A 57,671-nucleotide genomic window follows, 5' to 3' on the forward strand; every position below is an offset into this window, starting at 1 on the left:
GCGCCAGCCCAGCGCAATGCGGATCGGCTCGTCCGCGTCGCAGCCGGCTGCGACGGGAATTGCTTCAGGGCTTGTTCGGCACTTCGAAGCCGAGCTTGCCGACCTGGTCGCGGCGCTGCGCCACGCGCTTGAGCTTGTCGATGTTGACCCCGTACTGGTGGTCCAGCTTGTCGACCAGTTCGCGGTACTGCTTGTGGCTCATGTTCGGCGAACGCGCGAACACCCAGGCCAGATCGCGGCCCGGATAGTCGATCAGCGCCCAGGAATAGTCCGGCGCCACTTCCAGGATGCGGTACTTGGTGGGCACCATTCTGAAGAACCAGGTGGTCCAGCGGCGGTTGCCGGTGCCTTCCTTGACGGTGGCGCGCGAGTTGAGCTCCTTGACCGGCTCGTCGAAGCCGTTGCGGTACTCGTAGCGCACCGCGATCTTGCCGTCTTCCTTGAGGGTGTACTCGTCGCTGCTGGCGACGTGGCCGCGCTCGGCGAAGTACGGGATGTGGGCGATCACGTACCAGCGGCCCATGAAGCGCTGCAGGTCGATCGGCGGCTGCGCGGGTTCCTGCTCCGGGTCCGGCGCCTTGGCACGGGCCGTCGGCAACGGGACGGCCATGCCCAGCAGCAGCACGGAAGCGAACAGGGAGAGCAGGCGCATAGGAGATTCCGGGGCGAAGGGCGAACGCCGGTGAAGTATGCGCGTGCGCCATGTCAATGGTGCGTCGCAGCCCCTGAGATGTCGCGGCGGCAACCTGCGCGCCTCGACTTCCAGGAGCTGCCGTCATGCCGATCGTTCCGTCCTCCCCGCGCACCCACGTCCCGCACCCGGGCCTGCGCCGCCTGCTGCGCCAGGCGATCCTGGCCGGGCTGGCCCTGGTCCTGGTGTGGCCGGCCGCGCGCGGCCACAGCGAGTGGCTGGGCTGGCGGCCGCTGTGGTTGCTGGGCATGCCGCTGAGCGCCTGGTGGGCCTTGCACCGCTTCCCGCTGCCGCCGTTGCGGCGCCTGTGGGGACAGTGGCGGGCACGCCCGCGGGCGCAGGCGCGGCGGCGCCGACCGGCGCTGCGGACCGCGCGCCCGGCCTGACCTTCGGCAGGGGAGGGCGGCGATGCTGCGTGCTACGGTGCGGCGCTGTCCTTCCACGGATCCGAACATGTCCTCACTCGCACACGCCTGCCTGATCGCCGGCCTGCTCGCCGCCGGCACCGCCGCGGCCAAGGAAACCGCGATGCCCCAAGACCCTTACGCCTGGCTCGAAGACGTCACCGGCACCAAGGCGCTGGACTGGGTCAAGGCGCAGAACGCCAAGACCGAGTCGCGGCTGGCCGAGACCCCCACCTTCAAGGCCCGCGAGGCCGGCATCCGCGAGGTGCTGGATTCCGACGCCAAGATCCCGGCCGTGCAGAAGATCGGCCCGTACTACTACAACCTGTGGAAGGACCGCGCCCACGAGCGCGGCCTGTGGCGCCGCACCACCCTGGACGAGTACCGCAAGCCCGAGCCGAAGTGGGAGACGGTGCTGGACCTGGACGCGCTGAACAAGGCCGAGGGCGAGAACTGGGTGTGGCATGGCGCCAACTGCCTGCGCCCGGAGTACCGCCGCTGCCTGATCGCGCTGTCGCGCGGCGGCGCCGACGCCGACGTCACCCGCGAGTTCGACCTGAGCACCAAGCAGTGGATCAAGGATGGCTTCTTCCGTCCCGAGGCCAAGGGCGGGCTGAGCTGGATCGATGCCGACACCGTCTACCTGTACACCGACTTCGGCCCCGGCTCGCTGACCAGCTCCGGCTACCCGCGCATCGTCAAGCAGTGGAAGCGCGGCACCCCGATGACCAGCGCCACGCTGGTCTACGAGGGCAAGCCGGACGACATGTACATCGCCGCGATGCACGACGACACGCCCGGCTACGAGCGCGATTTCGTCAGCCGCACGCTGGCGTTCTACAACGACGAGATGTACCTGCGCGGCGCCGATGGCCGCCTGACCAAGATCGACGTGCCCAATTCGGCCAACAAGGGCGTGCACCGCCAGTGGCTGACCCTGGAGCTGCGCGATCCGTGGACGGTGGGCGGCACGACCTACCCGGCCGGTGCGCTGCTGGCGACCAGGTTCGACGACTTCATGGCCGGCAAGCGCGACTTCCAGGTGCTGTTCACGCCCACCGAGACCGCGTCGCTGGCGTCCTTCGCCTGGACCAAGTCGCGGTTGGTGCTGAACGTGCTCGACGACGTCAAGAGCCGGCTGTGGGTGCTGACCCCGGGCGAGGGCGAGTGGGCGCGCACGGCGTTCCCGGTCGGCGACCTGGCCTTCGGCAGCACCAGCGTCGATGCGGTCGATGCCGACGAGAACGACCAGGTGTGGCTGACTTCCACCGACTTCCTGACCCCGACCACGCTGATGCTGGCCGACGTGCAGCGCGGGCCGAAGAGCATCGAGACGCTGAAGGCGATGCCGAGCTTCTTCGACGCGTCCAAGGACGAGATCGAGCAGCACTTCGCGGTGTCCAAGGACGGCACCAAGGTGCCGTACTTCCTGGTCCGGCCCAAGCAGCTCAAGGCCGACGGCAGCGCGCCGACCCTGCTGTACGCCTACGGTGGCTTCGAGATCTCGATGACCCCGTTCTACTCCGGCAGCCTGGGCCGCGCCTGGCTCGACCAGGGCGGCGTGTACGCGCTGGCCAACATCCGCGGCGGCGGCGAGTACGGTCCGCGCTGGCACCAGGCGGCGCTGAAGCAGAACCGGCACAAGGCCTACGAGGACATGGCGGCAGTGGCGCAGGACCTGGTCGCGCGCAAGATCACCTCGGCCAAGCACCTGGGCGTGCAGGGCGGCAGCAACGGCGGGCTGATGGCCGGCAACATGCTGATGCAGTACCCGCAGCTGTTCGGCGCGGTGGTGGTGCAGGTGCCGCTGCTGGACATGAAGCGCTACAGCCACCTGCTGGCCGGCGCCTCGTGGATGGCCGAGTACGGCAACCCGGACACCGACGACTGGAAGTTCATCCAGACCTTCTCGCCGTATCACCTGTTCGATCCGAAGAAGACCTATCCGCCGGTGATCTTCCTGACCTCCACCCGCGACGACCGCGTGCATCCGGGTCATGCGCGGAAGATGGCGGCGAAGATGATCGACGCCGGCAAGGACGTGACCTACTACGAGAACATCGAAGGCGGTCATGGCGGCGCGGCCAACAATGCGCAGGCGGCGCACATGCAGGCGCTGGCGTACAGCTTCCTGTGGGAGCGGTTGTCCAAGTGAGTGGTGTAGTCCGCGTCCCGGCTGGGGCGCGGACCATCTCCTGGCCTGGCGCGCCATCCAATGAGCGGCTGAGCCTGCGCGCAATGCGTCGCGTCACGATCGCGCCGGCATTGTCCGCGTTCTCAAGGTGATCTCAGGTCGCCGCCGCAGCGGGTGCTCAGGCCCCGTCGGCCAACGACTTGACCAGGGTCAGCGAACGGGCTTCATAACCCAGTTCTTCGTAAACGTGCAGTGCGTGGGTGTTGAAGGCCCAGACATTCAGGCGCATTTCGACACCGCCGCGCAGCGCCACCCACTGGTGCGCACGCTGCATCAGCGCCGGGCCGATCCCCTGGCCGCGATGGCGTTGGGTGATGCCCACGCTGCCTACCCGGCCGAAGCGCATGGGCTGCAGCAGTGAGTGCGATTCCGACACCATGCCGACCGTGACGAAACCGACGAGGACGCCCTGCGCTTCGGCGACGAGGGTGGTGGCATTGTCCTGGCCGATGCTGCGCTTCCAGTGCGCCACGTCGCGGTCCGCATCGCCCGGGCCGGCGAAGATGTGGGGAAACGCGTCATGGTGGACAGCGTTCACTTCCTCGCCGAGCGCGCAGATGGCAGCCAGATCGGATTCGATGGCTTCGCGATAGATGAGCAAGGCTGGCTTCACTCGCGTCTCCCCCGCCGCTGGTCGCCTCAGCGCGCCCAGCGCCGCAGCCCACGCGCGATCCGCGCCACCGCCTCCTGCAGCCGTGGCAGGCTCTGGGTATAGGCGATGCGCACGTGCTGGCGTGCGCGATGGCGACCGAAATCCACGCCTGGGGTGAACGCGACGTGCTCGGTCTCCAGGAAGTGCGCGCAGAACGCCTGTGCGTCGTCGGTGAAATCCGACACGTCGGCGTACAGGTAGAACGCGCCTTCCGGTTCGACGTCGATGCGGAAGCCGAGCGCACGCAGCGCTGGCAGCAGGTAGTCGCGGCGCTGCGCGAATTCGGCGCGGCGCGCTTCCAGGATCTGCAGCGTTTCCGGCAGGAAGCAGGCCAGCGCCGCGTGCTGGGCGATGCTGGGCGCGCTGATGTACAGGTTCTGCGCCAGCTTCTCCAGCGACGGCACTGCCGCGCGCGGCGCCACCAGCCAGCCGAGGCGCCAGCCGGTCATGCCGAAGTACTTGGAAAAACTGTTGAGCACGTAGGCGTCGTCGTCGACTTCCAGCACGCTGGGCGCGTCGATGCCGTAGCTGAGGCCGTGGTAGATCTCGTCCACCACCAGGTGCCCGCCGCGGGCGTGCAGCGTCTGCGACAGCGCGGCCAGTTCGGCGCGCGACAGCACGGTGCCGGTGGGATTGGCCGGCGATGCCACCAGCGCGCCGACGCTGTCCGCGTTCCAGTGCCGCTGCAGCAGCTCCGGGGTCAGTTGGTAGCGGCTGTCCGGACCGACCGGTACCAACTGCGCGGCACCTTCGACCAGGCGCAGAAAGTGGCGGTTGCACGGGTAGCCGGGATCGGCCATCAGCCAGTGGCGACCTGGATCGACCAGCAGCGCGCTGGCCAGCAGCAGCGCGCCGGAGCCGCCGGGGGTGATCAGGATGCGCGCCGGGTCCAGGTCGACGTCGTGACGCTGCCGGTAGAAGTCCGCCAGCGCCTGGCGCAGGGCCGGCAGGCCGCGCGCAGCGGTGTAGCGGGTATGGCCGGCAGCCAGCGCGGCCTGGCCGGCGGCGACGATCGGCGCAGCGGTGGTGAAGTCCGGCTCGCCGATTTCCAGGTGGATCACGTCGTGGCCGGCCTGTTCCAGTTCGTTGGCGCGGGCCAGCAAGGCCATGACGTGGAAGGGTTCGATCTCGCGGCTGCGCTGGCTGTAGCCGGACGCGGCGGGCGAGGCGCTGAGGGTGTCGCCGGGAAGGGAAGCCATGCAGCCGATGATAGAGGAGCGTGTTCCCGAGCGTGTTAGCCGCGTCCAGTCGGCGAGGTCCGGCAGATTGCGCGGTGGCTGTGGCGGCGTGACCCGAGAGGGGCGCTGGGCCTGGGCGAATCGGGCGTGGGTCGGGGCCGTGCACCCCCGTGCATCTGGCGTTGCTTTCCTGGTGGTCGATCTTATGCGGTGCGATGCGGCGCCATTCGGCTTCGCTGGCCACGGCTGCCCGCCGCGATGCCATCGCGGCGCCGCGGGTCGCCGATTGCCCTGCGTCGCAGGCTGCACTGCCTCGGCACGCTTGCCACGGCGCAGCGTTGCAGGGAGACTCGGCCGGCACTGCGCGGCGCCCGCCCGCTGCCGCCGCCCGGCCAAGGCGGCGCGTCCCGTTGCGTTACTGCCGCCGGAGCCCCATTAGATGCCTCACCGCCCCTTGCTAGCGAGCCTCGTCCTGCTCATGACCGCCTCCTTCGCTTCCTCCGCCTCCGCCGCCGCGGCCACCCCGCCGCATCCGGCCAAGCAGCCGCACGCGGTCAAGGCGCCGTTCGGCGCCGTTCGCCAGGACGCCTACTACTGGCTGCGCGACGACGCGCGCAAGAACCCGCAGATGCTGGCCTATCTCAACGCCGAGAACGCCTACGCGGATCAGGTGCTGAAGCCGCTGCAGCCGCTGGAAGACCGGCTGTACGAGGAGATCGTCGGCCGCATCAAGCAGGACGACAGCAGCGTGCCGTACCGCGAGCGCGGCTACTGGTATTACACCCGCTACGAGAGCGGCAAGGACTACCCGATCCAGGCGCGCCGCAAGGGCAGCATGGAGGCACCGGAGGAGATTCTGCTCGACGTCAACGCCATGGCCGCCGGCAAGGGCTATTTCAGCGTCGGCGACGCGGCGGTCAGTCAGGACAACCGCATTCTCGCCTGGACCGAGGACGACGTCGGCCGTCGCCAGTACGTGGTGCGCTTCAAGAACCTGGACACCGGCGAGGTCTATGCCGACCGTATTCCCGGCGTGTCGCCGGACGTGGTCTGGGCCGACGACAACAAGACCCTGTTCTACGTCGAGAACGACCCGGAGACGCTGCTGACCGTGCGGGTCAAGAAGCACGTGCTCGGCACGCCCGCCGCGCAGGACGCGCTGGTGTACGAGGAGAAGGACGACAGCTTCTACATGGGCGTGGGCCGCACCCGCGACGACAAGTACATCGTCATCGGCGTCGAAAGCACCGTGTCCTCCGAGCAGCGCTATGCGCCGGCCGCCGATCCGCAGCGCTTCACCGTGCTGGCGCCGCGCGAGCGCGACGTCGAGTACCACGCCGATCATTTCGACGGCCGCTGGGTGATCCGCACCAACTGGAAGGCCAAGAACTACGCGCTGATGACCGCGCCCGACGGCGCCACCTCGCGCGACCAGTGGCAGAGCTGGCTGCCCTACGACGAGAAGGTGTTCATCGACGGCTTCGAGCTGTTCGACGGCTTCACCGCCATCGCCGAGCGGTCCGACGGTCTGGAGCGGATCCGCCTGCACTTCGCCGACGGCAAGGAGGAATACGTCAAGGCCGACGAGCCGGCGTATTCGATGGGCCTGTCGATCAATGCCGAACCGGACACGCCGTGGCTGCGCTACAGCTACACCTCGCTGACCACCCCGGCCACCACCTACGAACTCAACACCCGCACCGGCGAGCGCAAGCTGCTCAAGCAGCAGCCGGTGATCGGCTACGACGCCAGCAAGTACCAGACCGAACGCGTCTGGGTGACCGCGCGCGACGGGGTCAAGGTGCCGGTGTCGCTGGTCTACAAGAAGGGCTTCAAGAAGGACGGCAGCGCCGCGCTGTACCAGTACGCCTACGGCAGCTACGGCATGTCCACCGATCCGGCGTTCAACCTGCCGGTGGTGAGCCTGCTCGACCGTGGCGTGGTCTACGCCATCGCGCACATCCGCGGCGGCCAGGAAATGGGTCGCGACTGGTACGACCAGGGCAAGCTGCTGCACAAGAAGAACACCTTCACCGACTTCATCGACGTCACCCGCGGCCTGGTGCAGCAGGGCTACGCCGCCCCGTATCGCGTCGCCGCGGCCGGCGGCAGCGCCGGCGGCCTGCTGATGGGCGCGGTGGCGAACATGGCGCCCAAGGATTACCGCGTGCTGGTGGCGCAGGTGCCGTTCGTGGACGTGGTCACCACCATGCTCGACCCGAGCATCCCGCTGACCACCAACGAGTACGACGAGTGGGGCAATCCGGAGCAGAAGGCGTACTACGACTACATGCTCAGCTACTCGCCCTACGACAACGTCAGCCGCCAGGCCTACCCGGCGATGTACGTCGGCACCGGCCTGTGGGATTCGCAGGTGCAGTACTGGGAGCCGGCCAAGTGGGTGGCCAAGCTGCGCGAGAACGACACCGGCAACCAGCCGATCGTGTTCCGCGTCAACATGGAAGCCGGCCACGGCGGCAAGTCCGGCCGCTTCCGTCGCTACCGCGAAATGGCCGAGTCCTACGCCTTCATGCTGGACCAGCTGGGCGTGGAGCAGCCGGCCAAGTGAGGGCCGCGCGCATCGGCCGGCCTGCGGGCTGGCCGATGCGCAGGTGGGGCGGCTGGCGTGAGGCCGGCCCATCCCGATGTTTGGTTGGATGGCGGATGGCCTGTGGCTTCACACGTCGCGGCTGAAGCCGCTCCCACAGTGAGCATGGCGGCCGAGTCGGACCTGAAAGGTCGATGGCGGATGCGCCATGCCATGCAGCAGCGCTGACGGCTTGGCAATGCCTTGTGGGAGGGACTTCGGTCCCGACTGCGCCAAGGTCGGACAAGCCGAAGGCTTCGCTCATCGCGGCCGAAGCCGCTCCCACGGTGGGCGGGTCGCTGGTGTCCTATGCGAGGGCCGTCAGCGGTGCTGATGGTCTGGTCACTCCTTGTGGGAGGGACTTCAGTCCCGACTGCTGTGAGATCAGACGCACCAGTGGCTTCACGCGTCGCGGCTGAAGCCGCTCCCACAGTGAGCATGGCGGCCGAGTCGGACCTGAAGGGTCGATGGGCTGATGCGCCATGCCATGCAGCAGCGCTGACGGCTTGGCAATGCCTTGTGGGAGGGACTTCGGTCCCGACTGCAAAGAGTCGGACGCACCGCTGGCTTCTTCCATCGCGGCCGAAGCGGCTCCCACAGCCGCTGCCGCACGGCTACCTCGGTTGCGTCGGCGGGTGGTCGCCACCTGCCCGCGCCAGCGCAGGCTTATCATGCCGCCATGCGCACGCACTCCCGTTTCCGCTGGGCCTGGTGGCTGCTGGCCTATGCCAGCCTGGCGACCGGCATCGTCGGCATCTTCGTGCCGGGCTTGCCGACCACGGTGTTCGTGCTGATCGCCGCTTACGCCGCCGCGCGCGGTTCGCCGCGGCTGCGCCGGCGTCTGCTGCGCGATCCGCGTTTCGGCCGCAGCATCCGCGACTGGGAACGGCATGGCGCGGTCAGCCGCCGCGGCAAGTGGATGGCGACGCTGACCATGGCCGCGTGCGCGCTGGTGCTGCTGCTGTTCGTGCACCGGCTGTGGGTGCAGGTGCTGGCGATCGGCTGCATGAGCGCGGTGGCGCTATGGTTGTGGTGGCGGCCGGAACCGCCGCGCGCGTGAGCGCGCCGCGTCACGCGACTGCGGCACAGCCGGTTCATGCCGGTGTGGCTATACTCGGCGCATGAGCACATCGTCCTCTTCTCCGATCCGTCTCGTTCTCTCCGCCGCTGCGTTGCTGGCCCTGGCCGGCTGCGGCAACAAGGGCCCGCTGGTGATGCCGCAGAAGCCGGTGCCGGTGGAAGCCGCGCCCGCCACGCCCGCGCCGGATGCGACGCCGCCGGCGACCACCGATCCCGCCGGGCAGGCGCAGCCGGTGGACGGGCAGCGCCCGCCGGCCAACGACACCACCATGCCCACCAATGGGAATGAGTGAGGCCCGTCACGACGCGCGCCTGCGTTTCAGCAAGATGCAGGGCGCGGGCAACGATTTCGTGGTGCTCGACCTGCGCGACGGCACCCCGCCGCCGGACGCCGCACTGGCGGTGCGCCTGGCCGACCGCCACTTCGGCGTCGGTTGCGATCAGATCCTGACCATCGAGGCGCCGCGCGATGCCGCGGCCGTGGCCAGCTACCGCATCTGGAACACCGACGGCAGCGCCGCCGGGCAATGCGGCAACGGCGCGCGCTGCGTCGCGGCCTGGCTGGTGCGCGACGGCAGTGCGCCGGCCGCGGACGATTTCGTCATCGAGAGCCCCGCCGGCAGTCACCACATCACCCGCAGCGCCACCGGCGAATTCGCCGTGGCGATGGGCGTGCCGCGCTTCGCCCCGGAGGACGTGCCGCTGGTCGGCTTCCCGCGTGCGCGCGACGAATACGTGCTGCCGCTGCAGGGTGGCAGCGTGCGCTTCGGCGCGGTGTCGATGGGCAACCCGCACGCGGTGCTGGAAGTGGGCCTGGTCGATGCGGCGCCGGTGGAACGCCTGGGTCCGTTGCTGCAGCAGCACGCCTCGTTCCCGGATTCGGTCAACGTCGGCTTCGTGCAGGTGATCGACCGCGGCCACCTGCGCCTGCGCGTGTACGAGCGCGGCGTCGGCGAGACCCTGGCCTGCGGCAGCGGCGCCTGCGCGGCGGCCGCGGTGATGATGCAGCGCGGCCGGGTGGAGCGCGACGTGCGCGTCAGCCTGCCGGGCGGCGAACTGCGCGTGCAATGGCCGGAAGACACCGCACCGGTGGTGATGTCCGGGCCGGCGACGTTCGTCTTCGATGGAGAATGGATCCGATGAGCGAAAGCCAGGACAAGCTCGGTGCGCACGAGGTGGCGGCGTGGCTGCGGCGCCATCCCGGCTTCCTCAAACAGTTTCCCGATCTGGCGCTGACCCTGGTGGTACCGCGCGACGACGGTCCCACCGCGTCGCTGGCCAGCTACCAGCTGGAAGTGCTGCGCGACAAGAACCGCGAACTGTCGCGGCGGCTGGCCGACCTGGCCGCCAACGCGCAGGTCAACGAGCGGCTGGCGGTGCGCACCCATCAGTTGACCCTGGCGTTGATGCGTCAGCACAGCGCCGCCGACAGCGTGCGCGCGATGGCCGCGTCGCTGCAGGAGGATTTCCAGGGCGACCTGGTCAGCATCGTGCTGCTGCAGCCTTTGCCCGGCCTGGAGCAGGCGCCGTGGCTGCAGGTGCTGGCGGCCGACGATCCGCGGCTGGCGCCGTTCCGCGATTGCCTGAAGGACGGCGAGCCGATCTGCGGCCGCCTGCAACCGGAAAAGCAGGCGCTGCTGTACGGCGAGCGCGTGGACGAAGTGCAATCCACCGCGCTGCTGCCGCTGCCCGGCCTGGGCCTGATCGCGGTCGGCAGCCGCGACCCGAACCGGTTCTATCCCGGCATGGGCACCTTGTTCCTGCGCATGATGGGCGAAGCGCTGGCGGTGGCGTTGCAGCGATGAGTGGGGCCGGGACTCGGGATCCGGGACCCGGGACCCGGGACAGCGCCGGAACCGGCGCTGCCGATCATCAGGCCGGGCAGGGCACTGCTGTCGCCGCGAGCGAGGCCACGTCTCCCGCGTCCCGGTTCCTCGCCTACCTGCAGGTCGAGCGGCGCATGTCCGCGCATACCCTGGACGCGTACCGGCGCGACCTGGCGGCGCTGGAGGCGTGGGCGGCCGCCAACCTGCTTGGCGAACCGGCCGCGCTGGATGCCGCGCAACTGCGCAATTTCATCGCCGCCGAGCACCGCCGCGGGCTGTCGCCCAAGAGCCTGCAGCGGCGGTTGTCGGCGTGCCGCAGCTTCTATGCGTGGCTGCTCAAGCACGGCCACATCGCCACCAGCCCGGCCGCGGCACTGCGCGCGCCGAAGGCGCCGCGCAAACTGCCGCAGGTGCTCGACGCCGACGAGGCGGTGCGCCTGGTCGAAGTGCCGACCGATGCGCCGCTGGGCCTGCGCGACCGCGCGCTGCTGGAGCTGTTCTATTCCTCCGGCCTGCGCCTGAGCGAACTGTGCGCGCTGCGCTGGCGCGATCTGGATTTCGTCGCCGGCATGGTCAGCGTGCTTGGCAAGGGCAACAAGCAGCGGCTGGTGCCGGTCGGCTCGCACGCGCGCGCCGCGTTGCTGGCGTGGCGCGAGGAAAGCCGGGGTGAGGCCGCCGCGCCGGTGTTCCCGGGCCGCGGCGGGGCGCCGATCGGTGCGCGCGCGGTACAGATCCGGATCAAGCAACTGGCCGGGCGCCAGGGCCTGTTCAAGCACGTGCATCCGCACATGCTGCGGCACAGTTTCGCCAGCCACATCCTGGAATCCTCCGGCGACCTGCGCGGCGTGCAGGAACTGCTCGGTCATGCCGACATCGCCACCACGCAGATCTACACGCATCTGGACTTCCAGCACCTGGCCAAGGTCTACGACGCATCGCACCCGCGGGCCAAGCGCAAGTCCTGAGCGCTGCATCGCGACCGCACGGTTGCCATCGCACCCGCGCTTGTTCTGGATCAAGGCGAGTCGGCAAAGGCGGGAGGACACTGTCCTCCCACGTTGCGAGGGCTCACCGATGGCCAACCCCTTTCCGCTGGCGCCGCGCCGCCCCGAACGGCTGTGCTGGGGCTGCGACGCGATTGCGCGGCACACGACCTGGCCTGCGGCAACGGCGCCGGGCGCACCCTGCATCCGATCGAAACCCAGGGCGAGGACTGGTACGTCGCGTGGGACATCGCTGCCGGATCCGGCACGGCCGGCGCATGCCCGGCTCGGCGACGCTTGAACCGCGCGCCGCCAGCCCCCACACCTGAGTCATCGCTCCGGAGGCCGCATGGATCCCAGTCAGAACCCCAATGTTTTCCACGCCACCACGATTCTGTCGGTGCGCCGCGATGGTCGCGTCGCCGTGGCCGGCGATGGCCAGGTGACCCTGGGCCACACCGTGATGAAGGGCAATGCGCGCAAGGTGCGCCGGCTCGGCCGCGAGGGCCAGGTGCTGGCCGGCTTCGCCGGCGCCGCCGCCGATGCGTTCACCCTGTTCGAACTGTTCGAGGCCAAGTTGGAGAAGCACGGCCAGCTGACCCGCGCCGCGGTGGAACTGGCCAAGGATTGGCGCACCGAGCGCCGCCTCGGCAAGCTCGAGGCGCTGCTGGCGGTCGCCGACAAGGAAACCTCGCTGATCATCAGCGGCACCGGCGATGTGATCGAACCGGAGGACGGCATCATCGCCATCGGCTCCGGCGGCTCCTACGCCCTGTCGGCGGCGCGCGCGCTGCTCGGCCACACCACGCTGGACGCGCGCACCATCGCCGTCGAAGCGCTGAACATCGCCGGCGACATCTGCATCTACACCAATCGCAACGTGGTGGTGGAAGAGCTGTGAATCGGGAATGGGGACTGGGGAATCGCAACAGCGGTTCCCGTCTCCGTCACCGATGAGGCCTGCTTTCCCATTCCCGATTCTCCATTCCCGATTCCCTCTTCGATTTCCCGACCATGACCGATACCCATAGCACCATGACCCCGCGCGAGATCGTGCAGGAGCTGGACCGCCACATCGTCGGCCAGCACGAGGCCAAGCGCGCGGTGGCGATCGCGCTGCGCAACCGCTGGCGGCGCATGCAGTTGCCCGATGCGCTGCGCAACGAAGTGATGCCGAAGAACATCCTGATGATCGGCCCCACCGGCGTCGGCAAGACCGAGATCGCGCGGCGCCTGGCGACGCTGGCCAATGCGCCGTTCGTCAAGGTCGAGGCGACCCGCTTCACCGAGGTCGGCTACGTCGGCAAGGACGTGGAGCAGATCGTGCGCGACCTGGCCGATACCGCGGTCAAGCTGTACCGCGAGCAGGCCAAGACCCGCGTGCGCACGCAGGCCGAGGAGCGCGCCGAAGACCGCATCCTCGATGCGCTGCTGCCGCGGCGCAGCGCCGGCATCGGCTTCGATCCGGAAGCCGCACGCAACGAGCCCTCGGCGCAGGACAGCGACACCCGCAGCAAGTTCCGGCGCATGCTGCGTGCCGGCGAACTGGACGAGCGCGAGATCGAACTGGATGTCGCGGTCAACGTCAGCATGGACATCATGACCCCGCCGGGCATGGAGGAAATGGGCCAGCAGTTGCGGCAGATGTTCTCCAACCTGGGCGGCGGCAAGTCGCAGTCGCGCAAGCTGACCATCAAGGCCGCGCGGCCGCTGCTGATCGAGGAAGAGGCCGGCAAGCTGGTCAACGAGGACGATGTGCGCGCCGCGGCGATCGAGGCCTGCGAACAGCACGGCATCGTGTTCATCGACGAGATCGACAAGGTGGCCAAGCGCAGCGAGGCCGGCGCCACCGGCGGCGACGTGTCGCGCGAAGGCGTGCAGCGCGATCTGCTGCCACTGGTGGAAGGCTCCAACGTCAGCACCAAGTACGGCACGGTCAAGACCGACCATATCCTGTTCATCGCCTCCGGCGCGTTCCATCTCGCCAAGCCCAGCGACCTGATCCCGGAGCTGCAGGGCCGTTTCCCGATCCGGGTAGAGCTGTCGGCGCTGTCGAAGGATGACTTCATCCGCATCCTCACCGAGCCGAAAGCGGCGCTGACCAAGCAGTACGAAGCGCTGTTGCTGACCGAGGGCGTGAGCCTGCGCTTCACCGACGACGCCATCGCGCGCCTGGCGGAGATCGCGTTCCTGGTCAACGAGCGCCAGGAGAACATCGGCGCGCGGCGCCTGCACACCGTGCTCGAGCGCCTGCTCGACACGCTGAGCTACGAAGCCCCGGACCGCGATGGGCAGAGCGTCACCGTGGACGCGGCCTATGTCGATGCGCACCTGGGCGAGCTGGTGCAGGACCCGGATCTGAGCCGGTACATCCTGTAATTCCGGGTCGACGCACGCCCGCGATGCGTTCCCCTTTGTGGGAGTCAACTGTCATGCAACCACGACGAACTGCGTAGGCGGACGATCTGGCCTCGGAAGCCGTCGTGCCTGATCCCACAAAAGGGGACGAAGGTCCCTCCCACATCGCGCCCGGACAGCGATCACCACGAGTCCGTGTGGGAGTCGCGGTCGCTTGGCTTTGGCTCTTGCCCTTGCTTTTGACTTACTGGGTTCCCTTCCGAAGCGGCGGCCATCGCGGGGAAAAACCCGAAGGGCGGCGCACAGGGATGTGCGCCGTCCGCGGCAGGGGCAGGATGCCCCTTCCGCGGATCCCCGTGATGGACGCGGCCCCGGAGCGCGTTAGCGCGGAGGGCGCGAGGCAGGGCGCGCTTGACCAGCCTTCGGCTGTGGTAAAGCGCTTCTTTTGGTTACCTTTTCTTTGCGCGAGCAAAGAAAAGTAACTCGCCCGTAAGGGCGAAAGCCTTTGCTTTCGCTTGAGATTTGCGTGTCGGACGAAAAGAAGAACCGTAGACATAACGCCATCAGGGCTCCATGTCCAGATACAAGGAGCGACTTCCGTCGTGACGGGACTTGCCGGTAAGGCCTCGTCGCGACTGGGATCCCACAAAAGGGGACGAGAATCGCTCCGACAGGAGAGCGTGCCGCAGGCCGGGGTATGTTTCCCGCAGCGCCAAGACGGCGTGGGCGATCCCGGCCACCCTCGCCGCGTTCAATACAGCGGCGTGCCCGCCTTGTACGCGGCCACGAACGATTGCCAGTCCAGTTGCACCTGCGCGGCGTAGTCGAACGCGAACTGGCGCAGTTCCGATTTCAGGCCGCTCTTGCTGCTGGCCGCTTGGTCGATCTGCTTGTCGATGCTGTAGGGCACCACGTTCGGGTCGTAGTCCTGGTCGGCCAGCGCATGCGCCGAGGCCAGGGCCTGACCCAGGTAGGTGGCGGCGGTGGCGAGCTTGCCGGCGCTGTCCAGTGCGGTCGGGTCCAGGTCCTGCTGGAACGGGGATTTCTCGTGCACGTAGAACGGGGTGCCGTCGACGCTGGCGTAGCCGACCAGCACGTCGGCGTCGATGGTCTGCGCCTTGGCGGTACGCGCCACCCGCGCGCCCTCGTTGTTGTCGTAGGTGGAGGCCGGCATCTGCGACGGCGCGGCCACGGCGACCACGCTGGCCGCTTCCTGCTTCCACTCCAGGATCACGTCGTCGCTGGTCGACGCGCTCGGGCCTTCGATCAGCACGTACAGGCGCAGGCGGCCGAGGCTGCCGGTGCCCGAGCCCAGCTTCTGGCGCACGTCCTTGATGCCGTAGTAGCTGGCCGCATAACGCTTGGACGCGGCGATCGAGCCGATGTAGCCGTTCATCGCCGCGGCCACCGCCGAGGCGGTGCCGGCGTCCACCGCGACCAGGTTGTCCAGGTTCTGGAACTGGCGCTTGCCGCCGTTGACCACCGTGTACTTGGACAGCAGGCTGCTGCGGCTCTTGCCGTCGGCGCTGTCGATGATCTTGGCCACCGCGCCGCTGGTGTTGCGCTTGCTCAGCTGGAAGCTTTCTTCGGCGTCGCTGCCGCGGAAATCGGCGATCTTGTCCAGGTAGGCGCCGACCATGGTGTCGATGGCGTCGCCGATGTCGCTGTCGGACAGGCCGTTGTCGCGCCCGGCCAGGACCATGCTCGCGGCCAGCCGGCGCAGGTCCCACACGTACTGGCCGAGGTGGCCTTCGTCGAAGTCGGCGACCTTGAACACCGCCTTGCCGCTGCTGTCGCGCGCGGCATCGAAATTGCCGATGTGGGTGTCGCCGCCGAGCCAGGTGTAGCCGGTCTGCGGCGAGGTCCACAGCGAACCCGGCAGGGTCTTCATGTCCTGGTAGAAAATGTGGTCGGTGCCGCGGTAGAAGGCGTAGGCGCCGGTGGCCATGGTCGCCATCTTGGTATCCAGCTCGGCGCGCTGCGCGGCGTAGGGATGGTTGTAGTCGTGGATCTGCTGCACCACCCAGGCGTCGCGCTTGCTCGCCGCGGTCGCGCATCCGGCGCAGGCGGCGAGGGTCAGGCCGATCAGCAGCAACTGCGGCAGGCGGGTGGACATCGCAGGTCTCCAGGCGCGGACGAAGGAACCGGCAGTCGACCACGCCTGCATTGCACGCGGATGAACCTAGAAGTAGCGCAGCCAGCCCAGGTCGCGGCGCCGCGCCTTCAGCCGCGCGAACGCGGCGGTGGGCCAGTACAGGGCCAGGCCCAGCAAGGCGGCGATCGCCCACAGCGCGGCCACGCTGTCCACGCCGAACAGGTCGCCCTGGTTGGCGCCCCACAGCGCCAGCGCGGCCAGGTAGGCGAGCTTCAGCACGTACAGGTGCAGCAGGTAGAAGAACATCGGCGCCGCGCCGATCGTCGCCAGCGGCGCCAGGGTCCGGGCCACGGCGGGGTGCTCGTACAGGCGCAGCAACAGCAGGCCCACGCCCAAGGTCAGCAGCAGGAACTGCAGCGACGGCGGGTACTTGGTGACGTTGAAGAAGCTCATTGCGGTATGCGCGAGGTCGTCCTGCGCCTGCCAGGGCGCATCGCCGTAGCCGTTGTGCCAACGCAGCAGGTGGAAGCCGGCCAGCGCGCCCAGCCCCCAGGCCAGTAGGCGCTGCTGGCGCTGCGCCGGCTCGGCGGCGGCGCCGTACCAGGGGCCGGCGGCGTAGCCGAGCGCGATCACTCCGATCCACGGTAGCACCGGGTAGGAGGTGCGCAGACGCAGCTCGCCCAACTCCAGCCAGCGCCGGTCGTGCAGCACCGCCCAGGCGGCCGCGAGCGGGCCGTCGCCCTGCACCTGCACGGCGTCCAGCAGGTGGTGGCCGGCGACCAGGGCCGCGCCGAGCAGGGCCAGCGCCGGCCGCGGCAGCCACAGCAGTGCGGCCAGCGCGAGCATGCTCAGGCCGATCGCCCAGATCACCTGCAGGTACAGCGCCTGCGGCGGGAAGGCGCCGCTCCAGGCCAGGTTGACCAGGGTCAGCTCCAGCACGATCAGGAACAGGCCGCGCTTGAGCAGGAAGCGGGCGGCCACCGCGCGCCCGTCGGCCTGCCGGGACGCGTACAGCCAGGCCGACAGGCCGGTGAGGAACACGAACACCGGCGCGCACAGGTGGGCGAGGGTGCGCGCGACGAACAGTGCCGGCGCCGTGCCCTCCACCTCCATCGGGTCGCCGACCGGGTGGTGCAGGTAGAAGGTCTCGCGCACGTGGTCGAGCAGCATCAGCAGCATCACCGTGCCGCGCAGCAGGTCGATCGAGGCCAGTCGCGCGGCGGGCGTCGCGGGGACGGCGAGGGAGGCGGGCGAAGCGAGGGCAACAGACGGCATGCGGTGCGATCGGTGTTAATTTTGAAATAATATAACATTCGGGCGGTGGAGCCCTTCCCGCCGCTGCTGGCGCTGGAGTACTCAGGCTTGGCCGCGCCGGGGTGCTGGCGCGGCGGCGGCGAAGCTCGGGCGGAGCAAGCCGGCGCGCCAGGTCGGCGCCGGTCGGCAGGGCCTGGTGTCGGCCCGTGGGCGTGTCGGCGGGCGTCTGGCCTGGTGCGCCGAGCGCGGCGGGCCTTTCAGTCCTCGCCGATGTCCTCGTTCCACACGTCCGGGTGCGCGGCGATGAAGCCGCCGAGCAGGTCGATGCACTCCTGGCTGTGCAGGTCGATGACCTCCACGCCGCTCTCGCGCAGCCAGTCGATGCCGCCCTGGAAGGTCACCGATTCGCCGACCACCACGGTGCCGATGTTGAACTGCCGCACCAGGCCGCTGCAGTACCAGCACGGCGCCAGGGTGGTGACCATGATGGTGTCCTTGTAGCGGCGCTGGCGGCCGGCCTTGCGGAAGGCGTCGGTCTCGCCGTGCACGGATGGGTCGCCTTCCTGCACGCGGCGGTTGTGGCCGCAGCCGAGCAGGCGGCCGTCGCGGTGGTACAGGGCCGCGCCGATCGGGATGCCGCCCTCGGCCAGGCCCTGGCGGGCTTCGGCGATGGCGGTGTCGAGCAGGGCGCGGTAGTCGGGCGTGGTCAGCATGGGATGGCCGGGGGAAAGGGAGTCGGCCGGCAGTCTGGCGCAGGCGGCCGGCGGCTGTCATCCCGTGTGGCGCTTCACCGGCACGCAGCGGCCGGCAGTGCGATAATCCCGGCATGAGCGAATCCCCCTACAAATCCGGCACCACCCATTTCGGCTTCCGCGACGTCGCCGCCAAGGACAAGCAGAAGCTGGTCGGCGAGGTCTTCACCTCGGTCGCCGGCAACTACGACCTGATGAACGATCTGATGAGCATGGGCATCCATCGGGTCTGGAAGCGCTATTTCGTCGCCACCGCGCAGGTCAAGCCGGGCGACCGCGTGCTCGACCTGGCCGGCGGCACCGGCGACATCGCCGCGCTGCTGAAGGACCGGGTCGGTGCCGACGGCGAGATCGTGCTGGGCGACATCAACGCCGGCATGCTCTCGGTGGGCCGCGACCGCCTCACCAACCGCGGCCTGGTCGCGGGCCTGGACTACGTGCAGTGCAACGCCGAGGCGCTGCCGTTCCCCGACCAGAGCTTCGACCTGGTGACCATCGCCTTCGGCCTGCGCAACGTCACCGACAAGGACGCCGCGCTGCGCGAGATGTACCGCGTGCTCAAGGTCGGCGGCCAGGCGCGGGTGCTGGAGTTCTCCGAAGTCACCGCCGACTGGTTCAAGCCGCTGTACGACTTCCATTCGTTCAAGGTGCTGCCGCGCCTGGGCCAACTGTTCGCCAAGGACGCCGACAGCTACCAGTACCTGGCCGAAAGCATCCGCAAGCATCCGCCGCAGGACGCGCTGAAGGCGATGATGGAAGAGGCCGGCTTCGCCCGCAGCCACTACAAGAACCTGACCGGCGGCATCGTGGCGATCCACTCGGGCTATAAGATCTGAGAGGCCGGGAATTGGGAATCGGGATTGGGGAATCGCAAAAGCGGGCGATCGGTGGCTGACTGATCGCGGCGCTGTGTCGTCCTTGTGGGAGGGGTTTCAGTCCCGACGCGCGGTCCGACGATGCCGGCGCAGCATCTGCCACAGAACGCCGGGATTCGGGAATCGGGATCGGGAATGGTAAGAGCAGGGGATCGGTGCTGACCGATCGCGGGCCCTGTGCCGTCTTTGTGGGAGGGACTTCAGTCCCGACGCGCGGTTCGACGGTGCCGGCGCAAGCATCTGCCACAGAAAGCCGGGATTCGGGAGTCGGAATTGGGGAATCGCAAGAGCGGACGATCGGTTGCAGCCCGATCGCGGCGCTGGGCTGTTCTTGTGGGAGGGACTTCAGTCCCGACGCGCGGTCCGACGGTGCCGGCGCAAGCATCTGCCACAGAAAGCCGGGAATTGGGAATCGGGATTCGGGAATCGCAAAAGCGGGCGATCGGTGGCTGACCGATCGCGGCGCTGGGCTGTTCTTGTGGGAGGGACTTCAGTCCCGACGCGCGGTCCGGCGGTGCCGGTGCAAGCATCTGCCACAGAAAGCCGGGATTCGGGAGTCGGGATTCGGGAATCGTAAGAGCGGACGATCGGTTGCAGGCCGATCGCGGCGCTGGGCTGTTCTTGTGGGAGGGACTTCAGTCCCGACGCGCGGTCCGGCGGTGCCGGTGCAAGCATCTGCCGCAGGACGCACTGAAGGCGATGATGGAAGCAGCCGGCTTCGCCCGCAACCACTACAAGAACCTTGCCGGCGGCATCGTGGCGATTCACTCGGCTACAAGATCTGAGTGGAGCCGGGATTGGGGAGTGAAGATTCGGGAAGCGTAGGCGCGCCGGCTGTTCGCTGCTGCGAATCCCCAATCCCCAATCCCCGCTTCGATTGAAGATTCGGGATTCGTCAGCGCGCGGCGCCGCACTGCCGTTGAAAATCCCCACTCCCGAATCCCCAATCCCGGCCTTCCGGTAGACTGCGAGTTTTCCTCGAACCGGTTACTGCCATGCGTTCCCCGTTCCTGTTGTTGTCCCTGGCCGCTGTGATCGCGTCCGGGTGTTCCCGTGAAGCGTCCGCGCCCGATGCGGCCGCCACTGCCGCCAAGCCGGCACCCGCCGCGGCCAAGCCGGCCGACCGCAGCCACGACGAGACCTCCTACGCCGAGCCGTCCAAGGTCGTGATCAAGGATCTGGCGCTGGATCTGAAGCTGGATTTCGACAGCAAGCAGATCGGCGGCACCGCCACCTACACGCTGGACTGGAAGGACAAGAGCGCCAAGCAACTGGTGCTGGATACGCGCGACCTGACCATCGAGAAGGTGCAGGCCGACGACGGCAAGGGCCAGCAGGCGCCGCTGCAGTACGCGCTGGCGCCGGCCGACAAGATCTACGGCAGCAAGCTGACCATCGAGGCGCCGACCCAGCCGCAGACGATCAGCATCACCTACCACACCGCGCCGACCGCCTCGGGCCTGCAGTGGCTGGAGCCGTCGATGACCGAGGGCAAGAAGCTGCCCTTCATGTTCAGTCAGTCGCAGGCGATCCATGCGCGTTCGTGGGTGCCGCTGCAGGACACGCCGAGCGTGCGCTTCACCTACAGCGCGCACGTGGTCTCGCGTCCAGACGTGATGGTGCTGATGAGCGCCGACAACGATCCCAAGGCGGTGCGCAACGGCGACTACCGCTTCAAGATGCCGCAGCCGATCCCGTCCTACCTGCTGGCGATCGCCGCCGGCGACCTGGTGTTCAAGCCGATCTCGGCGCGCTCGGGCGTCTGGGCCGAGCCGGCGATGGTCGACAAGGCGGCCAAGGAGTTCGAGGACACCGAGAAGATGATCGTGGCCGCGGAGACGCTGTACGGTCCGTACCGCTGGGGCCGCTACGACATGCTGGTGCTGCCGCCGTCGTTCCCGTTCGGCGGCATGGAGAATCCGCGCCTGACCTTCGCCACACCGACGGTGATCGTCGGCGACAAGTCGCTGGTGTCGCTGATCGCGCACGAGCTGGCGCATAGCTGGTCCGGCAACCTGGTGACCAACGCCAGCTGGAAGGACATCTGGCTCAACGAAGGTTTCACTACCTACGTGCAGGCGCGCATCACCGAGGCGCTGTACGGCCCCGAAGCGGCGGAGATGGAGCGCGAGATCGACCAGACCGACCTGCTCGCCGAACTGAAGGGCATGAGCCCGGCCGACCAGGCGCTGGCGCTGCCGGCGCTGACCGAGCGCGATCCGGACGAGGCGCTGAGCCAGGTCGCCTACGTCAAGGGCGCATGGTTCCTGCAGTTCCTGGAACAGCGCTTCGGCCGTGACACCTTCGATCCGTTCCTGCGCGGCTGGTTCGACGACCACGCGTTCCAGAGCGCCAACACCGATCAGTTCGTCGAGTACCTGAAGACCCACCTGCTGCCCAAGAAGCCGAACGCGGTGACCGCGCAGGAACTGCATGCGTGGCTGGACGAGCCGGGCATTCCGGCGTTCGCGCAGAAGGCGCGTTCGCGCAACTTCGCCATGGTCGACACCGCGCGCATCGCCTGGACCGGCAGCGGCACGTTGCCGGGCAAGCAGGTGACCGATGCCTGGAGCACCCAGGAGTGGACGCGCTTCCTCAGCGGCCTGGGCGAGAAGCTGACCCCGGCGCAGCTCAAGCAACTTGACGACGCCTACCACTTCACCGGCACCGCCAACGGCGAGATCGCCATGCGCTGGTATCCGCTGGCGATCCGCAGCGGCTACGTGGACGCGCGCCCGGCCGCCGGCGAGTTCATCGCCCGCGTCGGCCGCCGCAAGCTGATCCTGCCGATCTACGCCGAACTGGTGAAGACCCCGGACGGGCTCGCCTTCGCCGAAGAGGTGTTCGCCAAGGCCAAGCCCGGCTACCACCCGATCACCACGGTGTCGGTGCAGGAGATGCTGGACAAGGCCAAGGCCGGCAGCACCGCGCACTGACGCGCGCCTGCTGCTGAAGACCGCGCACACGGCGCCGGGAGCGATCCCGGCGCCGTGTGCGTTTGCAAGGCCTGCATGGTGCGGCGGGCGCGCCATGCGGAAGCGGCGATCGTTGTAGCAGTTCGGTGCGCGCACGTTGCGCCAGATGCTCGTGCGCGGCGTCGCCTGCGCGTCCTGCACGACGCGCGTCTGCCCAGTGCGGCGTTAACGAATTCCACACATGCCGCTGCTCGCGCGCAGCGACCCGTTGCCACGCATTCGCGATATCCTCGGCAGTCCCGATGGTCCCCGCTCCATGCGCGCATGACCCCGTTCGCCACCGCCTCCCTGCTCTCCGCTGCAAGCGCCATCGCCACGGCAGGACAGTGCCGATGCCGATGCGAGCTGAATCACCTCCGCGTGTCGAGGCGCTGCTGAGATGAGCGACGCGCATCCACTGTCCGGTTCCCTGCTGGCCGCGCTGCCCGATGCCCGCGGTGGCGAAATCTTCACCGAACTGCTCCGGCGCTCCGGTTGCCGCGTCGAGCGCATCGTCTCGCACGGGCAGACCACGCCGCAGGAGTCGCCGTACCTGCAGGCGCACGACGAATGGGTGCTGGTGCTGCGTGGTCGCGCGCGGGTGGCGCTGTGCGAGCGCGAGGTCGCGCTGGCGCCGGGCGACCATCTGTTCATCCCGGCCGATACGCCGCATTGGGTGACCTTCACCGATCCCGGGCAGCCGACCGTGTGGCTGGCCCTCCATCTCGGCGAAGCCGACGTGGTGGCGTGAGCGCATGACCGGCCTGCGCGCTGCGGTGTCCCCATGGTGATGGCGACCCTGGTCTTGATGATGCTGCTGCTGCTGGCTGGCGCCCTGGCGTTGCTGGTGTCGCTACTGTGCGTGGCGCTCGTGGCGATGCCGATCGGGGCGCTGCTGGTGGCGCGCGATCCCTTCCTGCTGGTGCGCCTGGAGAGCCTGCGCCAGCGTCGCGGCAGCGGGCTGCGGCGGCGCCAGTCGCAGGTCGCCGGGCACACCTGGACCTATCTGGTGCGCGCCGCGGCCGATCCCGCCGCGCCGACCCTGCTGCTGGTGCATGGCTTCACCGGCAGCAAGGAGAACTGGCTGCCGCTGGCGCGCGCGCTGGGCACGCGCTATCACCTGGTCATCCCGGATCTGCCCGGCTGGGCCGAGAGCCAGCGCATCGCCGGGCAGGACTACGGCTTTGTGGCGCAGGCCGAGCGCGTGGCCGCGTTCGCCATGCAGTGCGCGCGCCGTGCGGGCAGCGAATGCGTGCTGCTCGGGCATTCGATGGGAGGCGGCATCGCGGCGCTGGCCGCGGCGCGCCATCCGGCGGTGTTCGACCGGGTCGGCCTGTTCAACGCCGCCGGCGTGCGCTTCGCCGACAACGTCTTCGGGCAGGCGGTGCTGGACGGGCACAATCCGTTCGCGGTGCACGATGCCGCATCGCTGCAGCGCTACATCGACACCGTGTTCCTGCTCGAGCGCGCCAAGCCGCGCATCCCGCGCTGGGCGGTGCCGGCGGTGGTGGCCTGGCGTCGCCGCGAGGCCGATTTCGAGCAGCAGGTGCTGGCGCGCATCGGCCGCGGCGAGGAGGCGTTCCTGCCGTTCGAGGAAGCCGCGCACATCCGCCAGCCGACGCTGCTGCTGAACTGCGTGCAGGACGCGGTGATCGACGCCAGCGCGCTGGCGCTGTACGCGCAACGCCTGCCGCAGGCGATCCAGGTACTGCTGGACGGCAGCGGCCACATGTCCATCGTCGAGAAACCCGCCGAGGTCGCGCAGGCCATCGACGCCCTGATCCAACGAGGAACCCCACGATGAAACGCATCCTGCTCGGCGCGCTGTGCGCCGTCGCCCTGGCCGCTTGCGGCGATCACGAGGCCGAGCGCAAGGCGCAGGCCGCGGCCGAAGCGCAGGCCAAGGCGCAGGCGGCCGACGATCTGGCCAAGCAGTACGACGCCGCGGTGAAGTCGGGCAACTGGGACCTGGCCCGGATCCACGGCGCGGCGCTGCTGCAGCAGTACCCCGGCTCGGACGCGGCCGAACGCATCCAGCCCGGCTACGCCGAGGTCAAGGCCAAGGGCGAAGCGGCGCGCGAGCTGCGGCGCATGCAGGCGGCCTGGCAGTACTCGCAGGTGCCGGCCGGCAAGGGCGTGCAGCGCTCGGCGATGCTGTACAGCCGCGACAAGGTCGATGTGGACGGCAGCGGACCCAAGCCGGTGCAACTGGTGTTCCGCGACCATCCGGAATGGAAGCGCAGCGCCTACCTCGTGCTGCAGTCCGGCGATTTCCGCTGCGCCGGCGGCTGCAAGGTGGAACTGAAGGCCGACGACGCGCCGCCGCACGCGGCCGCGGCCTGGCGGCCCAAGACCGACGAGGCCATCGCCATGTTCATCAGCGACGACAAGGCGCTGTGGAAGCTGGCGCGCAAGACCACGGTGCTGCAGATCACCTTCCCGGTGAAGGCCGGCGGCACACGCACCGCGGTGTTCGAGACCGGCGGCCTGGACGGCGCGCAGATGCCGGGCTGGGATTGAGCGCGATGCATGCCGCCATGCCACCGCCGGCCGAGGTGCTGTGCCAGGTGCGCCACTGGGTGTTCGACATGGACGGCACCCTGACCCGCGCCGTGCACGATTTCGCGCTGATCCGCCGCGAACTGCAGATCCCGCCGCAGGCCGACATCCTGCAGCACCTGGCGGCGCTGCCGGATGCGCAGCGCGCCAGCAAGCACGCCTGGCTGCTGGAGCACGAGCGCGTGCTTGCCCAGGAGGCCACCGCGGCCAACGGCGCGCCGGCGCTGCTGCGCACCCTGCACGCGGCCGATTGCCGGCTGGCGGTGCTCACCCGTAACGCGCGCGAGCTGGCGCAGCTGACCCTGGAAGAGATCGAGGTCGACGACCTGTTCGAGGACGTCACCATCCTCGGCCGCGACGAGGCGCCGCCCAAGCCGCATCCCGGCGGCCTGCTGCAGTTGGCCGAGCACTGGGGCGTGGCGCCGCAGGCGCTGGCGATGGTCGGCGACCACGCCTACGACCTGCAGTGCGGGCGCCATGCCGGCGCCACCACCGTGCTGCTGCATCCGGACAATCCCTGGCCGGCGCTGGCCGACCTGCATTTCGCCGATTGCGCCGCGCTGCTGGCGTGGTGGCAGGACCGCGTCGGGCCGCAGTCGCACTGACTGCTGCGCGGCGGCTGACCGCCGCCGCGCGCCGCACCCTCCTTAGCGAGATCGGTGCAGGCGTGCCGGATGCGCACTCCCCGTCGCGCGCCCCGCCGTGCGCATCCGTGTGCGCCAGTGTGGCAAGCGCAGCGATGGCGCAGGGTGTGCCACCGGCACATGTGCTCACACTGCGCCACGCCCGATGCAATCGTGTGGCACAAAGTGTCACGTTTCCGAGACGCCTTCGACCGCGCTGGTGGGCGTCTCCGCGACGACAACCGGCGTCGTGATCCGTACCTCAAGGGATGTTGCATCGCAGCGCCGCGATGGCATGGACGTTGCTCGTATACATCCACGCTTCAGGTTCCGTGGCACACGCCGATAGGTGAAGTGACGCGGCTCTTCAACGAGGGGAGTAGAACGATGCACAGTCATTCACGTCATACACAGGCTTGTACGCTGCTCGCGCTGGCCACTGCGCTGGCATTGGCGGGTTGCAAGAAGCAGGAAGAGGCTCCGGCGCCGGCCGCACCGGCCGCCGCACAGCAGCCGCCGGCCGCCGCGCCGGCCGCGGTCGCCGATACCGACAGCGAGTTCGCCAGCAATGCCGCCAACCCGGACAACTGGGGCGGCATCGGCCGCGACTTCGGCCTGACCCGGCACAGCCCGCTGGCCGAGATCAACCGCGACAACGTCAAGAACCTGAAGATGTCGTGGGAGATGAAGACCGACGCCACCCGCGGCCATGAAGGCCAGCCGCTGGTGGTGGGCGGCACCATGTACATGGTCAGCGCCTATCCGAACAACGTGTTCGCGATCGACCTGTCGCAGGAAGACGCCGGCAAGGTGCTGTGGAAGTACACCCCGCAGCAGGACGAGCGCGCCGTCGCGGTGGCCTGCTGCGACACGGTCAACCGTGGCGCGTCCTACGCCGACGGCAAGGTGGTGTTCGGCAGCCTCAGCGGCGACGTGATCGCGCTCGATGCCAAGACCGGCAAGGAAGTGTGGAAGCAGAAGCTCGCCTATCCCGAGAAGGGCGAGACCATCACCATGGCCCCGATCATCGCCGACGGCAAGGTCGTGGCCGGCATCAGCGGCAACGAGTTCGGCGTGCGCGGGCGCGTCGCTGCGTACGCGCTGGCCGACGGCAAGCAGGCCTGGTCCTGCGAAGCCACCGGCACCGACAAGGACATCTGCCTCGGCCCGGACTTCAACAAGGCCAATCCGCAGCACGGCCAGCTCGGCGACCTCGGCCAGAAGACCTATCCCGACGAAGGCTGGAAGCGCGGCGGCGGCGCGGCCTGGGGCTGGTACAGCTACGACCCGAAACTCAAGCTGGTCTACTACGGCACCGGCAATCCCGGCCTGTGGAGCCCGTCGTACCGCTGCGGCAAGACCACGCAGAAGGAATGCGACACCGGCGAGTACGACAACAAGTGGTCGATGACGCTGTTCGCGCGCAAGATCGACACCGGCGAGGCGGTGTGGGGCTACCAGAAGACCCCGTTCGACCAATGGGACTACGACGGCGTCAACGAGCCGATCCTGGTCGACCTGACCATCGACGGCAAGCAGGTGCCGTCGGTCGTGCAGTTCGACCGCAACGGCTTCGCCTATGTGCTGGACCGCCGCGACGGCACCCTGCTGCGCGCCAACAAGTTCGTGCCGGCCAACTGGGCCGAGCGCATCGACATGAAGACCGGGCGCCCGGTCAAGGTCGCGGCGCACTCGCCGCTGGAACGCGGCCGCAAGGTCGAGGCGTTCCCGGCGGCGATGGGCGGCAAGGACCAGCAGCCGTGCTCGGTGGATCCGGCCAACTCGGCGGTGTTCTTCTGCGGCACCAACAACTGGCACATGGAGCTCGACCCGCAGGAGCGCGGCAACACCATGATGGGCCTGCCGTACGTGTTCGCCAACGTGCTGATGAAGCCGAACGAGCCGGGTGCGCTGGGCATCGTCAAGGCGTTCGACGTGGTCGAAGGCAAGTCCAAGTGGGAGATTAAGGAGAAGTTCCCGGTGTGGAGCGGCACCCTGGTCACCGACGGCGGGCTGGTGTTCTACGGCACGCTGGACGGCTGGTTCCGCGCGGTGGACAAGGACACCGGCAAGAAGCTGTGGGAGACCAAGCTGCCCTCGGGCATCATCGGCAACCCGATCGCCTACAAGGCCAACGGCCACCAGTACGTGGCGGTGTTCTCGGGCATCGGTGGCTGGATCGGCCTGCCGGTCGCCGCCGGCCTGGATCCGGGCGATCCGTACGGTGCGCTGGGTGCGGCCGGCCTGGCCTTCAGCAACGGCTTCGACAAGATCCCGTTGGGCGGCATGGTGCACACCTTCCGCATCGACGGCGCCGGCAAGACCGTCACCCCGACCCCCAACGCGACCGCCACGACGGCCGGCGGCGGTGGCAGCGCGGCGGTCGCCGCCAAGTCGGTGCGATGAGCCGGCGGCGCCGCGTCCAGGGTGCGAGCGGGTGCCGCATGGCACCCGCCTCGCGGCGCCTGCCTGCGGGCGCGCGCGCCGTGTTGCTGTTGTGCAGCCTCGGACTCGTCGCCGCAGGCTGTACGCGCGAGCCGTCGTCCGCGACGGCTCGCGCTCCTGCTGCCCCGCCCGCCGTTGCGGCACCGGCATCCGCCGCGCCCGCCACGACGCTGCCGGCCGATGCGCCGGTGCTGCGGGTCTGTGCCGATCCCGGCAACATGCCGTTGTCCGATCGTGCAGGCGAGGGCTTCCAGAACAAGATCGCCCAGGTGGTGGCCGCGGAGATGGGCCGGCGCCTGGAGTACGAGTGGCGCAGCTACTACCAGCGCGGCCTGGCGCGCAGCACGATCAACGCCGGGCGCTGCGACGTGCTGATGGACATGAACAGCGATTTCGAGATGGGCCTGCCCACGCGCCCGCTGTATCGCTCCACCTATGTGCTGGTCACCCGCAAGGGCCTGGACCTGCGTCCTGCCTCGCTGGACGATCCGGCACTGAAGAAGCTCAAGGTCGGCGTGTTCCAGAGCTCGCCGGCGCGGCAGGCGCTGTTCGACCATGGCGTGCAGGGTGAAGTGCAGTACCTGTTCTACGATTCGGCGAGTGCGCCGCAGGAACATCCCGGCAAGCTCGCCGAGCAGGTCGCCGCCGGCAAGCTCGATGCCGCCGAATCCTGGGGGCCGGTGGCCGGCTACTACGCCGCGCGCGGCGGCCTCGGCGTGGTGCCGCTGAACGTCATCGACAACGAGGTGCTGGAATATTCGATGGCGTGGGCGGTGTCGCGCAAGAACGCGGCATTGCGCGATGCGCTGAACGCGGCGATGCAGCGCAGCGCCGGCAAGATCGGCGCGATCCTGCGCGAGTATCACGTGCCGCTGGTGGACTGCGCCGATTGCATCGTCGCCGGCGATCTGCGCTCGCACGGCTCCTACGCGGTGCCCGACGACCAGGACGATACGCCGAGCGCGCAGGCCTCGTCGGACATGCTGGCGCAATTGCAGTTGCGCATCGCCGGCGGTGCCGATCCGAACGAGGAGTTGGCGCATGCGCTGGACGCCGGCGATGGCGTGCGCGTGGCCTGGCTGCTGCGGCATGGCGCCAGCGCCGACAAGCCCAACCTGCTCGGCGAGCCGCCGCTGCAGCAGGCGATCCGCAACCAGGCGCCGCTGCTGGTCGGCGAGCTGCTGGCTGCCGGCGCCAAGGTCGAAAACCGCGACAGCAATGGCTGGACGCCGTTGATGAAGGCGGCCTGGTCCAACGACGGCAAGAGCGCCGCGCAATTGCTGGCGCATGGCGCCAAGGTCGAGGCGGTGTCCGCCGACGGCTGGACGCCGCTGGACCTGGCCATCTCCTACGCCGACGCCGACCTGGTACAGGCATTGCTCACCGCGGGTGCCAGCGTGCGCCGTGCCAACCCGGCCGGCTTCACCCCGGTGATGTTCGCGGTGGCGCGCAACGATCCGAAGATCCTCGATCTGCTGCTCAAGCGCGGTGCCGAAGCCGACCGTGCCAACCGCGCCGGCGTCACGCCGTTGATGCTGGCTGCCGCTGCCGGCCGCGAGGACAGCGCCCGGCGCCTGCTCGCCGCTGGCGCCAGCGCCGATGCGCGCGACGCCGACGGCAAGACCCCGGCGGCGCTGGCCCAGCAACGCGGCAATGCCGAACTCGCCCACCTGCTGACGGAGGCCCAGCACCGACGCACGCAATGACCGCTTTCCGCCGTTCCGTACACGCCGCTCGCGCGGCCTGCTCCTCCCATCGTGCACTCCGCAAAGGTTCTGCTCCCATGCGCTCTGCTTCCGTCCGTCGTCGTGCCGTCTCCGTGCTGTTGCCCGTGTCCCTGTTCGCCTCGCTCCTGTTGCTGGCCGCCTGCGGCAAGCAGGAGACGCCCGCCGCGCCAGCGGCCACACCCGAGCCGGCTGCGGCGCCGGCGCCTCCACCGGCCTCTGCGCCGGCGGCGACCGCGCCCGCCGCCGCTCCTGCCGCCGCACCGGCCCCCGCTGCGGCGGTGACGCCGATTCCGAAGGGACCGCCGGTCAAGGTCACCCCGGAGCTGGTCGCCGAAGGCAAGGCGCTGTTCAACTCCGCCGGCTGCACCGCCTGCCACGGCGGCACCGGTGGTGGCGGCATGTGCCCGCCGCTGACCAACGACATCTGGGTCTACGGTAGCGACGACGACACCTTGCGTACGCTGATCACCGAAGGCACCGCCGGCATGGCCGCGCATGGCAAGACCCGCATCGGCCACGAGAAGGTGGTCGGGCAGATGCCGCCGTTCGGTCCGGTGCTCAAGCCGGGCGACACCGAGAAGCTGCTGGCCTTCATCCACTCCATCAACAAGACCGCGGGCGCCACGCAATGAGGAATGCGTTGCGACTGGCCGCGGTCGTCGCGCTGTCGCTATGCGCCGCGGCCTGCCAGCGTGCCCCTGCGCCAGCCGCAGGGGCCGACGCCGCGAAGGCTGCGCCGGCACCGACGGCCGCTGCCGCGGCGCTGGCCTACGTCCCGAACCAGCGCAGCGGCACCATCTCGGTGATCGACACCGGCAGCGACCGCGTGGTGCGGACGCTGTCGGCGCAGGGCCAGCTCGGCAAGCGCCTGCAGCAGGTGGTGCCGGGTCCGCCCGGGCATCTGTACGTCATCGATGCGCAGGGCCATCGCCTGCTGGACCTGGATACCGTGCAGGACCGCGTGCTGCGCAGCGTCGACATCGGCGAGAACGCCGAAGGCGTCGCCGCATCGCCGGATGGCCGCCAGCTGGCGGTGTGCGTGGAAGGGCAGAACCAGGTGATGCTGATCGACCCGGCCGGCTTCACCATCGGCGCGCACATCGCCACCCGCGGGCAGGCGCCGGAGCACTGCGTCTACACCCCGGACGGCGCGCTGCTGCTGACCAGCAACGAAGGCTCCAACGACCTGGACGTGATCGACCTGAAGGCCGGCACGTCCACCGGCGTGATCGCCACCAGCGGGCATCCGCGCGGCATGGCGTTCGCGCCGGACGGCAAGACGGCGTACGTGGCGCAGGAAGCGGCCAATGTGGTCGACGTGATCGATCTGGCGGCACGCAAGCGCGTGGCCAGCATCCCGGCCGGGCAGCGCACCGCCGGCATCGCCATCGCCCGCGACGGCAGCCGCGTGTATGCGTCGAACGGCGCCGGCACGGTCAGCGTGATCGACCCGGCCGCGCGCCGCGTGCTGGCGGAAATCCCGGTCGGGCAACGGCCGTGGAATCCGGCGCTGAGTCCTGATGGCAAGAAGCTGTACGTGGCCAATGGCCGGTCCAACAGCGTCAGTGTCATCGACACGGCGGCGATGAAGGAGATCAAACAGATCGCGGTGGGCGAGATGCCATGGGGTGTGGTCGTGGCGCAGTGAGGTGAGGCGAGCGGCGCTTTCGGGCGCCGCGACGGGAGGCGGGGAGAGCCGGAATGAAGACGCGAGCCGCGGTCGCCTGGGCGGCGAACCAGCCGCTGGCCATCGAGGAAGTGGATCTGCAGCCGCCCAAGGCCGGCGAGGTGCTGGTGCGCATGGTCGCCAGCGGCATCTGCCATGGCGACGACATCGCCTTGTCCGGCATCGATGCCGAGGCGGCGTTTCCGGTGATCCTGGGCCAGGAAGGCGCCGGCGTGGTCGAGGAAGTCGGTGTCGGCGTCACCAGCGTGCGCCCGGGCGATCACGTGATCCCGCTGTACATGCCCGAATGCGGCGTGTGCAAGTACTGCCGTTCCAACCGCACCAACCTGTGCCAGGCGATCCGCAGCAGCCAGGACCGCGGGCTGATGCCCGATGGCAGCAGTCGCTTCTCGCTGCACGGGCGCCCGCTGCTGCACTACATGGGCACCAGCACCTTCGCCGAATACACCGTGTTGCCGGAGATCGCGGTGGCCAGGATCCATCCGGCCGCGCCGCTGGACAAGGCCTGCCTGCTCGGCTGCACGGTCACCACCGGCATCGGCGCGGTGCTCAACACTGCGCGGGTGCGTCCGGGCGAGAGCGTGGCGGTGTTCGGGCTGGGCGGCATCGGCCTGTCGGTGGTGCAGGGCGCGGTGATGGCGCAGGCCGAACGCATCATCGTGGTCGACATCAACCGCGACAAGTTCCCGCTGGCGCGCGCGCTGGGCGCCACCGATTGCCTGGACCCGAAGGATTTCGGCGCGCCGGTGCAGCAGGTCATCGTCGACCTCACCGACGGCGGCGCCGACCACAGTTTCGCCTGCGTCGGCGACGTGCGCGCGATGCGCGCGGCGCTGGAGTGCTGCCACAAGGGCTGGGGCGAAAGCATCATCCTCGGCGTGGCACCGAGCGCGCAGGAGATCAGCACGCGGCCGCTGCAACTGGTCACCGGCCGCGCCTGGCGCGGCAGCGCCTTCGGCGGGGTCAAGGGCCGCAGCGAACTGCCAGCCTATGCCGAGCGCTACCTGGCCGGGGAGATCCGCATCGACGAACTGATCAGCGAAACCCTGCCGCTGGACCACATCAACCGCGGCTTCGAGGCGATGCGCGCCGGCCGCGGCATCAAATCGATCGTTCTCTACTGAACCTCAAGGAACCGGCATGCCCCATACCCCAGGACGCAGCACCCCGTCGGCGAGTCTGCTCGCCCTGGCCGTCGCCACTGCCATCGGCGTGCTCGCCGCACCGGCGCGCGCGCAGACCACGGTCAACGCCGACGATGCGCAGATCACCGCGCTGGACCGGGTCGAGGTCACCGCCACACCGATTCCCGGCACGCTCATCGATGCCGACCTGCTGCCGTACACGGTGCAGACCGCCAATGCCGACGACATCGCGCGCAGCCAGGCCGGCAACCTCACCGACTTCCTGCTGCGCGAGATGAACGGCGTGGACACCAACGAGGTGCAGGGCAGTCCGTTCCAGACCGATCTGACCTTCCGCGGCTTCCGCGCCTCGGCGCTGCCCGGCGCCTCGCAGGGCGTGTCGGTGTACCTGGACGGCGTGCGCATGAACGAGCCGTTCGCCGACATCGTCAGCTGGGACATGATGCCGGAAGCAGCGATCCGCAGCGTCGCGCTGATGCCGGGCTCCAACCCGCTGTTCGGTCCCAACACGCTCGGTGGCGCGCTGGCCTTCACCACCCAGTCCGGCCTGACCGCGCCGGGCCTGCGCGCCGACCTGTCGGTGGGCAGCGGCGCACGCAAGCGCCTGGATGCGTCCTACGGCTACGCCGGCCGCGACGGCCTGCATGCCTTCGTCGCGGTCACCGGCTTCGACGAGAACGGCTGGCGCGACGCCTCCGCCGGCCGCCTGGGCACCGTGTTCGGCAAGTTCGGCCGGCAGGGCGAGCGCACCGACTGGGACGTGTCGCTGCTGCACGGGCGCAGCCGCCTGGTCGGCAATGGCCTGCTGCCGAGCTACCGCTACACCGACGAGGGCACCGAGCCGGGGCTGTACGAAGCCGACCGCGCTGCGGTCTACACCTCGCCGGACCTGACCCGCAACCGCAACACGCAGCTCACCGGACAGTTCGACCATCGCTTCGACGAGCGCACCGCATTGCACCTGCTCGCCTACTACCGCCAGGGGCGGCGCGACACCGTCAACGGCGACATCAACGACGACTACGAGGAATTCGTCGACGATTGCGCCGACGGCTACGCCGCCGACGGCACGCCGCTGGACGCCGGCTGCACGGTGTCGCGCGCCGATGCCGACGCGCTGCACAGCGGCGTGCTCAACACCACGCAGATGCGCCAGCACGCCGAGGGCGTGGCACTGAACCTCAGCCACCAGGCCGGCGCGCACGCGCTGAGCATCGGCGCCACCTACGACCGCAACCGCGTGCGCTACCGCCAGTACGAGCAGGAGGCGTTCGTGCAGGACGATCGCTCGGTGGTCGCCGATCCGGACGAGGATCGGGAGTTCTTCTCCGGCGTCGACGGGCGCAGCAGCACCCTGGGCCTGTTCGCCGCCGATACCTGGGAGCTGAGCGAGGCCACCCACCTCAATGCCGCGCTGCGCTGGAACCGCGTCGCCGTCGCCAACACCCTGTCCACCGCCGACGACGGTGTGCTGCCGCGCGAGCGCTTCGTGTTCGCCAAGGCCAATCCCTCGCTGGGCATCACCCAGCGCCTGGGCGACGGCTTCACCGCGTTCGCCTCGGCCTCGCAGAACAGCCGCGCGCCGACCGCGATCGAACTCGGCTGCGCCGACCCGGAACAGCCGTGCCGGTTGCCGACCGGGCTGCAGGCCGACCCGCGCCTGGAGCAGATCGTCTCGCGCACCTACGAGCTCGGCCTGCGCTGGAACCCGACGCCAGCGCAGACGCTGAACGCCTCGCTGTACCGCGCCGACAACCGCGACGACATCCTGTTCCTGCGCGCACCCAATTCCCAGCAGGGCTATTTCGACAACGTCGACCGCACCCGCTATCAGGGCGCCGACCTCAGCTACCGCGGCAGCCACGGCGCGCTGCGCTGGTTCGCCGGCTACAGCTACCTGGACGCCACCTACCGCAGCGCCGGCGAACTGCTCTCCGGCGAGCGCACGGTGACCTTGCGGCCGGGCACGCGCATCGCCGGCCTGCCGCGCAACACGCTGAAGCTGGGCGTGGACTGGCAGGCGCTGGCGCAGCTGACGCTGGGGGCCGACTTGCGCGCGGTGTCGCGGCGCGTGGCCAGCGGCAACGAGGACGGCCTGGTCGAAGACCCCGAGGAAGGCGAGGCGCCGGCGCGCCACGACCTGTCCACCGGCGGCTATGCCTTGCTCGACCTGCACGGCACCTGGGAGCTCGCCGAAGGCCTGTCGTTGTACCTGCGGGTCAACAACGTGTTCGACCGCCGCTACGAGACGTATGCGGCGATCGCCGAGGACCTGTTCCCGGGCGGCGCCCTGGCGCGCCCGCAGGACGCTGCGGTCGAGGACGGCCCCTCGCGCTTCGTCGCCCCCGGCGCCCCGCGGCAATACCAGGTCGGTTTGCGCTGGCGCTTCTAGCGGGCGGTTTGCGGTTCGTGTGGTGGCACCGCTCGGCGCGTGCCATCCGCCGTGTCCAAGACGGCTGTACGCCAGTCGGCGCGGGCGACTGGCGCGGCTGACGCCGCTCCTGCCTGGGCTCGCGTTTGGTCACCGGCGCAGAGCGGTGTCAGCCGCGACCTCGGACGGAACCTATCCGGCTCCGTCCGCAGTCGGGACTGAAGTCCCTCCCACAGTGTGCGATCTCAGCGACCCGCAAGCCGTTGTCGTAAAAACGGTTGTCGTGGGAAGCGGCTTCAGCCGCGACATCGAAGCCCGGCATCCTCCAGCCGCCTCAACGGTTGGGACGCGAATACCCCACAACACTCACGCCGCTAGCGAATGGCAGGACGCGACAGGCGAGGCTTCATCCGCGACGCGCTGCAAACCCCTTGAATCGCGATGCCGCCGCCACTCAAGCCGTCGCCAACCCGTGCTTGCGCAGCTTGCGATACAAGGTGTTGCGGCTGATGCCCAGCGCATCGGCGGTGCGGCTGACGTTCCAGCGGTGACGCTCGAGCTGCTGCTGCAGCACGCTGCGCTCGGCACTGTCCAGGGCGACGCGGCCGGGCATGCCGTCGCCGGCATGCGCATCGTCGCCGAGCAGGCATGGGCCGCTGTCGGCATCGACGATTTCCTGCGGCAGGTTGGGGATGCGGATGACGCCATCGGCGCACAGCACCGCCGCGGTACGCAGCACGTTGCGCAGCTGCCGCAGGTTGCCGGGCCAGGCATAGCTGAGCAGCTTGTGCAGGGCGTCCTCGCTGATGCGCACCGTCTGCTCGCCGCTTTCCTCGCGCAGCAGGGTGCGGATCAGTTCGGCCTTGTCGCTGCGCTCGCGCAGCGGCGGCAGGTGCAGCACCACGCCGTTGAGGCGGTAGTACAGGTCCTCGCGGAAGCCGCCGCTGCCGACCATCTGCGCCAGGTCGCGGTGGCTGGCGCTGATCACGTGCAGTTCCAGTGGCACGGCGCGGTCGCTGCCCAGCGGGGTCACGCTCTGTTCCTCCAGCACCCGCAGCAGGCGTGTCTGCAGCGGCAGCGGCATGTCGCCGATCTCGTCCAGGAACAGGGTGCCGCCGCTGGCCTGCAACAGCTTGCCGTGGCGTCCTTCGCGCGCGGCATCGGTGAAGGCGCCGCGCGCATAGCCGAACAGCTCGCTCTCGATCAGCGCTTCCGGGATCGCCGCACAGTTCACCGCCACGAACGGGCGGTCGGCCCAGGGCGAGCTGCGGTGCACCGCCTTGGCGAACTCTTCCTTGCCGGTGCCGGTGGCGCCGCACAGCAGGATCGACACGCGGTGCTTGGCCAGCTTCAGCGCATTGTCCAGGTTGTGCAGCATGCGCGGATCGGAACCGACATGATCGTTGGCGCGCGCGGCCTGGCCGTCCCCGCCCGCGGCGCGCGTTCGGCCGGCAGCGCTGCGCGCACGCGGCGGCTGCGCCAGGGCGAAGAAGCGGCGGCCGTGGCAGGCGCAGCGGATCGACCACAACGTGCTGGCGTCTTTGCGCGCGCGCTGCTCCAGCGTGTCGAAATCCAGTTGCATCACCTGGGCGATGTCGCGCCCGACCAGTGGCGAACGGTCGGGCTTGCCGAGCTGTTCCAGCGTGGCCTCGTTGACCGCCAGCACGCGGCCGTCGCCGCCGACCGCGATCAGCGCCTCGTGCAGCAGCCCGGCGAACTCGGGGCGGCTGTGGAAGCGCAGGATCCACGCATGCCGGTACTGTTCCAGGAAGTATGCGCGGGCGATCTGCGCCGCCGACATGCGCACCAGCGCGCCGGTATGGCATTGCACCAGCTTGGTATCGCGCGGGTCGGGCGTGGAAGCGTCCAGCACCGCCAGCAGATGGCCTTGCGGATCCAGGATCGGTGCGCCGCTGCAGGACAACGGCAGGTGCCGCTCCAGGTAGTGTTCGCCGCGGTGCACGCTCAGCGCACTGCCCTCCACCGCACAGGTGCCGATACCGTTGGTGCCTTGGTAGCGTTCGGCCCAACTGGCGCCACAGAACAGCCCGGTCTCGCGGAACGCACGCAGCAGCGCCGGATCCTGCACGCTGTGCAGGACCGTAGCCTCGGTGTCGGCGAACACCACCGCGTAGCTGCCGCCGGCGATCTGTTCGTAGAGATTTTCCATCTCCACCTTGGCGATGCGCAGCAGCGCCTCCAGCCGCTGCTGGCGTTCGCGCAACTCACCGTCGTCGTGGACCATCGGCGAGGGGTGGGTGTCCGGGGCCAGGCCGTACTCGTCGAGGCAGCGCCGCCACGAGCGTGCCAGCGCCGGCGGCAAGGACTCGATCTGGCGGAAATGGCGCATGCGCGCCAGCGGCGCGCAGTCGGCCTCGGCGGCGGATGGTGCAACGACCTTGGCTTGCGCGAGGCTGGCGACAGTCGACTCGGACATGGGCGCGCTCTCGTCCCCCCCAGGGGCCCTTGCGCAAGTGACGCACAAACCAGGCCTGGGCTCAACCCGCAGTGCAGCAAAGCGACGGCGTCGCCCGCCGTCGATCCCCCGGTCGCGCTGGGATCCTCGCTCCATCATGACTGTCGGTGGGCGTGCAGGACACGCCGCGCTCCGGCAGCGCCATGTCGTAGTGCATCCGCATCCACCGTCGCGCGGTGGGAACGGCGACGGTGCGAATCGAATCGAGTGCCGCATCGCCTGCTATGCAGACGGCGCGCTGCGCGCCGCCGCATGCGCCCGGCCGAAGTCGGGTTATGCCAGTGCCGGGCCGTTGCGGCTCGGTGCGTCCCGCTCGCGCGCCAATTCCTGCTGTTGCGCGAGTTGCCGTTCGCGGTCGATCGCCTGGTTCGCGGCCTGCAGTCGCTGGTCGGACTGCTCCACCGGAGTGGCGAGCGCCACTTGCACATCCACGCTGGCGCGCTTTTGCGCCGGGTCGCGCTGTTCACCTTCGACCACCACCAGATGGCCCTTCTCGGTGAGCGCCACGCGATCGGCCCGTTCCAGTGCGTTCGACGCCAGCGGCGCGTTGCCGGGGCCGCCATTGTCCCGGCAAGCGGCCAACGCAGCGCGGCTCAGGCGTTCGCTGGCCGCATCGTACGGTTTGCCCAGATCCTGGTCGATCCTTCTGACGCCCTCGCGGATCTGCTCGAGCAGCGCATGATTCCGGTGGCTGGCGTCGTTCGGGCCGGGCGCCGATGCCGGAGCGCGATCCGGCGCAGGCGTTTGCGGTTGCTGCTGCTCGCTGCGTTCGCGCAACTGCGCCGGGGTCGGTACGTGCAGCAGCGTTTCGCTCTTGCCGTCCTTGCGCAGTTGAAGATCCACGCTCTGATCGGCATTGCCGACGCGCTTGACCTCGTCGCGCTGCACCGCGCTCCACTTGCCGCCGACGAAGGCGGTACCGTGACCGTTCCCATCGAAGACGACCACATCGTTGTCCGCGCCGAACAGGCTCGACGACTGCGCGACCGTCTTGCCGTTCCGGCCTTTGAGGTTGTAGCCGAACGCACTTTCCTGGTCGAGGGCGCCGATCAGTTTTGGCGACTGGCCGTTCTGCAGGAACAGGGTCTTGGTCGCGTTGTACTGATGCAGCGCATCCGCGTGGGCGGTATCGCCCTTCAGGTCGACCGGGCTGCGCAATGGGTCGGCGGAAACCGCCGCAAAAGCATCGTGCAGGGGATTCCCGGGCTGCGCCGCACGGAGCTTGTTGAACACCTCGGTACCTGCGAGCGCGTGGTGGATGCCGCTCTCGATGTAGTCGGGCACCACCTCGCCTTTCTTGTTGGTCTTGTTCGGCAGCAGCGCGTCGACCTTGTTCACCACGTCCTCGACGCTGCCGAGGCTGCCGTCGTTGATGCCCTTGAGGATCTTCGGATACTGACTCTTGCCGGCCTGGTTCTCCAGCTTCATCAGCACGGTGGCGTACTTGGCCTGGTCGTCCAGGCTCGCGTTCTTGTACAACTCCGTCTGGCGCAATTGGTGCAGCGCGCCGCCAGGGTCCTTCTTGCCGTCGCCTTCGCGCATCAGATGGTCGATCTGCGTGCGGTCGCGATCGTGTACGAATTGCACGCCTGCATCGGAGGCCAGGAAGGTATTGAGGTTCTTGAGCACGGTTGCATCGGGTGCGCGGCCGTTGTCCGCGCGGATGGCATCGCCATTGCGCTGCAGATCGGAGATCGTCTGTGTTCTTTGGTTTTCCGACAGCGCCAGACTCGGAGTCTGCCGGGCGGCCCATGTCTGGTAGGCATCCACCAGCGTCGGGACGACGTCCGGATGTGCGCCCAGGTCGGTCTGCAGCGTGCCGATGCTGAAGCCGCTGTTGGCCACCGGCTTGAGCGTGTTGCCCTCGACCGATCCGGCGAACGACAGGTGATAGGCCACATTCTTGGGACCCAGGCTGCCTTCCGAGGCCACGCCGATGGCGAAGTAGCCCAAGGTCTTGAGTTGCGCGTCGGTGAGTTGCGGCGTTGCCGCGGTGGGGGCGGTGTTTGGATCGGACATGTCGCTGTTCCCCGATGGTGTGTCGTGCCTGTAGACGCTTGCGTTCGCGTCAGCCTCTGCCTTCTCCGCAGAGCTTGAGGTTGGTGCGTGCGGCGCGGATCACGCGGAGGTAATCGTCGACGAGGGCGGGCGTCATGCCCTCGCTGATGGCGTCGTCGCTGCGCTTGGCGTCGTCCTGGTAGGGCGCCAGCGTCTGCCGGCATCCGGCATCGTCGCCGAGTTTATGCTGGGTCAGCGCGTAGTCGTTGCGGATGGCGCCGGCGTCGCTGAAGCTGAGGGCCGCCACGCAGTCGCGATAGAGCGGCGCGAGCGCCGCTTCGGCACCCGCATAGTCCTTGCGATCGTAGGATGCCTGGAAGGCCTTGCGCGTTCGCTGCATGGCTTCAGGCGTGCAGGTCGCAGCCTGTTTCAGATAGTCGCCTGCGAAGCTGCCGTTGCCGCCGCAGTACTCCCGGCACGCGCTCTCGGCGCCGGCCGTGGCGGACACCGCCACGCCGTCTGCCTTGGGTGCGAACTGCAGCGTGCAGGTGCCGTCGTCGACCGCGGCCTGGGTTCCGTGCAGCGTGCCGCTGAAGCTGCAACCGGCATCGACATTCTGCGTTTCGAGGGTGAAGCGTGCATCGGGCTGCACGGTCAGCTGGCCCCAGCCGGGCTGGGTGGCATAGTGGCCGGGGGGTACTTGCGCGGCCGCCGCATCGTGCGTCGCAGCAGGCGCCGTCGGGCCTTTCGCGGCAGGCGCGGGGGCGGTCGGGGGCACGGAGGGAGTCGCGCTCGCGGGTGCCTGGGCGGCGTTGCCGCAGGCGCACAGGGTCGCCGCGCAGCACAGGGAGAGCAGCAGTCCACGCGGGATCGGTGCGGCGGCCAGGATCCTGGCGGTCCAGCGAGGCGCGGTGTCCATCCGATCATTCCATCGACGCGGGCGGCCGAGTCTAGCCCCGCCCGGATCGGCGCCGCAAGCCTGGATGCCGCGTCGCAATCGGTCGTGGAACGGCGGCCCGCCGGGCAAGCGTCCGGCAAGCGCGATGGCCAGGTGTCGACGCTGCCGTTCCGCCGGTAGTGCCCCAGCCTTACAACGCGTAACCGAACTGCTGCTTGAACTGGTCGTTGAATTCGTCGAAGTCGAAGCGCTGGTTCTGCGTGCCCGGGTGCTCGACCTTCAGGGCGCCCATCAGGTTGCCCATGCGGCCGATGGTCAGCCAGTCGCAGCCGCGCTGGATGCCGAAGATCAGGCCGGCGCGGAAGGCGTCGCCGCAGCCGGTGGGGTCGACCACGCGGCGCTCGTGCGCCGGCGGGATGTCGTAGGTCTTCTCGGGGGTGTGGACCAGGGCGCCCTTGGGGCCCTGGGTGGTGATGTAGGCCTGCACGCGCGAGACGATGTCCTTCTCGTTCCAGCCGGTGCGCTCCTGCAGCAGGTTGGACTCGTAGTCGTTGACCACCACGTAGTCGGCCTGCTCGATGAACTGGCGCAGCTCCGGGCCGTTGAACAGCGGCATCGCCTGGCCGGGGTCGAAGATGAACGGCACGCCGCCGGCGCTGAACTCCTCGGCGTTCTGGATCATGCCCTCTCGCCCGTCCGGGCCGACCAGGCCCAGGGTCACGCCCGGCACGTCCTTCACGTGGTTCTCGTAGCTGCGCATCATCGCGCCCGGATGGAACGCGGTGATCTGGTTGTTGTCGTGGTCGGTGGTGATGAACGCCTGCGGGGTGAACAGCTCCTCGATCACCTTGACCCGCGACAGGTCGATGCCCAGCGCCTGGAAATGCTCGCGGTACGGGCCGAAGTCCTGGCCCACGGTGCCCATCGGGATCGGGTGGCCGCCCAGCAGGTGCAGGTTGTAGGCGATGTTGCCGGCGCAGCCGCCGAACTCGCGGCGCATCCGCGGCACCAGGAACGACACGTTCAGGATGTGCACCTTGTCCGGCAGGATGTGGTTCTTGAACTGGTCCGGGAACACCATGATGGTGTCGTAAGCGAGAGAACCACAGATCAGTGCAGACATCGGGCAGGCCTTGGCGGAGGAATGAGCCCGCATTCAGGCGGGCGAGGGGCGGGGTCGCCGCGGCGCAAAGGGTAACGGCTGCGGCCCGGCAGGGCCAGAACCACGATCCATCGCGGTCCCGCCGATACCACGCAACGCGTGGTTTTAGCGAGAATTTTCCTTGCCCGCACCCAGGCGGGTTGCTAGGCTAGCGGACTTCGTTTTCTGCCCATTTTTTCGCCATTCTGGCGACGGCGCGCGCCCCAGGACCCAATCCCCCGATGTTCAAGAAACTCCGCGGCATGTTCTCCAACGACCTGTCCATCGATCTGGGCACGGCCAACACCCTCATCTACGTGCGTGGCCAGGGCATCGTGCTGAACGAACCGTCGGTGGTCGCGGTGCGCCAGGACCGGGCGATCGGCGGCACCCGCTCGGTCGCGGCGGTCGGCGCCGAGGCCAAGCAGATGCTCGGCCGTACGCCGGGCCACATCACCACCATCCGCCCGATGAAGGACGGCGTCATCGCCGACTTCACCTACACCGAGGCGATGCTGAAGCATTTCATCAAGAAGGTGCACAAGTCGCGCTTCCTGCGCCCCAGCCCGCGCGTGCTGGTGTGCGTGCCGGCCGGCTCCACCCAGGTCGAGCGCCGCGCGATCAAGGAATCGGCCGAGGAGGCCGGCGCCCGCGACGTGTACCTGATCGAGGAACCGATGGCCGCGGCGATCGGCGCCGGCATGCCGGTCACCGAGGCGCGCGGCTCGATGGTCATCGACATCGGCGGCGGCACCACCGAGGTCGCGGTCATTTCGCTGAACGGCATCGTCTATTCGCAGTCGGTGCGCATCGGCGGCGACCGCTTCGACGAGTCGATCACCAACTATGTGCGCCGCAACCACGGCATGCTGATCGGCGAGGCCACCGCCGAGCGGATCAAGCTGGAGATCGGCTGCGCCTACCCGCAGGCGGTGGTGCAGGAGATGGAGATCTCCGGCCGCAACCTCGCCGAGGGCGTGCCGAAGATGATCAAGATCAACTCCAACGAAGTGCTGGAAGCGCTGCACGAGCCGCTGTCGGGCATCGTCTCGGCGGTCAAGCTGGCGCTGGAGCAGACCCCGCCGGAACTGTGCGCCGACGTCGCCGAGCGCGGCATCGTGCTGACCGGCGGCGGTGCGTTGCTGCGCGACCTGGACCGGCTGATCTCCGAGGAAACCGGCCTGCACGTGCAGGTCGCCGACGATCCGCTGACCTGCGTGGCCCGCGGCGGCGGCCGTGCGCTGGAACTGGTGGACATGCACGGCAACGAGTTCTTCGCGCCGGAGTGAATGTGAGGCCGGGAATGGGGAGTCGGGAATGGGGAATAGAATGGCCCCTCCGCCTCCGCACTGCCGGCTCCCTCTCCACTCGCCTGCCTGCGCTCCGGCCCGATCGCGCCGGGAGCGCGCCGTTGTTGTTCCATTCCCCACTCCCGATTCCCCATTCCCGGCTTTAGCCCGTGCCTCCTTACGCCGGTCCTCCCGTCACCGCCCGCCCCGGCGAATCCGCCAGCACGCCGCGCCTGCTGGCCTACCTGGCGTTGGCGCTGGTGCTGATCGTGCTCGACGCGCAGGCCGACTGGCTGGCCCGCCTGCGCAGCCAGGCCACGGTGCTGGTGCAGCCGATCTGGGCGCTGGCCGGCCTGCCCGGGCGGCTGGGGTCGCAGGTGCAGGAGAACGCGGCCAGCCACGCGCAGCTGGTCAAGGAAAACCGCGCGTTGCGCAACGAACTGCTGATCGCCAAGGCGCGCCTGACCCGGCTGCAGACCGCGGCGCTGGACAACGCGCAGCTGCGCGAACTGCTGGGCGTGGCCGAGCGCCGCGGCCTGGACGTGCAACTGGCGCCGATCCTGGACATCGACCTGGACCCGACCCGGCAGCGCCTGGTGCTCGATGCCGGCAGCCGCGACGGCGTGCACGTCGGCCAGGCGGTGATCGACGCCGGCGGCCTGATGGGCCAGGTGATCGCGGTGACCCCGCTGCACTCCACCGTGCTGCTGCTGACCGACCCCGACCACGCGGTGCCGGTGACGGTGGCGCGCAACGGCGTGCGCCTGATCGTCTACGGCCGCGGCGGCAGCCTGGAACTGCGCGACATCCCGCTCAGCGCCGGGGTCGAGGTGGGCGACGAGATCGTCACCTCCGGCCTGGGCGGCCGCTTCCCGGCCGGCTTCCCGGTCGGCACCATCTCCGCCCTGCGCCCGGACGACACCCACGCCTTCCTGGTCGGCGAACTGAAGCCGGCGGCGAAGCTGGACCGCGGGCGGGATGTGTTGTTGCTGAAGAGCCGGGAATGGGGAATCGGGAATCGGGAATTGGCGACGCCTGCCGCAGCGGCAGCGGAAGGCGCTTCGCCCGTGGCTGGAGCAGCGCAAGGCGGTGACACCAAGCCAGCGCAGGGCGCGGCTCCGGCCGCAGCCGGAGCTGCGGTCACTGCGTCGCCGAGCGCGCACCCGTCCGGCAACGCGGCCACCCCACCGCCGACCAAGCCGGCACGCGCGACATCCGATTCCCGATTCCCGAATCCCGATTCCCGCCCGGCTCCAAAGGAGACGGGCCAATGAGCCGCCTGCGCAGCAAAGGCTGGGTGCTCCCGGTCAGCGTGATCGTGGCGCTGTTGCTGGGATTGATGCCGTTGCCGCTGGTGGTGCAGCCGCTGCGGCCGTACTGGCTGGCGCTGGTGGTGGCGTACTGGGTGATCGAGACCCCGGACAAGGTCGGGCTGGGCTTCGCCTTCGCGGTCGGGGTGCTCGCCGATCTGCTGTACGGCGGGGTGCTGGGCGAGCAGGCGCTGCGCCTGGTGATCCTGAGCTTCATCCTGCAGCGCTTCCGCGCGCGCATCCGCTTCTTCCCGATGTCGCAGCAGGCGCTGGCGATCGGCGGCCTGCTGGTCAACGACCGCATCGTCGCCGCGGCGGTGCACCTGGCCGTCGGCGAGCCGACCCTGCCGTGGAACTACTGGTGGGCGCCGCTGCTGGGCATGGCGCTGTGGCCGCCGCTGTTCGTGCTGCTGGACGCGCTGCGGCTGGGCCGGCGGAGCAAGTAGCATGGCCCTGCATCCGCGCCGCGCGCAGAAGAACCCGCACGCCGAGGCCGAGCAGTTCCGGCGTCGTGCCGCGCTGGGCTTCCTGTGCGTGCTGCTGGCGCTGCTGGGCCTGGGCGCCTGGTATTTCAAGCTGCAGGTGCTGGACCACGATATCTACGCCACCCGCTCGGACGCCAACCGCATCAAGCCACGGCCGGTGGTGCCCGGGCGCGGCATGATCTACGACCGCAACGGCCGCCTGCTGGCCGAGAACGTCCCCGCGTTCCGGCTCGACGTGACCCCGGACAAGGTCGCCGACATGGACGCGCTGCTGGCCGAGCTGGGCAAGGTCATCGCGCTGTCGCCGGAAGACATCGAGCGTTTCCAGGCCGCGCGCAAGGCCAGCCGCAGCTTCCGCCCGATCACCCTGAAGCTGCGTGTCAGCGAGGAGGAGCGGGCGCGCTTCGCGGTGGACCGCTGGCGCTTCCCGGGCGTGGAGCTGGAACCCTACCTGACCCGGCACTACCCCTACGGCGACCTGTTCGCGCACATCATCGGCTACGTCGGCCGCATCGACGAGAAGGACCTGGAGACGCTGGGCGAGGGCAACGCGGCGCTGACCCACATCGGCAAGTCCGGGCTGGAGCGCTATTACGAGGAGCAACTGCGCGGCAAGGTCGGCTACGAGCAGGTCGAGACCAACGTGCAGGGCCGCGCGATCCGCACCGTCGGCCGGGTGCCGGCGCAGTCCGGCGCCGACCTGCGCCTGTCCATCGACGCCGACCTGCAGCGCGCCATGGTCGCCGCGTTCGGCGACTACCAGGGCTCGGCCATCGCCATCGATCCGCGCACCGGCGAGATCCTGGCGATGGTCAGCCTGCCGTCCTACGACCCCAACCTGTTCGTCAACGGCATTTCCCACGCCGACTTCCAGGCGCTCAACAGCGACCCGTCGCGGCCGCAGTTCAACCGCCTGGTGCTGGGCGGCGTGGCGCCCGGCTCCACCATCAAGCCGTTCATGGGCCTGGCCGGCCTGGACAGCGGCACCCGCCGCCCGGAAGACAAGATCCTCTCCACCGGCATGTTCTATCTGCCCGGGGTCAGCCGCGGCTGGGGCGACTCGCACCGCGGCGGCCACGGCTGGACCGACCTGCGCAAGTCGATCGCGCAGTCGGTGAACACCTACTACTACAAGCTGGCCATCGACATGGGCATCACCAAGGTCGACCAGTACATGACCCGCTACGGCTTCGGCGTGCCCACCGGCATCGACCTGGTCGGCGAGACCGGCGGCATCGTGCCCTCGCCGGCGTACAAGGCCAAGAGCCGCAAGGAAGCCTGGTACCCCGGCGACACGGTCAACATCGCCATCGGCCAGGGCGACTGGAAGGTGACCCCGCTGCAATTGGTGCGCGGAGTCGCCGGCCTCGCCGATGGGCAACTGCGCACGCCGCACCTGGTGATGGCCACGCGCCAGGCCTTCGACCAGCCGTGGGCGCCGGTGCAGCCGGAGCCGAGCAAGCCGATCAGCGACAACCCCAGCAACCTGCAGGCGGTGCGCGAGGGCATGATGGACACCATGCGCCCCGGCGGCAGCGGATATGCCATCACCGTCGGCGCGCCCTACCAGATGGCCGGCAAGACCGGCACCGCGCAGGTGGTCAGCCGCAAGGGACTGGCGGCGGTCGATCCGCGCAGCCTGCCGATGCACCTGCGCCACCGTTCGCTGTTCGAGGGCTTCGCGCCGGCGGAGCGGCCGACCATCGCCCTGGCGATCGCGGTGGAAGGCGGCGGCTACGGCGCCAGCACCGCCGCGCCGATCGCGCGCAAGATCTTCGATGCCTGGCTGCTCGGCCGGCTGCCGCCCGGGGTCGAGCCGCTGGACAGCCTGCGCGGCGCCACCGCGTTCGGCAGCCACCTGTACTACGCAGAAGATCCCGGCTCGCGCGCCGCCGCCGATGCGGTCGCCCTGGCTGCCGGCGAACGCCCGGTGCTGATCGGCCAGGCCGAGGTGGATGCGGCGGTGGTACCGCTGCAGTCCGCAGCGCCGGCGATCCCCGACGAGATTCCGGACGAGCGATGAAGGATTTCCTGCGCTGGCTGGTCGACATCGGCGGCCGCTTCACCCGCACCCTGGACTGGCCGCTGTGCCTGGCGCTGGGCGCGCTGATGGCGATGGGGCTGGCGGTGCTCAAGAGCGCCGGCGGCATGCACCTGGTGATGGCGCAGGGCGCGCGTTTCGCCATCGGCGCGGCGGCGATGTGGAGCCTGTCGCGGGTGTCGGCGCTGCGCCTGCGCGCCTGGACCCCGCTGATCTACGCGCTGTCGATGCTGCCGCTGCTGGCGGTGTTCGTGCTGGGCACCGGCAAGTACGGGCGGCAGTGGCTGGACCTGAAGGTGTTCTACCTGCAGCCGGCCGAGCTGTTGAAGATCAGCATGCCGATGATGGTGGCCTGGTACCTGCACCGCATGCCGCTGCCGCCGCGCATCCCGACCGTGCTGGTCAGCGCGGTCATCATCGGCATTCCCACCGCCTTGATCATGCTGCAGCCGGACTTCGGAACCGGCGTGCTGATCGCCGCCAGCGGCGGCTTCGTGCTGCTGCTGGCCGGCCTGCCGTGGTGGTGGGTGGGCATCGCCGTCGGCGGCGTCGCCGCGGCCGCGCCGGTGGCCTGGCTGTGGCTGCTGCGGCCCTACCAGAAGGACCGCATCATGATGTTCCTCAACCCGGAGAACGACGCGCTCGGCGCCGGCTGGAACATCATCCAGTCCAAGATCGCGATCGGTTCCGGCGGCCTGCACGGCAAGGGCTGGGGCATGGGCTCGCAGTCGCACCTGAACTTCATTCCCGAGCAGACCACCGACTTCGCGTTCTCCGTGCTCAGCGAGGAGTTCGGCTGGATCGGCGTGGCCACGGTGATGACCCTGTACCTGATCGTGATCGGGCGCTGCCTGTGGATCGCCTCGCAGGCGCGCGACACCTTCTCGCGGCTGCTGGCCGGCGCCACCGGCCTGGCGTTCTTCGTCTACGTGCTGGTCAACGGCGGCATGATCTCCGGGTTGCTGCCGGTGGTCGGCGTGCCGATGCCGCTGATGAGCTACGGCGGCACCTCGGCGGTGTCGCTGCTGGCCGGGCTGGGCCTGGTGATGGCGGTGAAGGCGCACCGTCCGGTGCACGGCTACTGAACCAGCGCACGGCGTTCGACGCGCCCTGGCTTAACCGCAACCTTGCAGGCAGGTGACGGCATTATTGCGGCGCATGTCGTGCATCCGCACAATGCGCGTCGATGCCACGTGACGCGCGCCGCTCCCCCCGGCCCGCAGGTGTGCAGGAACTTCCGGGTAGGCAGGTGCGACCCCGCGCATCCATCCCAGCCCACATCGCCGAGGCATCCTCCGCAGCGCATCCGCCGATCCGGGCTCCGGCCCACCCGTCTGCGTCGTCCGCCGCTGCCTCGTCGTTCCCGTGGTTGTCCAGAGGCTCGGCGTTGGCCGGGATGGATGCGTGTCGATGAAATTCCTGCGCGTGTTGCTGTTGACGAGCGTGGTGCTGGGCCTGAGCGGCTATGCACTGCTGCGCTATTACTTTCCGCCGGGGGCGCTGCACGCCCGTGGCTACGGGCGCACGACCCTGGTGCATCCGCAGGGGGCGCCGCAGGGGCTGGTGATCCTGCTGGCCAGTGGCAGCCCGGCGCAGCGGCAGGACGCCGCGCGGCGCATCGCCGCCAGCGGCGCGCTGGTCGCGGTGGTCGACGGCCAGCGCTATCTGAAGCACTTGCGCCGTGGCGGCCACGGCTGCGACAAGGCCTGGCACGATGCCGAACGGCTGAGCCGGCGGCTGCAGCGGCAGTTGCACGGCGACAGCTACTACCTGCCGGTGCTGGCCGGCACCGGCACCGCCGCGACCCTGGCCGCGCGCATCGTCGGCGCGGCGCCCTCGGCGACCCTGGGAGGCGCGATCGGCGTGGCGCCGGCACCCACCGAGGTCTGTGCCGGCACCGCCGCCGCGACCGCAGCGCAGGGCTTTGTCGACACCGTGGCCGCGCCGGCCGACGGCGGCGTGGATGCCGCGCTGGCCGCGCGGGTCGCCGCGCATCTGCATGCGCGCGGCCGTGGCGGCGCGCTGGACGATCTGCCGCTGACCGAGCTGCCCTCGGCGACCCCGGGCGCACCGCTGGCCATCGTGCTGTCCGGCGACGGCGGCTGGCGCGACATCGACAAGGGCATGGCCGAAGCGCTGCAGCGCCGCGGCATCGCCGTGGTCGGCTGGGACAGCCTGCGCTACTTCTGGCGGGCCAAGCCGCCGGCGCGGGCCAGCGCCGACCTGAGCCGGGTCATCGCCTACTACCAGCAGCGCTGGCGTCCGCAGAAGATCCTGCTGGTCGGCTATTCCTTCGGCGCCACCACCCTGCCGTTCATGGTCAACCGACTGCCACAGGCGCAGCGCGAGCAGGTCGGCCTGGTCGCGTTGCTGGGCCTGGAGCACAAGGCCGATTTCCAGATCCGCGTGCGCGGCTGGCTCAACCTCGGCGACGACGACGACGCACTGCCGGTGCAGCCGGAACTGGCGCGCATTCCCGCGGCGCAGTTGCTGTGCGTGTACGGCGACAAGGAAAAAGATACGCTCTGCCCGCAATTGCGCGCGCGCGGAGCGGAGGTGGTGGTGTTGCACGGCGGTCACCATTTCGATCAACACCCGGCCGGGCTGGCGACGATCGTCGACGACCGCTGGCAGCAATTGTCCGCCGACGCGCGCCTGCCGGTCGCCGAGCTGCCGGAGCCGCGTCCTGCGGCCGCTGCGGCGTCGCCCGCCGCCACGCTGCCGCCGTCGCACGCCGCGCTCCGGCAATGAGCAAGCCTGTGCGCGTCGCGCTGGTGTCCGGCGGCGTCCTCGCCGCCGCTGCGTTCGTTGGCGCTGCCGCGACCGGCGATTCTCGCCACGTGGTCGAACCGCACTTGCCGCCGGTGTGCATGGCGCTGGATGCCACCCTGCAGGCGCAGCAGCGCCGCTTCACCGACGCGCAGGAGCGCAGCGCGCCGGACACTGCGCGCATCCAGGCCGCGCTCGACCGCTGCGCCGCCGGTGCGCACGGCGCGGTGCTGCTGCGCGCCGGCAGCGGCAATGCCTTCCTTAGCGGACCGTTGACGATTCGCAGCGACACCACGCTGGCGATCGACAGCGGCGTGACCCTGTTCGCCTCGCGTCGGCCCGCCGACTACCAGGTGCCCGGCCGCAACGCCTGCGGCCAGGCCGCGGCGCGCAGCGGCGGCTGCCGCGCGCTGATCACCCTGCAGGGGCGCAGCCTGGGGGTGATGGGCGTGCGCGACGGTGCCGGCCACCAGGGCACTATCGACGGCCGCGGCGACCTGCCGATGCTCGGCGGCAGCGACAGCTGGTGGCAATTCGCGCGCGGCGCCAAGGCCGCCGGCCAGACCCAGAACGCGCCCGACCTGATCCGCGCGCAGGACGTCGCCGATCTGCAGCTCTACCACGTCAACCTGGTCAATGCGCCGTACTTCCACGTCTTCGTGCACGGCGGCGACGGCGTCACCGTGTGGGGCGTGCGGGTCAGGGCGCCGGCCAACAGCCCCAACACCGACGGCCTGGATCTGGACAGCGTGCGCAATGCGACCCTGGCCGACAACGACGTGATGGCCGGCGACGACGGCATCGCGATCAAGACCAGCGCGGCGCGCTCGGCCGACATCACCGTGCGCGACTCGCGCTTCTACGGCACCCACGGCATCTCCATCGGCAGCGAGGTGATGTACGGCGTCGGCAACGTGCTGGTGGACGGCAATCGCCTGGTCGGCCACGACGCCGACGGCATCGTCGCCACCGACAACAACGGCCTGCGCATCAAGACCGGCCTGGCCAAGGGCGGACCGGTGCGCGACGTGCTCTACCGCAACACCTGCCTGTTCGATGTGGCCAGGCCCCTGGTGATCACGCCGCAGTACGGCCACGACCACGGCGGCAGCCGCAGCGGCAGCGTGCCGACCTTCGCCGGGATCGTGGTCGACGGACTGCGCGCGCAGGACACGCCCGCCGGCAAGGGCAGTACGGTGCAGGGCTACAGCGCCGCGACGCCGCTCGAGCTGGTGCTGGCGCACGTGGCCGCCGATGTCGCCACGCTGCATGCCAGCAATGCGCGCATCGGCGTGGACCAATCCGACCTGCGCTTGAGCGAGGACAGCAGCGCGGCCTCGACCTATGCGACCACGCTCGCCGGGTCGATTCCAGCCTGCAGCAGCGCGCCGGTGTTCCCGGCCCTGTAGCCCGCGCGCGCAACGCCGGCAGCCACCCGGCGCGCGCCCGCGTGGCGCGAGCGGTCGGTGCCCGCGTCTTGCGGCTTTGATGGCGTGCGCCGCCACGCACTGCAATCGTCCGCACGTGATGCCATCGCCCTGTCACACCGCAGCGTTCCGCCGCCTAGCTGCGGACATCGCGCGCGTTCTTTTGCGCGTGATGCGGCAGCGCGCTTGATCCGGATCAATGCCCGCGCGTCGGCCGGCGCGCACAGTGCACGCGTCCTCCAAGCGAGCCGCGATCATGGCGTTCACTGTTGCAGTCCTGAGGGAAGAACAGGCCGAGGAGCGCCGCGTGGCGATGGTGCCCGCGGTGCTGCCGAAGCTGGCCAAGTTGGGCGCGCAGTTGCGCCTGCAGGCCGGTGCCGGCAGCGGTTCGCGACTGCCGGATGCGGCCTATGCCGGCGCCACCGTGCTCGACGATGCGCAAGAGGTGGTGGCCGGTGCGGACCTGCTGCTGGCCGTGCAGGCGCCATCGCTGCGCACGGTGGCGGCGCTGCGCCCGGGCAGCATGCTGATCGCGATGCTGTACCCGGCCAAGCTGCCGGGCCTGCTGGAGCTGCTGTGCGAACGCCGCATCACCGCCTTCGCGATGGAAACGGTGCCGCGCATCAGCCGCGCGCAGGCGCTGGACGTGCTGTCCAGCCAGGCCGCACTGGCCGGCTACTACGCGCCGCTGCTCGGCGCCGTGCACCTGCCGCGCATCCTGCCGATGATGACCACCGCGGTCGGTTCGCTGCGTGCCGCGCGCGTGCTGGTGATGGGCCTGGGCGTGGCCGGCCTGCAGGCGCTGGCCACCGCGCACCGGCTAGGCGCGATCACCGAAGGCTACGACGTGCGTCCGGAAACCCGCGAGCAGGCGCAGTCGGTCGGCGCGCGCTTCGTCGACACCGGCATCGACGCACGCGGCGAGGGCGGCTATGCGCGCGAACTCAGCGCCGAGGAGCGGGCCAAGGCCGCGGCGGTGCTGACCCAGCACATCCAGCAGGCCGATCTGATCATCACCACCGCCAATGTGCCCGGGCGCACCGCGCCGATCCTGATCGACCGCGAGCAGATCGCCGGCATGAAGCCCGGCGCGGTGATCGTGGATCTCGCCGCCGACAGCGGCGGCAACTGCGAAGGCAGCGTGCCGGGGCAGACCGTGGACGTCGGACCGGTCACCCTCGTCGCCCCGCGCAACGTGCCTTCGGCGTTGGCCCAGCACGCCAGCGAGCTGTACGCCAAGAACCTGCTGGGGCTGCTCGACCTGCTGGTGCGCGATGGCGCACTGGCGCCGGACTTCGACGATGCGGTGGTCGCCGGCACCGCGCTCACCCACGACGGCCGCCTCTGCCACCCACCGGTGCCGGCCGCCGCGCCCGTTCCCACCAAGGAGTCCTGAGTCATGTCCCTCGATCTGTCGATGAGCTGGCTGATCGCGTTGTACGTGTTCATGCTGGCCGCGTTCACCGGCTACGAAGTGATCGGCAAGGTGCCGTCGATCCTGCACACGCCGCTGATGTCCGGGTCCAACTTCGTCCACGGCATCGTCGTGGTCGGCGCGATGCACGCGCTGTTCAATGCCGACACCGTCGCCGGCCAGGCGATCGGTTTCGTCGGCGTGCTGCTGGGCGCCGGCAATGCCGCCGGCGGCTACGTGGTCACCGACCGCATGCTGGCGATGTTCAAGCCCAGCGCCGCGCCGGCCGCGAAGGAGTAGCGCCATGCTCTCGCTCCTGGTGGAACTGAGCGGGTTCGCCGCCGCGTTGCTGTTCATCCTCGGCCTCAAGCGCATGTCCTCGCCGGTGACCGCGCTGCGCGGCATCGTCCTGGCCGGGATCGGCATGCTGGTGGCGGTGGCCGCCGCCTTCGGCTATCTCGCCGACCTGCAGCCCGCGGCGCGTCCGCACGCGCTGACCAACTTGGCCCTGGCGCTGCTGGCGTTGCTGCTGGGCGGTGCCTGGGCCTGGCGCAGCGGCCGCCGTGTCGCGGTGACCGCGATGCCGCAGATGGTGGCGCTGTACAACGGCATGGGCGGCGGCGCCGCCGCGGCCGTGGCCGCGGTCGCGCTGACCGCGCGGCAGCCGCAGCAGGGCGGCCCGCACCTGGCGGTGACCGTACTCGGTGCGCTGATCGGCGCGATCTCGCTGTCCGGCTCGGTGATCGCCTGGGCCAAGCTCGACGGCCGCATCGACACCGCGTGGCGGTTCAAGGGCCAGAGCGCCTTCAATGCTGCGGTGTTCCTGGCCGCGCTGGTGCTCGGCACGCTGGTGGTCACCGGCACGGGCGGCGCCTGGGCGGCGCCAGCGTTCTTCATCGCCGCGCTGGGCTTCGGCGTGCTGATGACGCTGCCGATCGGCGGCGCCGACATGCCGGTGGTGATCTCGCTGTACAACGCTTTCACCGGTCTGGCGGTGGGCCTGGAAGGCTTCGCCCTGCAGAACCCGGCGCTGATGATCGCCGGCATGGTGGTCGGCTCGGCCGGCACCCTGCTGACCGTGCTGATGGCCAAGGCGATGAACCGCTCGCTGGGCAACGTGCTGTTCAGCAATTTCGGCGACGGCGCCGCGGTCGTGCAGGGCGACGTGCAGGGCCGCATGACCGCGGTCGAGCCGGGCGATGCGGCGACGTCGATGCGCTACGCCTCCAGCGTGATCATCGTGCCCGGTTACGGCCTGGCCGTGGCGCAGGCGCAGGGCCGGCTGTACGAACTGGTGAAGCTGCTGCAGGCCGCCGGCGTCGACGTGAAGTTCGCCATCCATCCGGTCGCCGGGCGCATGCCCGGGCACATGAATGTGCTGCTGGCCGAGGCCGGGGTGCCCTACGACCTGATCTACGACATGGAGGACATCAACGACAGCTTCGCCAGCACCGATGTGGCGCTGGTGATCGGCGCCAACGACGTGGTCAATCCGGCGGCGCGCACCGACAAGGCCTCGCCGATCTACGGCATGCCGATCCTCAACGCCGACCAGGCGCATCAGGTCTACGTGATCAAGCGCGGCCAGGGCAAGGGCTACGCCGGCGTGGAGAACCTGCTGTTCTACGGCGACAACTGCGACATGGTCTACGGCGACGCCGCCGCGGTGCTCAACCGCATGGTGCAGGCGGTGAAGGAACTGGCCGCCTGACCCAACCGCTTCCCGCGCCGGCGCGAGGCGTCCGGCGCTTTCCGACCTTCCACGAGGACACCACCATGACCTATGCCACCCGCAATCCCTATACCGGCGAACTGCTCGCCAGCTTCTCGGAGGCCACCGATGCGCAGGTGCTGGCCGCGATCGATGCCGCCGACGCCGCGTTCCAGCAATGGAAGCAGGCCCCGTTCGCCGAACGCGCCAGGGTGATGCATGCCGCGGCGCGGCTGCTGCGCGCCAACACCCGCGAGTACGCATGTCTGCTGACGCTGGAGATGGGCAAGCTGATCGGCGAGGCCGAAGCCGAGGTGCGACTGTCGGCGGACATCTTCGAGTACTACGCGGTCAACGCCGAGCGCTTGCTGGCGCCGGAGCATCTGCCGGTGGCCGATCCGGCCGAGGGCAGGGCGATGGTGGTGCACGAGCCGCTGGGCGTGCTGCTGGCGATCGAACCGTGGAATTTCCCGTACTACCAGATCGCGCGGATCATCGCCCCGCAACTGTCGGCCGGCAACACCGTGTTGCTCAAGCACGCCTCCAACGTGCCGCAGTGCGCGGCCAAGTTCGAAGCGCTGATGGCCGAAGCCGGGCTGCCGGCCGGGGCCTTCGTCAATCTCTACGCCACCCGCGGCCAGGTGGAGACCATCCTCAACGATCCGCGCGTGCACGGTGTGGCGCTCACCGGGTCGGAAGGTGCCGGCGCCATCGTCGCGGCCCAGGCGGCCAAGGCGCTGAAGAAGTCGACCATGGAACTGGGCGGTGCCGACGCCTTCGTGGTGCTGGACGATGCGCCGCTGGAGAAGACGGTGAAGTGGGCGGTGTTCGGCCGCCACTGGAACGGCGGGCAGGTCTGCGTGTCGTCCAAGCGCATGATCGTGGTGCAGGAGGTGTACGAGGAATTCCTGCAGCGCTACCGCGCCGGCGTGGCGGCGCTGCGGGCCGGCGATCCGATGGACCCGGCGACCACCCTGGCGCCGCTGTCTTCGCAAGGCGCCGCCGACGACCTGAAGCGTCAGATCGCCGAGGCGGTCAGGCATGGCGCCACCGCGACCGAGGTCGGGCCGCCGGTGCCGGTGCATGGCGCGTTCGTGCAGCCGACCTTCCTCACCGACGTCGCCCCGGACAACCCGGCCTACCACCAGGAGTTCTTCGGCCCGGTGTCGATGCTGTTCCGCGCCCGGGACGAGGACGACGCGGTACGCATCGCCAACGATTCGCCGTTCGGCCTGGGCGGCTCGGTGTTCACCGGCGACGATGCGCGCGGCGTGGCGGTGGCCAGGCGCATCTCCACCGGCATGGTGTTCGTCAACCACCCGACCATGGTCAAGGCCGACCTGCCGTTCGGCGGCGTGCGCCGTTCCGGCTACGGGCGCGAACTGATCGGGCTCGGCATCAAGGAATTCGTCAATCACAAGCTGATCGACGTGGTCGACATCGACGCGCCGTTCTGAGTGGGCGTCATGCGTCAGGCCAGGCCGCCGGGGGCAACCCCGGCGGCTTTTTTGTGCCGTCGCCACGCCCGGGTCGGGGCGCGTGCCCGGTGCATGCCGGCAGGTCATGCTGCGGGCGCACTTGACCTGGGGCAAAGTTCTTTTGTTTCATGGCGTTATTGGTAGAAATTCATCTTGAATCTGTTAGTCTGCCGGCATGATCCGACGCTCGCTGATTTGCCTGCTCACGCTTGGCCTGGTCGCATGCGCGACCCAGCCCAAGGCGCCTCCGTCGCCGCCGCAGGCCAGCGCGCCGCCGCCTGCGCCGCGTCCGGCTCCGCCGGCCGAGGCCGCGCCGGAAGTGGTGCAGGCGCCACCGGTGGACCTGACCCCGGTCCCGTTCGAGGTCGCCCGCGCCAACTTCGTCCGCGACACCGCGGCCAGGTACGGCATGGATCCGGCGCAGATCGAGGCGACCCTGGCGCAGGCCCAGTTCAAGGATGCGATCGTCGCGGCGATGTCGCGCCCGGCCGAGCGGGTCAAGCCGTGGAGCGAGTACCGGCCGATGTTCATCAGCCAGGCGCGCATCGATGGCGGCCGCGCGTTCCTGGCCACGCATCGCGACGAACTGCAGCGGGTGCAGGCGCGCACCGGCGTGCCGGCCGAGGTCATCGTCGCGATCATCGGCGTGGAAACCAGCTACGGCAAGAACGCCGGCTCCTACCGCGTGCTGGATGCGCTGTACACGCTGGCGTTCCGCTATCCGCGCAGCGGCGATCCGGCCAAGCTCGAGCGCGAGGTGCGCCGCGAACTGTTCTTCCGCGATGAGCTCGGCCAGCTGTTCGCGCTGGCCCGCGAAGAGAACCTGGACATCACCGGCCTGATCGGCAGCTACGCCGGCGCGATGGGCCTGGGCCAGTTCATGCCGTCCAGCTACCGCCAGTTCGCGGTCGATGGCGACGGCGACGGCAAGCGCAATCTGTTCACCGACTACGACGACGCGTTCTCGTCCATCGCCAACTACTTCGTCAAGAAGGGCGGCTGGGTGCGCGACGGCGTGGTCGCGGTGCCGGCGACGCTGCGCCCGGGCGCCGAGGAATTCAATCCGACCGACTGGACGCCGACCTACACCCTGGCCGACCTGGCCGCGCGCGGCTACACGCCGACCGCGCCGGTGCCGGCGGCCGCTGGCGGCGCCACGCCGATCACGCTCGACGGCAGCGCAGGCAAGCAGTACTGGCTCGGCTTCCAGAACTACTACGCGATCACCCGCTACAACAATTCCAAGATGTACGCGATGGCCGTCTACCAACTGTCCCAGGCCATCGCCGGCAAGGAGTTACCCCCGGCATGAACCCGAACGCGCTGCTCCGGATCGCTCCCGTCGTCGCTGTGCTGGCGCTGGCCGCCTGCAGCAGCGCCCCGAAGAAGACCGCCGGCGGCGCCGGGCCCGGCATCCGGGTCGAGGGCAAGGGGCCGGCGCATGTCGCCACCGGTTGTCCGTCGACCTCGCCCTACGCGCCGGCCAAGGAAGATCCGTCCAAGCGCGGCAACTACACCGCCGGCGGCCTGTATGCGCCCGGCGTGCGCGACAGCACCCCGGACTACGTGCCCAACGTCGCCTGCATTCCCGAGCCGCTGGTCACCGACGAACCGCGCTCGGCGATCGGCAACCGCTCCCCGTACATGGTGCTGGGCCGCGAGTACGTGGTCATCGACGATCCGCACAGCTACGTCGAGCGCGGCACCGCCTCGTACTACGGCAGCAAGTTCCATGGCCGGCTGACCTCCAACCGCGAGGTCTACGACATGTACGCGTTCACCGCCGCGCACAAGACCCTGCCGCTGCCCAGCTTCGCCCTGGTCACCAACCTGGACAACGGCGAGTCGGTGGTGGTGCGGATCAACGACCGCGGCCCGTTCCACGACGATCGGCTGATCGACCTCAGCTACGCGGCGGCGGTCAAGCTCGGCATCACCGGCAAGGGCACCGGTCGCGTGGAAGTACGCGGACTCACTCCGGCCGACAACGGCGACCTGCTGGCGCGGCGCGGCACCGGCCGGCGCCCGGCGACGCTGCTGGCCAGCGCGTCCACCGCCACCGCCACACGCGATCCCGCGGCGGTGCGGCGCGCGGCGGACATGGACAACCTGGTCAAGACCCTGCCGGCGAAGTCGGCCGGATCGGCCGGATCGGCCGGCGGCAGCGTGGCCGCCGCCGCGACCGTGCCGGCGCGTGCCGTTCCGGTGGCGGCGGTCGTTGCGCCTACCGCCGCCGCGGCGACCGCCACGGCCGCGGCGCTGCCGGAAGGCGAGCGTTGGCGCTATCGCGTGCAGGACGCGCCGGGCCGGGTCGGCGATGCCGATCGTTTCGACGCCTGGATGAAGTCGCGCGGCGTGCGCGTGGCCACCGGCAAGCCGGCCACGCCCGCGCCCAGTGTGGCCGCGGCGAGCACCCCGGTGCGCGGATCCCGCGGCACCGCGACGGCCAAGCCCACTGCCGCGCCTACTGCCGCCGTGGCAGCCCCGACCGTCGCAGTGGCGACGCCGGCAGCGCCTCCCGCACCGGTCGCCAGCGCCGCGTCGCGCGCCGACGACGACAGCGCGCGCGGACCGCTCGGCATCCTGCTGCAGGTGGCCAGCTTCGCCAGCCGCGAGAACGCCAACCGCGCGCTGTCGCAATTGGCCTCGGCCGGCATCGTCGGCGCCAGCATCAGCGATATCGTCTCCGGTGGCCGCACCCTGTGGCGGCTGCGGGTGGCGGCCGAGGACCATGGCCGCGCCGCCGAGCTGGCCACGCGCATCGCCGGCCTCGGCTTCGGCCGGCCGCAGATCG

Annotated in this window: 43 protein-coding genes and 3 pseudogenes (1 of these 46 running past the window's edge); 36 read left to right on the top strand and 10 right to left on the bottom strand. The window is 69.7% G+C overall.

What is annotated here, in order from left to right; genetic code table 11:
- Positions 1-64: 64 nt before the first annotated feature.
- A complete protein-coding gene (locus tag CEK69_RS02340) occupies positions 65-610 on the bottom strand; it encodes a lipocalin family protein (protein WP_223875579.1) in 546 nt (181 codons plus the stop codon).
- 167 nt (positions 611-777) lie between these two features.
- Here CEK69_RS02340 and CEK69_RS02345 point away from each other — a divergent pair, with 167 nt between their 5' ends.
- Entirely contained in the window at positions 778-1,077 is a 300-nt protein-coding gene (locus CEK69_RS02345; protein WP_017912049.1) for a hypothetical protein, read from the top strand.
- Positions 1,078-1,144: 67 nt separating this feature from the next.
- On the top strand, positions 1,145-3,250 hold the full coding sequence (locus CEK69_RS02350) for a prolyl oligopeptidase family serine peptidase (RefSeq protein ID WP_152243585.1): 2,106 nt from the start codon (positions 1,145-1,147) through the stop codon (positions 3,248-3,250).
- 157 nt (positions 3,251-3,407) lie between these two features.
- Here CEK69_RS02350 and CEK69_RS02355 read toward each other — a convergent pair whose 3' ends face one another.
- The gene (locus CEK69_RS02355; protein ID WP_226975009.1) at positions 3,408-3,890 is read right to left on the bottom strand and encodes a GNAT family N-acetyltransferase; all 483 of its coding nucleotides are present in this window, start codon (positions 3,888-3,890) and stop codon (positions 3,408-3,410) included.
- 38 nt (positions 3,891-3,928) lie between these two features.
- Positions 3,929-5,140 carry a pyridoxal phosphate-dependent aminotransferase gene (locus CEK69_RS02360; RefSeq protein WP_152243589.1) on the bottom strand — a complete coding sequence of 404 codons (1,212 nt, stop codon included), beginning with the start codon at positions 5,138-5,140 and terminating at the stop codon, positions 3,929-3,931.
- A gap of 457 nt (positions 5,141-5,597) precedes the next feature.
- Here CEK69_RS02360 and CEK69_RS02365 point away from each other — a divergent pair, with 457 nt between their 5' ends.
- The 8 genes and pseudogenes from CEK69_RS02365 to hslU all read left to right on the top strand — a co-directional run bounded on the left by CEK69_RS02365 (position 5,598) and on the right by hslU (position 13,974).
- Positions 5,598-7,688 carry a S9 family peptidase gene (locus CEK69_RS02365; protein ID WP_193313866.1) on the top strand — a complete coding sequence of 697 codons (2,091 nt, stop codon included), beginning with the start codon at positions 5,598-5,600 and terminating at the stop codon, positions 7,686-7,688.
- A gap of 697 nt (positions 7,689-8,385) precedes the next feature.
- A complete protein-coding gene (locus CEK69_RS02370) occupies positions 8,386-8,766 on the top strand; it encodes a YbaN family protein (RefSeq protein WP_017910007.1) in 381 nt (126 codons plus the stop codon).
- A 61-nt stretch (positions 8,767-8,827) separates the two neighbouring features.
- Positions 8,828-9,079 carry a lipoprotein gene (locus tag CEK69_RS02375; protein WP_017914634.1) on the top strand — a complete coding sequence of 84 codons (252 nt, stop codon included), beginning with the start codon at positions 8,828-8,830 and terminating at the stop codon, positions 9,077-9,079.
- Positions 9,072-9,929: a diaminopimelate epimerase gene (gene dapF, locus CEK69_RS02380; protein ID WP_152243593.1), complete on the top strand. Its 858-nt coding sequence runs from the start codon at positions 9,072-9,074 to the stop codon at positions 9,927-9,929. The genes CEK69_RS02375 and dapF overlap by 8 nt, the downstream gene beginning before the upstream one ends.
- Complete coding sequence (locus CEK69_RS02385) at positions 9,926-10,591, top strand: DUF484 family protein (protein ID WP_152243595.1); 666 nt, start codon at positions 9,926-9,928, stop codon at positions 10,589-10,591. The genes dapF and CEK69_RS02385 overlap by 4 nt, the downstream gene beginning before the upstream one ends.
- A gap of 125 nt (positions 10,592-10,716) precedes the next feature.
- Positions 10,717-11,577: pseudogene (xerC, locus tag CEK69_RS02390) on the top strand (tyrosine recombinase XerC); the annotation flags it as partial.
- A 367-nt stretch (positions 11,578-11,944) separates the two neighbouring features.
- The gene (gene hslV / locus CEK69_RS02400; protein WP_010341232.1) at positions 11,945-12,496 is read left to right on the top strand and encodes an ATP-dependent protease subunit HslV; all 552 of its coding nucleotides are present in this window, start codon (positions 11,945-11,947) and stop codon (positions 12,494-12,496) included.
- A 113-nt stretch (positions 12,497-12,609) separates the two neighbouring features.
- Complete coding sequence (hslU, locus tag CEK69_RS02405; RefSeq protein WP_017912058.1) at positions 12,610-13,974, top strand: ATP-dependent protease ATPase subunit HslU; 1,365 nt, start codon at positions 12,610-12,612, stop codon at positions 13,972-13,974.
- 730 nt (positions 13,975-14,704) lie between these two features.
- Here the strand turns inward: hslU and CEK69_RS02415 are convergent.
- The 3 genes from CEK69_RS02415 to CEK69_RS02425 form a co-directional block, all read right to left on the bottom strand.
- A complete protein-coding gene (locus CEK69_RS02415; RefSeq protein WP_152243597.1) occupies positions 14,705-16,069 on the bottom strand; it encodes a DUF2252 family protein in 1,365 nt (454 codons plus the stop codon).
- A 66-nt stretch (positions 16,070-16,135) separates the two neighbouring features.
- On the bottom strand, positions 16,136-17,323 hold the full coding sequence (locus CEK69_RS02420) for a heparan-alpha-glucosaminide N-acetyltransferase domain-containing protein (RefSeq protein ID WP_152243599.1): 1,188 nt from the start codon (positions 17,321-17,323) through the stop codon (positions 16,136-16,138).
- A gap of 236 nt (positions 17,324-17,559) precedes the next feature.
- Entirely contained in the window at positions 17,560-18,015 is a 456-nt protein-coding gene (locus CEK69_RS02425; RefSeq protein ID WP_010341927.1) for a nucleoside deaminase, read from the bottom strand.
- A 113-nt stretch (positions 18,016-18,128) separates the two neighbouring features.
- Here CEK69_RS02425 and ubiE point away from each other — a divergent pair, with 113 nt between their 5' ends.
- The 13 genes and pseudogenes from ubiE (at position 18,129) to CEK69_RS02490 (ending at position 34,461) form a co-directional block, all read left to right on the top strand.
- Entirely contained in the window at positions 18,129-18,890 is a 762-nt protein-coding gene (gene ubiE / locus CEK69_RS02430) for a bifunctional demethylmenaquinone methyltransferase/2-methoxy-6-polyprenyl-1,4-benzoquinol methylase UbiE (RefSeq protein WP_152243601.1), read from the top strand.
- A 708-nt stretch (positions 18,891-19,598) separates the two neighbouring features.
- Positions 19,599-19,754 (top strand): annotated as a pseudogene (locus CEK69_RS02435) (class I SAM-dependent methyltransferase); the annotation flags it as partial.
- Positions 19,755-19,924: 170 nt separating this feature from the next.
- Positions 19,925-21,865 carry a M1 family metallopeptidase gene (locus CEK69_RS02440; protein WP_152243603.1) on the top strand — a complete coding sequence of 647 codons (1,941 nt, stop codon included), beginning with the start codon at positions 19,925-19,927 and terminating at the stop codon, positions 21,863-21,865.
- Positions 21,866-22,283: 418 nt separating this feature from the next.
- The gene (locus CEK69_RS02445; protein ID WP_152243605.1) at positions 22,284-22,634 is read left to right on the top strand and encodes a cupin domain-containing protein; all 351 of its coding nucleotides are present in this window, start codon (positions 22,284-22,286) and stop codon (positions 22,632-22,634) included.
- A gap of 33 nt (positions 22,635-22,667) precedes the next feature.
- Positions 22,668-23,687: an alpha/beta fold hydrolase gene (locus tag CEK69_RS02450; protein WP_152243607.1), complete on the top strand. Its 1,020-nt coding sequence runs from the start codon at positions 22,668-22,670 to the stop codon at positions 23,685-23,687.
- Positions 23,684-24,403, top strand: a complete 720-nt coding sequence (locus tag CEK69_RS02455) for a hypothetical protein (RefSeq protein WP_017910020.1) — start codon at positions 23,684-23,686, stop codon at positions 24,401-24,403. The genes CEK69_RS02450 and CEK69_RS02455 overlap by 4 nt, the downstream gene beginning before the upstream one ends.
- A 5-nt stretch (positions 24,404-24,408) precedes the next feature.
- The gene (locus CEK69_RS02460) at positions 24,409-25,047 is read left to right on the top strand and encodes an HAD family hydrolase (RefSeq protein ID WP_152243609.1); all 639 of its coding nucleotides are present in this window, start codon (positions 24,409-24,411) and stop codon (positions 25,045-25,047) included.
- 405 nt (positions 25,048-25,452) lie between these two features.
- Positions 25,453-27,471, top strand: coding sequence for a methanol/ethanol family PQQ-dependent dehydrogenase (locus CEK69_RS02465; protein WP_152243611.1), 2,019 nt, complete (start codon positions 25,453-25,455; stop codon positions 27,469-27,471).
- A gap of 80 nt (positions 27,472-27,551) precedes the next feature.
- Positions 27,552-29,216, top strand: a pseudogene (locus CEK69_RS02470) (quinoprotein dehydrogenase-associated putative ABC transporter substrate-binding protein); the annotation flags it as partial.
- Between the two features lie 77 nt (positions 29,217-29,293).
- Positions 29,294-29,869 carry a c-type cytochrome gene (locus tag CEK69_RS02475; protein ID WP_152243613.1) on the top strand — a complete coding sequence of 192 codons (576 nt, stop codon included), beginning with the start codon at positions 29,294-29,296 and terminating at the stop codon, positions 29,867-29,869.
- On the top strand, positions 29,866-30,885 hold the full coding sequence (locus CEK69_RS02480; RefSeq protein WP_152243615.1) for a beta-propeller fold lactonase family protein: 1,020 nt from the start codon (positions 29,866-29,868) through the stop codon (positions 30,883-30,885). Before CEK69_RS02475 ends, CEK69_RS02480 begins: the two co-directional genes overlap by 4 nt.
- 53 nt (positions 30,886-30,938) lie before the next feature.
- Positions 30,939-32,048: an S-(hydroxymethyl)glutathione dehydrogenase/class III alcohol dehydrogenase gene (locus CEK69_RS02485; protein ID WP_152243617.1), complete on the top strand. Its 1,110-nt coding sequence runs from the start codon at positions 30,939-30,941 to the stop codon at positions 32,046-32,048.
- 16 nt (positions 32,049-32,064) lie between these two features.
- A complete protein-coding gene (locus CEK69_RS02490; protein WP_152243619.1) occupies positions 32,065-34,461 on the top strand; it encodes a TonB-dependent receptor in 2,397 nt (798 codons plus the stop codon).
- Between the two features lie 433 nt (positions 34,462-34,894).
- Here the strand turns inward: CEK69_RS02490 and CEK69_RS02495 are convergent, their stop codons facing one another.
- The 4 genes from CEK69_RS02495 to CEK69_RS02510 all read right to left on the bottom strand — a co-directional run bounded on the left by CEK69_RS02495 (position 34,895) and on the right by CEK69_RS02510 (position 40,935).
- Positions 34,895-36,877, bottom strand: a complete 1,983-nt coding sequence (locus tag CEK69_RS02495) for a sigma-54-dependent Fis family transcriptional regulator (RefSeq protein WP_193313867.1) — start codon at positions 36,875-36,877, stop codon at positions 34,895-34,897.
- Positions 36,878-37,189: 312 nt separating this feature from the next.
- Positions 37,190-38,935: an XVIPCD domain-containing protein gene (locus CEK69_RS02500; RefSeq protein WP_152243621.1), complete on the bottom strand. Its 1,746-nt coding sequence runs from the start codon at positions 38,933-38,935 to the stop codon at positions 37,190-37,192.
- A gap of 49 nt (positions 38,936-38,984) precedes the next feature.
- Entirely contained in the window at positions 38,985-39,497 is a 513-nt protein-coding gene (locus CEK69_RS02505) for a hypothetical protein (RefSeq protein WP_152180764.1), read from the bottom strand.
- Positions 39,498-40,002: 505 nt separating this feature from the next.
- Positions 40,003-40,935, bottom strand: coding sequence for a carbohydrate kinase family protein (locus CEK69_RS02510; protein WP_017911561.1), 933 nt, complete (start codon positions 40,933-40,935; stop codon positions 40,003-40,005).
- Between the two features lie 260 nt (positions 40,936-41,195).
- Here CEK69_RS02510 and CEK69_RS02515 point away from each other — a divergent pair, with 260 nt between their 5' ends.
- From CEK69_RS02515 to CEK69_RS02575, 13 genes are all read left to right on the top strand, one after another.
- Positions 41,196-42,242, top strand: coding sequence for a rod shape-determining protein (locus CEK69_RS02515; RefSeq protein ID WP_010343692.1), 1,047 nt, complete (start codon positions 41,196-41,198; stop codon positions 42,240-42,242).
- Between the two features lie 170 nt (positions 42,243-42,412).
- A complete protein-coding gene (gene mreC / locus CEK69_RS02520; protein WP_152243623.1) occupies positions 42,413-43,516 on the top strand; it encodes a rod shape-determining protein MreC in 1,104 nt (367 codons plus the stop codon).
- Positions 43,513-43,998, top strand: a complete 486-nt coding sequence (mreD, locus tag CEK69_RS02525) for a rod shape-determining protein MreD (RefSeq protein WP_010343694.1) — start codon at positions 43,513-43,515, stop codon at positions 43,996-43,998. Before mreC ends, mreD begins: the two co-directional genes overlap by 4 nt.
- A 1-nt stretch (position 43,999) precedes the next feature.
- Complete coding sequence (gene mrdA, locus CEK69_RS02530) at positions 44,000-46,060, top strand: penicillin-binding protein 2 (protein WP_017907586.1); 2,061 nt, start codon at positions 44,000-44,002, stop codon at positions 46,058-46,060.
- The gene (gene rodA, locus CEK69_RS02535) at positions 46,057-47,163 is read left to right on the top strand and encodes a rod shape-determining protein RodA (RefSeq protein ID WP_017907587.1); all 1,107 of its coding nucleotides are present in this window, start codon (positions 46,057-46,059) and stop codon (positions 47,161-47,163) included. The genes mrdA and rodA overlap by 4 nt, the downstream gene beginning before the upstream one ends.
- A gap of 325 nt (positions 47,164-47,488) precedes the next feature.
- Entirely contained in the window at positions 47,489-48,829 is a 1,341-nt protein-coding gene (locus CEK69_RS02540; RefSeq protein WP_152243625.1) for an AcvB/VirJ family lysyl-phosphatidylglycerol hydrolase, read from the top strand.
- Complete coding sequence (locus CEK69_RS02545) at positions 48,826-50,256, top strand: glycosyl hydrolase family 28 protein (protein ID WP_226975010.1); 1,431 nt, start codon at positions 48,826-48,828, stop codon at positions 50,254-50,256. Before CEK69_RS02540 ends, CEK69_RS02545 begins: the two co-directional genes overlap by 4 nt.
- Positions 50,257-50,530: 274 nt before the next feature.
- Positions 50,531-51,670, top strand: a complete 1,140-nt coding sequence (locus tag CEK69_RS02550) for an NAD(P) transhydrogenase subunit alpha (protein ID WP_148829355.1) — start codon at positions 50,531-50,533, stop codon at positions 51,668-51,670.
- A 3-nt stretch (positions 51,671-51,673) separates the two neighbouring features.
- On the top strand, positions 51,674-51,988 hold the full coding sequence (locus CEK69_RS02555) for an NAD(P) transhydrogenase subunit alpha (RefSeq protein WP_017909700.1): 315 nt from the start codon (positions 51,674-51,676) through the stop codon (positions 51,986-51,988).
- A gap of 4 nt (positions 51,989-51,992) precedes the next feature.
- Positions 51,993-53,399: an NAD(P)(+) transhydrogenase (Re/Si-specific) subunit beta gene (locus CEK69_RS02560; RefSeq protein WP_152243627.1), complete on the top strand. Its 1,407-nt coding sequence runs from the start codon at positions 51,993-51,995 to the stop codon at positions 53,397-53,399.
- A 65-nt stretch (positions 53,400-53,464) separates the two neighbouring features.
- Positions 53,465-54,856, top strand: coding sequence for an NAD-dependent succinate-semialdehyde dehydrogenase (locus tag CEK69_RS02565; RefSeq protein ID WP_152243629.1), 1,392 nt, complete (start codon positions 53,465-53,467; stop codon positions 54,854-54,856).
- Positions 54,857-55,052: 196 nt separating this feature from the next.
- Positions 55,053-56,189 carry a lytic murein transglycosylase B gene (mltB, locus tag CEK69_RS02570; RefSeq protein ID WP_017914484.1) on the top strand — a complete coding sequence of 379 codons (1,137 nt, stop codon included), beginning with the start codon at positions 55,053-55,055 and terminating at the stop codon, positions 56,187-56,189.
- Positions 56,186-57,671: the 5' portion of a septal ring lytic transglycosylase RlpA family protein gene (locus CEK69_RS02575; protein ID WP_152243631.1), read on the top strand. The gene runs 11 nt beyond the window's last position; only the first 1,486 of its 1,497 coding nucleotides appear in the window; it begins with the start codon at positions 56,186-56,188; its stop codon lies beyond the right edge, outside the window. The genes mltB and CEK69_RS02575 overlap by 4 nt, the downstream gene beginning before the upstream one ends.

Origin of the sequence: Xanthomonas sp. LMG 12462, from assembly GCF_009192885.1 — a bacterium.
Lineage (GTDB): Bacteria > Pseudomonadota > Gammaproteobacteria > Xanthomonadales > Xanthomonadaceae > Xanthomonas_A > Xanthomonas_A sontii.

Bases quoted from the DNA above. Each gene is read 5' to 3' on its own strand.
- CEK69_RS02345 (WP_017912049.1), top strand. From the start codon at position 778: ATGCCGATCGTTCCGTCCTCCCCGCGCACCCACGTCCCGCACCCGGGC.
- CEK69_RS02420 (WP_152243599.1), bottom strand. From the start codon at position 17,323: ATGCCGTCTGTTGCCCTCGCTTCGCCCGCCTCCCTCGCCGTCCCCGCG.
- mltB (WP_017914484.1), top strand. From the start codon at position 55,053: ATGATCCGACGCTCGCTGATTTGCCTGCTCACGCTTGGCCTGGTCGCA.
- CEK69_RS02495 (WP_193313867.1), bottom strand. From the start codon at position 36,877: ATGTCCGAGTCGACTGTCGCCAGCCTCGCGCAAGCCAAGGTCGTTGCA.
- CEK69_RS02370 (WP_017910007.1), top strand. From the start codon at position 8,386: ATGCGCACGCACTCCCGTTTCCGCTGGGCCTGGTGGCTGCTGGCCTAT.
- hslU (WP_017912058.1), top strand. From the start codon at position 12,610: ATGACCGATACCCATAGCACCATGACCCCGCGCGAGATCGTGCAGGAG.
- CEK69_RS02550 (WP_148829355.1), top strand. From the start codon at position 50,531: ATGGCGTTCACTGTTGCAGTCCTGAGGGAAGAACAGGCCGAGGAGCGC.
- CEK69_RS02425 (WP_010341927.1), bottom strand. From the start codon at position 18,015: ATGCTGACCACGCCCGACTACCGCGCCCTGCTCGACACCGCCATCGCC.
- CEK69_RS02560 (WP_152243627.1), top strand. From the start codon at position 51,993: ATGCTCTCGCTCCTGGTGGAACTGAGCGGGTTCGCCGCCGCGTTGCTG.
- CEK69_RS02485 (WP_152243617.1), top strand. From the start codon at position 30,939: ATGAAGACGCGAGCCGCGGTCGCCTGGGCGGCGAACCAGCCGCTGGCC.
- CEK69_RS02375 (WP_017914634.1), top strand. From the start codon at position 8,828: ATGAGCACATCGTCCTCTTCTCCGATCCGTCTCGTTCTCTCCGCCGCT.
- CEK69_RS02385 (WP_152243595.1), top strand. From the start codon at position 9,926: ATGAGCGAAAGCCAGGACAAGCTCGGTGCGCACGAGGTGGCGGCGTGG.
- CEK69_RS02450 (WP_152243607.1), top strand. From the start codon at position 22,668: ATGGTGATGGCGACCCTGGTCTTGATGATGCTGCTGCTGCTGGCTGGC.
- CEK69_RS02555 (WP_017909700.1), top strand. From the start codon at position 51,674: ATGTCCCTCGATCTGTCGATGAGCTGGCTGATCGCGTTGTACGTGTTC.
- hslV (WP_010341232.1), top strand. From the start codon at position 11,945: ATGGATCCCAGTCAGAACCCCAATGTTTTCCACGCCACCACGATTCTG.
- CEK69_RS02350 (WP_152243585.1), top strand. From the start codon at position 1,145: ATGTCCTCACTCGCACACGCCTGCCTGATCGCCGGCCTGCTCGCCGCC.
- CEK69_RS02340 (WP_223875579.1), bottom strand. From the start codon at position 610: ATGGCCGTCCCGTTGCCGACGGCCCGTGCCAAGGCGCCGGACCCGGAG.
- CEK69_RS02415 (WP_152243597.1), bottom strand. From the start codon at position 16,069: ATGTCCACCCGCCTGCCGCAGTTGCTGCTGATCGGCCTGACCCTCGCC.
- CEK69_RS02500 (WP_152243621.1), bottom strand. From the start codon at position 38,935: ATGTCCGATCCAAACACCGCCCCCACCGCGGCAACGCCGCAACTCACC.
- rodA (WP_017907587.1), top strand. From the start codon at position 46,057: ATGAAGGATTTCCTGCGCTGGCTGGTCGACATCGGCGGCCGCTTCACC.
- CEK69_RS02515 (WP_010343692.1), top strand. From the start codon at position 41,196: ATGTTCAAGAAACTCCGCGGCATGTTCTCCAACGACCTGTCCATCGAT.
- CEK69_RS02480 (WP_152243615.1), top strand. From the start codon at position 29,866: ATGAGGAATGCGTTGCGACTGGCCGCGGTCGTCGCGCTGTCGCTATGC.
- mrdA (WP_017907586.1), top strand. From the start codon at position 44,000: ATGGCCCTGCATCCGCGCCGCGCGCAGAAGAACCCGCACGCCGAGGCC.
- CEK69_RS02440 (WP_152243603.1), top strand. From the start codon at position 19,925: ATGCGTTCCCCGTTCCTGTTGTTGTCCCTGGCCGCTGTGATCGCGTCC.
- CEK69_RS02545 (WP_226975010.1), top strand. From the start codon at position 48,826: ATGAGCAAGCCTGTGCGCGTCGCGCTGGTGTCCGGCGGCGTCCTCGCC.
- ubiE (WP_152243601.1), top strand. From the start codon at position 18,129: ATGAGCGAATCCCCCTACAAATCCGGCACCACCCATTTCGGCTTCCGC.
- CEK69_RS02360 (WP_152243589.1), bottom strand. From the start codon at position 5,140: ATGGCTTCCCTTCCCGGCGACACCCTCAGCGCCTCGCCCGCCGCGTCC.
- CEK69_RS02455 (WP_017910020.1), top strand. From the start codon at position 23,684: ATGAAACGCATCCTGCTCGGCGCGCTGTGCGCCGTCGCCCTGGCCGCT.
- CEK69_RS02465 (WP_152243611.1), top strand. From the start codon at position 25,453: ATGCACAGTCATTCACGTCATACACAGGCTTGTACGCTGCTCGCGCTG.
- CEK69_RS02540 (WP_152243625.1), top strand. From the start codon at position 47,489: ATGAAATTCCTGCGCGTGTTGCTGTTGACGAGCGTGGTGCTGGGCCTG.
- CEK69_RS02475 (WP_152243613.1), top strand. From the start codon at position 29,294: ATGCGCTCTGCTTCCGTCCGTCGTCGTGCCGTCTCCGTGCTGTTGCCC.
- CEK69_RS02365 (WP_193313866.1), top strand. From the start codon at position 5,598: ATGACCGCCTCCTTCGCTTCCTCCGCCTCCGCCGCCGCGGCCACCCCG.
- CEK69_RS02510 (WP_017911561.1), bottom strand. From the start codon at position 40,935: ATGTCTGCACTGATCTGTGGTTCTCTCGCTTACGACACCATCATGGTG.
- dapF (WP_152243593.1), top strand. From the start codon at position 9,072: ATGAGTGAGGCCCGTCACGACGCGCGCCTGCGTTTCAGCAAGATGCAG.
- CEK69_RS02460 (WP_152243609.1), top strand. From the start codon at position 24,409: ATGCATGCCGCCATGCCACCGCCGGCCGAGGTGCTGTGCCAGGTGCGC.
- CEK69_RS02565 (WP_152243629.1), top strand. From the start codon at position 53,465: ATGACCTATGCCACCCGCAATCCCTATACCGGCGAACTGCTCGCCAGC.
- CEK69_RS02445 (WP_152243605.1), top strand. From the start codon at position 22,284: ATGAGCGACGCGCATCCACTGTCCGGTTCCCTGCTGGCCGCGCTGCCC.
- mreD (WP_010343694.1), top strand. From the start codon at position 43,513: ATGAGCCGCCTGCGCAGCAAAGGCTGGGTGCTCCCGGTCAGCGTGATC.
- CEK69_RS02490 (WP_152243619.1), top strand. From the start codon at position 32,065: ATGCCCCATACCCCAGGACGCAGCACCCCGTCGGCGAGTCTGCTCGCC.